We start from the raw sequence: 57,671 nt of genomic DNA, 5'->3' as shown, positions 1-57,671 counted from the left end.
ACCCTCGTTCTGGCCGGTTGCGCCAGCAGCGGCGGCCTGCATCCGGACGGCAAGCTGCTCGAACCGTCCACGCTGAAGGCCCAGCGCAGCCTGGGCGAAGCCACGCTCACGCCGGCCGCCTGGCCGGACCGGGCATGGTGGAGTGGCCTTGGCGATGCGCAGCTGGATGCCCTGATCGACGAAGCGCTGGCCGGCAACCCGGGCCTGGCCGCGGCCGACGCGCGTGCCCGCGCCGCCCAGGCGGCGGCCGGCCTCGCCGACGCGGCGCGCCAACCGCAACTTGGTCTGGGCGCCAGCGTGGCCGGTGCCAAGCCGCCGTCGGGCCTGCTCGGCGAGAACGCGCATTTCTCGGTCGCCAAGTTCGGCTACCTCAGCTTCGATTGGGGCCTGGACCTGTGGGGCGGCCAGCGCGCCGCATGGGAAGCGGCGCTGGGCCAGGCCCGCGCCGCCGAGGTCGAGGCGCGCGCGGCGCGCATCGAGCTGTCGGGCAACGTCGCGCGCGCCTATGCGCAGCTGGGCTATGCGTTTGCCCGGCACGACCTGGCGCAGGACGAACTCGAGCGCGCCGGCAAGGCGCGCGAGTTGACCGCCCAGCGCGTCCGCGCCGGCCTGGACAGCCAGTTGCAGCTCAAGCAGGGCGACGCCGAGGTGGCCACCGCCGAACAGCAGTTGGCAGTCGCCCAGCGCGCCATCGACGCGGCCCGCTCGGCATTGTCGGTGTTGCTCGGCAAGGGCCCGGACCGTGGGCTGGACATCGCCCGTCCGCAGCCGCTGACGCCCGATGCCGTGGCGGTGCCGACCAACCTGCCGGTCGAGCTGGTCGGTCACCGCGCCGACCTGGTCGCCGCGCGCTGGCGCGTCGAGGCGGCCGGCCATGACGTCGCCGCGGCCAAGACCGAGTTCCTGCCCAACGTGAAGCTGGGCGCCATGGCGGGCCTGCTCGCCATGGGCGGCAACCCGCTGCTTCGCGCCTCTTCGCTGTTCTATCAGGCGGGCCCGTCGCTCAGCCTGCCGATCTTCGACGGCGGCCGGCTGCGCGCGAATCTTTCGGCCAGGGATGCTCACTACGACCTGGTCGTGGCGCAGTACAACCAGACCCTGGTCGGCGCGCTCAACGAGGTCGCAGACGATTACGCCGCGCAGCAGTCGCTGGTCACCCAGGTCGCGGCACAACAGCGCGCGCTGGATGCCGCCAACGACGCCTGGCGCCTGGCCGAGCAGCGCTATCGCGCCGGCGTGGGCAGCTACCTGGAGGCGCTCAGCGTGCGCCAGCAATTGCTTCTGGCCGAGCAGCGCATGGCCGCGCTCAAGGCACAGCAGGTCGACCTTTCGGTGCAGCTGATCCAGGCCCTCGGCGGCGGCTACCGCCCAGAGTCGACGGCCGGCCAGCCCACCGCATCCACCCCTTCCGCCCCCGCTCATTCCTAAGGCTTCTCCATGTCCACCCAGCCTGCTTCCCAACCCAACGGCGCCGCCCCTGCGCCGGCCGCGAAGAACAAGCGCGGTTTCCTGCTGCGCGCGCTCGGCGTGGTGGTGCTGCTCGCCCTGATCGGCTGGGGCCTGTGGTACTACTTCGATGGCCGCTGGTACGAGGGCACCGACGATGCCTACGTCAACGGCAACATCGTGCAGATCACCCCGCAACTGCCGGGCACCGTGGTGTCGATCGGCGCCGACGACGGTGACCGCGTCAAGGCCGGCCAGACGCTGATCGAGCTGGACCCGAGCAACGCGCAGGTTGCGCTGGCCGAAGCGAAGGCCAACCTCGCCAGCACCGTGCGCAAGGTACGCGGCCTGTACAGCACCGTGACCGGTGCGCAGGCGGACGTCGCCGCGCGCAAGGTGGCGGTGCAGAAGGCCCGCGCGGACTACAACCGCCGTCGCGACCTGGCCAGGTCCGGTGCGATCTCGGCCGAGGAGCTGGCCCACGCCCGCGACGAGATGACCGCCGCCGAAAGCGCGCTGAACGCGGCGACGCAGCAATACCAGACCAGCAAGGTGCTGGTCGACGACACCGTGGTCGCCTCGCATCCGGACGTCCAGACGGCCGCGGCCAAGCTGCGCGCCGCTTACCTCGACGCCATGCGCACCACCATCGTGGCGCCGGTCGACGGTTATGTCGCCAAGCGCTCGGTGCAGCTGGGCCAGCGCGTGGCCCCGGGCACGCCGCTGATGGCGGTGGTGCCGCTCAACGCGGTATGGATCGACGCCAACTTCAAGGAGACCCAGCTGACCGAGATGCGCATCGGCCAGCCGGTGGAGATCCACGCCGACGTGTACGGCGGCGACGTGACCTACAAGGGCATGGTGCAGAACCTGGGCGTGGGCACCGGCAGCGCCTTCTCCTTGCTGCCGGCGCAGAACGCCACCGGCAACTGGATCAAGATCGTGCAGCGCGTGCCGGTGCGCGTGGTGTTCGCCGACCCGGGTCAGCTGGACAGGCACCCGCTGCGGATCGGCCTGTCCACCGACGTGACGGTCAACCTGCACAACCAGCAGGGCTTGATGCTGGCGGTCGAGCCGCCGTCCAAGCCGGCCTTCAGCACCGACGTGTACGAGAAGCAGCTGCACAAGGCCGACGACCTGATCGCGCAGATCATCCACGCGAACATGGCCGGCAGCGGCAAGTAATCCACCTGCAGGAGCGCCCGTGGGAGGCGACCGGACATTTCGGTCGCGCCCAGGGCCGCTCCTGCAAGAGAGCGAATCCCTGCGATGACTACCCAATACCGTCCGCCCAGCATGGCGCTCACCACGGTCGGCATTTCGCTGGCCACCTTCATGCAGGTGCTGGACACCACCATCGCCAACGTGTCCTTGCCGACCATCGCCGGCAACCTCGGCGTGAGCGTCAACCAGAGCACCTGGGTGATCACCTCCTTCGCCGTGAGCATGGCGATCTCGCTGCCGCTGACCGGCTTCCTCACCCGTCGTTTCGGCGAGGTGAAGCTGTTCATCTGGTCGACTCTGCTGTTCGCGCTGACCTCGTTCCTGTGCGGCGTGTCGCAGAGCATGGGGATGCTGATCCTGTTCCGCGCGATCCAGGGCGCGGTGGCCGGACCGATGTACCCGATCACGCAAAGCCTGCTGATCTCGATCTATCCGCCCGCCAAGCGCGGCATGGCGCTGGCGCTGCTGGCGATGGTCACCGTGGTCGCGCCGATCGCCGGCCCGATCCTGGGCGGCTGGATCACCGACAACTATTCCTGGCCGTGGATCTTCTTCATCAACGTGCCGATCGGCATCTTCGCCAGCATGGTGGTGGGCAACCAGATGCGCGGGCGGGTGGACAAGACCGAGCGCCCGAAGATCGACTATGTGGGACTGATCACCCTGATCATCGGCGTGGGCGCGTTGCAGGTGGTGCTGGACAAGGGCAACGACGAGGACTGGTTCAACTCCACCTTCATCATCGTCACCAGCATCGTCTCGGCGATCAGCATCGCGATCTTCCTGATCTGGGAACTGACCGACAAGGACCCGATCGTCGACCTCAAGCTGTTCCGCCACCGCAACTTCACCTACGGCACGATCGCGCTGATCCTGGCTTACGCGGCGTTCTTCGCGATGAGCCTGCTGATGCCGCTGTGGCTGCAACGGAACCTGGGCTACACCTCGACCTGGGCCGGCTTCGCCACCGCGCCGATCGGCGTGCTGCCGGTGCTGCTGACCTTCTTCGTGGGCAAGTTCGCGCCGAAGTTCGACCTGCGCGCGGTGGCGTCGGTGGCCTTCATCGTGCTGGGCGTGACCTGCTTCATGCGCTCGGATTTCTACATCGGCGTGGACTTCTACCACGTGGCGCTGGTGCAGCTGATCCAGGGCCTGGGGGTCGCGCTGTTCTTCATGCCGATCCTGACCATCCTGCTCTCGGACCTGCAGCAGAACGAGATCGCCTCGGGCTCGGGCCTGGCGACCTTCCTGCGTACGCTGGGCGGCAGTTTCTCCGCTTCGATCACCACGCTGTTCTGGGAACGCCGCGCGGTAGCCCACCACGAGCAACTGGTCGAGCACATCACCGCGTACGATCCCGGCACGCGCGCGGCGATGGATTCGATGGGCGACCCCCAGAGCGCCGCCGCCATGATCAACCAGATGGCGACCCAGCAGGGCTATCAGATCTCCTTCAACGAGGTCTTCCACGTGCTGGGCTGGGTCTTCATCAGCCTGGTGCTGGTGATCTGGTTGACCCGGCCACCATTCCTCGCCAAGGCCGGGCCTGCGGCCAGCGGCGGACACTGAAAAAAAGAAGGCGCCCGCGGGCGCCTTTCTTTTTGCAGGGTGGCTTCAGCCCACCGTTCCTACAAGCAGCGCGTCCGTCCCGATGATGGGCTGAAGCCCACCCGACGTGCGTGTGTTCAAAGATCGAAACCGATACCTACCAGCGCCATCGTCTCGCCGCGGTTGGGTCCGTTGAGCCCGCCGTTGGACACGTGGCGCAGTTGGAAACTCAGGTGTTCGCCCTGCCAGCCCAGCGTGCTGACGAATTGGTAATGGCTCGACAGCGCCTGAGTGGTGTGATTGGTGCCGGCCAGCTGGAAGCTGAAGAACAGCGGGCGATACCAGGCATCGGGCGCGCCATAGTGGAAGCGAGCGCCGGCCGCCAGCAATGCCACCGAATGGCGGGTGTCGAACTCGGCGTTGCGGTAGCGGCGCACGTCGCGGTTGGCGATCCAGCCGGCGGAAACGTCCGGCGACCAGTCCAGCCGGCCGCTGCTGCCGATCGCGTGCGGCGCGAACGTCGTTTCGACGAACGCCGTGTTGGCGCCATGGTCGTCCATGTAGCTGCGCCCGCCCTGCACCTCCACATGGGCGGCGGCCGCAGGCAGGGCGACGAGGGTCAGGAGCAGTGTCAGCGTGCCGCGCAGACGCGAAGGTGCGTGGAGCATGTGGGGTCCCTTTCCTGGGGCAGGGAAGTTCGTGTACTGAATAGTTTATTTTATCCCGTCATCGCCGGGTGAAGCGCGTCGTGCATGCGGGCGAACGCTGTGTTGCGTGCACGGCACCGGTCGGTCGTAACGGTCATGCCGATCGATGCCGAGCTCCACTGGGCACCACCTGCGGGCGATGCCACTGACCGGCAGCAAAGCGTCGCCCACAAGCGGGCTCCTGCACAGGGCGCCGCTCAGGCGGTCTGCTGCTTGCCCAGCGCCTTGAGCCGCTTCTTTTCCTCCCGCCGCTGCTTGCGCGCGGCCTTGCGGATCTTGCGGTCATGGCCCCACAGGTAGATCGCCGGCGTGCTGAGCAGGGTCAGCAGCTGCGAGACCAGCAGCCCGCCCACGATGGCGATGCCCAGCGGCTGGCGCATCTCCGAGCCGATACCGAAGCCGATCGCCAGCGGCAGCGCCGCGCCCATCGCCACCAGCGTGGTCATGGTGATCGGACGGAAGCGCACCAGCGCCGCTTCGCGGATCGCATCGGGCGGCGCCAGGTTGCGCTCGCGCTGGGCGACCAGTGCGAAGTCCACCATCAGGATCGCGTTCTTCTTGACGATGCCGATCAGCATCAGGATCGCGATGATCGCCATCAGCGAGAGCTGGGTCTGCGTCACCAGCATGGCCAGGAACGCGCCCATGCCCGCGGCCGGCAGCGTGGACAGGATGGTCAGCGGATGGCCGAGGCTTTCGTAGAGGATGCCCAGCACGATGTACATCGCCACGATCGAGGCCAGCAGCAGGATGAGGCCGTTGGACTTGGCCTGTTGCAGGCGCTGGTTGGCGCCGGTGAAGTCGACCCGGAAGCCGTCGGGCAGGTGGACCGCGAAGGCGGCCTGCTCGACCAGTTTGACGCCACGCTGCTGGTCCACGCCCTTGGCCAGGTTGTAGGTGACCGTGGCCGCCTCCAGCTGGTTGTGGTGGCGGATGCGCATCGGCGCGATGTTGGGCTCGATCCGCGCCAGCGCGGAGAGCGGGATCATCTCGCCGCGGCTGTTGCGCACGTGGATGTTGAGCAATGACTGCGGGCTGATCGACTCGGCGCCGGCCGAGGTCAACACCACCCGGTACTGGTTGATGTCCGAATAGATCACCGACACCGGGTTCTGTCCGAACGAGTTGTACAGCGCCGAGTCGATGTCGCCCATGCTCACGTGCAGGCGGCCGGCGGCTTCGCGGTCGACCTTGAGCATCTGCTGCTTGCCGGCCTGGTCGAAGTCGCTGCCGACGTCGCGGAATTCCTTGTTCTCGCGCAGGCGGCGGACCATCTTCAGCGTCCACGGCTGCAGGTCGCCGCCATTGTCGCTGACCAGTTGGAACTCGTACTGGCCGCCCTTGTCGCCGCTGCCGCCACCACCGAGGAACTGCGCGATGCTGAGCTCGACCTCGACGCCGGCAAGCTTGTCCAGCCGCTTGGAAAGGCGTTCGACCACCTCCTTGGCGCCGATGCGACGGTCGCCCGGCGCGTCGCCGCGGGGCTTGAGGTCCATGAACATCTGCGCCGAGTTGCCGACCGCGCCGCCACCGCCGCCGTCGCCACCGAGCATGGTTAGCATGTCCTCGACCGCCGGGTCTTCCTTGATGATCTTCGCCACCTGCAGCACGCGCTCGGTCAGCAGTTCCGGCGAAATGTTGGCATCGGCGGTGACCTGTGCCTGCAACTGGCCGGTGTCCTCATCGGGCATGAAGGTGCCGCCGGCGGTCTTGCCCACGGCAATGCCCAGGAGCACGGTCAACACCAGCAGCAGCAGCGGCTGCCAGCGCATCAGCCGGCGATGGTGCATCGCCCAGTCCAGCGCGCGCTCGTAGCGCTTCAGCAGCGCGCGGTCGAAATTTTCCACCGCGCGCTCGATGCGCCCGGGCGGCGGCGGGTTGACCGGTTCGGCTGTCAGCAGCCGCCCGCACAATGCAGGCGTGAGGGTCAGCGAGACGATCGCCGAAATCACCACCGCCGCGGTCAGCGTTACCGAGAACTCGCGCAGCAGCATTACCAGCATGTTGTTGCCGAACAGCAGCGGCGCGAACACCGCCACCAGCGACAACGTGATCGACACCACCGTGAAGCCGATCTCGCGCACGCCGGTCAGCGCCGCCTGCAGCGGCGGCATGCCGTGTTCCATGTGGCGCACGATGTTCTCGATCACCACGATCGCATCGTCGACCACGAAGCCGATGCACAGCACCAGCGCGACCAGCGACAGGGTGTTGAGCGTGTAGCCCAGCGCCCACATCGCCACGAACGCGCCGGCCAGCGACAGCGGCACGCTCAGCGTGGCGATCAGCGTGGGTCGCAGCCGGCGCAGGAACACCAGCATCACCAGCACCACCATCACGATCGAGATCAGCAGCGCGACCTCCACCTCGTGCAGCGCCGACTTGGTGGTCTGGGTAAGGTCGAACACCGCGTTCATCTGCAGGCTGGCCGGCAGCGAGGCGCGCAGCTGCGGCAGCTTGGCGCGGATCGCTTCCACCGTCGCCACCGCGTTGGCTTCCGGACGCTTGCTGATCTGCAGGCCGACCGTGCGCGCGCTGCCGCTGGCGTCGGCGAACCAGGCACCCTGGTACTTGTCCTGCTGGCCGCCGTAGACGCGGGCGACGTCGGACAGGCGCACCGGCACGCCATGCTTCATGGCGATCAGCAGGTGGGCGAATTCGTCCGGCGTCTGCAGGCCATCGCTGGCGGTGACGGTCATCTGCGTGCGACCGTCGCTCAGCGTGCCCTGCGGCGAGGTGACGTTGGCCGCGCGCAACGCGTTGGCTACATCGTTGGAAGTCAGTCCCTTGGCGGCCAGCGCGTCGGTATCGAGCTCGATGCGCACCGCGTGCGGCGTGCCGCCGAACACCTGCACCTGCGCCACGCCCTGGATCTGCGAGACCGCCGGCTTGATCAGCGTATCGGCCAGGTCGAACAGCTGGTCCTGCGGCATCCCCGAGGAGGTCAGCGTGATGAACAGGATCGGGATCTGCGCCGTGTCGAACTTGAAATACTGCGGCGGACCGGGCATGCCCGAGGGCAGGTCGGGCGCAGCGGCGTTGATCGCCGCCTGCACGTCGCGCGCGGCGCTGTCGGCCGTGCGATCGAAGGTGAAGCGGACCATCACCGAGGCCTGGCCTTCGGTGGCATTGCCGTACATCTCATCGACCCCCGGGATGCGGCCCAGGTGGCGCTCCAGGGGGGCCAGGATCGTACTTGCCATCGTCTGCGCACTGGCGCCCGGCTGGTTGGCCACCACGTAGACGCCGGGGAAATCGAGCGATGGCAACGCCGCCACACCCAGCAGCAGGTAGGCCCAGAGGCCTGCCAGCGTCAGGCCAAGCGCCAGCAGCGAGGTGCCGATCGGGCGGCGGATCAGGGGGGCGAAGATGTTCACGGGGCGTCCGTACCGCGGGGAGGGTGCGCGACAGGCGCCGCGCCGGGATGGCTAGCGTAGCGCGCTGCCGCCACGTGGTTCGTGGGCCAGAGGATGGGCAAGGTCATGCGGCACGTTATGCCGGGCGGTCGCGGCGGAGGATGTGCCTGAAGTCCGGCCCCTGCCGAAAGGCAGGGCCGGATGGTGCCAGACAAACGGATGGGGGCAGGCTTGAGGGAAGTTCACCCCCCCGGCGTGTACCGCAGCGTCAGATACCAGCTGCGACCGGGCTGGTTGAAGTAGTAGACCGTTTCGTAATGCCGGTCGAACGCGTTCGCCAGCCGTGCCTCGACCTGCCAGCCGTCCGCGAACGCGTAGCTCGCGCGCAGGTCGGTGGTCGTATAGCCACCCAGCCGGTGCAGATTGGCCAGGTCGTCGTAGCGCGCGCCGGCGGCAAGCACGGTGGCGCCCACGCCGAACGCGCCGAAGCGGCGGTCCAGTTCCAGTCGCGCGGTGCGTTCCGGACGGCGCGGCAGCAAGTGGCCGTCATTGGCACCGCCATCGCGGTTCTCCGGACGCTGCAGCGTCAGGTAACTCTCCACCCGCCAGCCGGCGAGCGCCGTGCCGGCCTGGGCCTCCAGCCCGCGGATGCGCGCGCGGCTGATGTTGCGGGGGAAGTAGTTGGTATCCAGCGAGATCAGCTGGTCGATGGTGGTCTGGTAGGCGTTGAGCGCCCAGTGCCAGCCGCGATGCTGCTGTGCCAGGCCGAGTTCGGCGCTGCGCGAGGTTTCCGGCTGCAGGTCCGGGTTGCCGCTGCCGTAGGGGTAGTACAGGTCGTTGAAGGTCGGGGCGTGGAAGGCGGTGCCCCAGCTGGCCGACAGCTTCAGGCCGTGGTCGAACGCGTAACCCCACGCCGCCGCGCCGGTGGTATGACCACCGAATTGCTGGTTGTCGTCGCGGCGGAGCGACAGCTGCACTTCGTGGCGACCGAAGTTGCCCTGGTACTGCGCGTAGCCGCCGGTGTCGCTGCGGCTGTCGTCCAGGTAGCCGGTATCGCTGGACAGGTGCTCGCGCTGCCAGTCGACGCCCAGCGTCAGCAACTGGTTGTCCGCCAGGCTCAGGTCGTTCTGCCAGGAGGCCTGGTTGCGGCGCGAGTTGCCGTAGCGCACGAACACGCCGTCGTTGTCGGTGTGCTGCTCGTCGAGGCTCTGACCGGCCGCCAGGGTGACCTTCCAGGAGGAAAGCGGATCGAAGCCCAGCTGAGCGCCGGCGACCTGCTGGCGGTTGTGGTGCTGGTTGCCGTAGGGCGCGCCGTCGAACTCCACGCGGCTGTCGCTGCGCAGCCAGGTCGCGCTCAGTTCCGCGCCGTTGTCCCAGCGGTAGCCGGCGTTGGCCAGGGCATTGCGGTTGCGGTAGGCGTCGGCGTCCGGCTCGTCGGTGAAGCAGCCGGCGAAGACAGTTCCCGCACCCACGCGGCAGGCGTTGATGCCGCGGGTGTATTGGCCGCCGAGGCTCAGGTTGTACCAGGCGTGTGTGTCGCCGCCGGCCAGCCCGAACTGCCCATCGGCGTAGCCGCGGCTGCCGGCACCCAGGCGCAGCGATGGCGCAAGGTTGCCCTCGCGCGGTCCGTGCCGGGTGAAGATCTGGATCACGCCGCCGATCGCGTCGGCGCCATACAGGCTCGAGCGTGGCCCGCGCACCACTTCGATGCGCTCGATCTGGTCCAGCGGCAACTGGTCGAAGGCGGGAATGCCGGCGCTGACCGTGCCCACGCGCACGCCGTCGATCAGCAGCAGCGTGTGGGAGGAATTGGTGCCGCGCAGGAACAGCGAGCTTTGCTGGCCCAGCCCGCCGGCCTGGGCGAAGGTCACGCCGGGCAGGCCCTGGAGCAGGTCGATCAGCGAGACTGGCTGCAGCCGGTCGATGTCATCGCGGGTGATTACGGTGACCGATGACAGCGCGTCGTCGACGGTGATCGCGGTGCGCGTGGCGGTGACGATCACCGGCGACAGCGCGACCGGGTCCGTGGTGTCGGTCGCCAGCGTGGCGAACGAGCTGCCGCACAGGGCGACGGCAAGCAGTGTCTTCTTCATGGATATGTGCGTTCCTTGGCCGGGCGCCCACGCACGGCCTCAAGCGTGGATGAGCTGGCGGCCGGAGGCAGGGGGGAACGACGGGCAGGCGCAAGGCCACGCACGAGGTCCGGCCCGCCCACCGCAGGTCCACCAGGCAAACGCTTCGGGCCGGTCTCCGGGCTCGCGGGCGCAGGCGGTGTGCCTGCCGGGCGGCGCCTTCCCATGCTCATGAGCACAGTGGCGTGGTGCCGTCCGTTCGACTCGCTTACCGTTGCGGGGGCAGCGCCGGCCTTGTTGTGCATCGCACAACGCACCGGCTTCCCGTTTCATCCCTGGGCAGAAAGCCCCGGGACACCCGAAACGAAGCAAATGTTACCTAAAACAGAAGCCTGGTCGCGAATCGGGCTTTGCTGGCCGGCAGTTGAACCGCACGTTTTATCTTTGTGGTAATTGCTAAGAAAAAGTTGACATTGCGTTAGCCACGGCGTTAGGTTGCCCTAGCGAATCTCGTGGTTACGTGGTTTGCAGGCAACGAAGGAACGCTGGGGCGAGGCCCGTAACGGTAGACACCGTGAACCGGGCACTGGAAAGCGTCTTGTAGTTGGTATCCCGGTGTGCTGGTCCTAGGCCTGCCGCCTGGTTTTTTTAAATGACTCTTATGGGTCGATCTGGGGAGATCTCTCAATGAATACGCGTTACATGTCGCGTCGGGCCCTGCCCCGACGCACTGCATTGACGGTGGCGATGGCCATGGGCCTGGGCTTCACCGGCCTCGCGCTCGGCCAGGCCACCACCGGCAGCATCTTTGGCACTGCGCCGGTCGCCGCAGGCGAAACGGTCATGGTCCAGAGCGCCAGTGGCGCCACCCGTGAAGTCGCCGTGGACGAGAGCGGCCGCTACTCGGTCACCGTGCCGGTCGGCCGCTACACGGTCACCCTGCGCAAGGATGGCCAGACGCTCGCCACCCAGGAAAACGTTGCCGTCTCGCCGGGCAGCGGTACCCAGGTGCCCTTCGCCGCCGCGACTGCGGAAAACGCGCAGAACCTCGGCACCGTGCAGGTGGTGGCCAGCGCGCTGCCCGCCATCGACGTGACCAGCGTCAACTCCAGCACCATCATTACCGCGGCCGACCTGGCCAAGCTGCCGGTGACCCGCAACGCGGAATCGATCGCGCTGCTCGCTCCCGGCACCGTCAAGGGCAGTAGCTACTTCGCCAACGCGGTGGCGTTCGGCGGCTCGAGCGTGTCCGAGAACGCCTACTACGTGAACGGCTACAACACCGGCGAGCCGTACCGCAACATCGGCGGCTTCCAGCTGCCCTACGGCGCGATCGACCAGCAGGAAACCCTGACCGGCGGCTACAGCGCCAAGTACGGTCGTTCCGACGGTGGCGTGATCAACCAGATCGGCAAGCGCGGTACCAACGAGTGGCATTTCGGTGGCCAGGTCGTCTGGCAGCCGCGCTTCCTCGAGGCGAGCCCGCGCAACAACTACTACGGCAATCCGGCGATCCCGGCCCCGATCTCCAACCCGACCAGCCCGGACGGCCAGACGCACTATGAGCTGGAAGATCCGAGCAAGGTGGGTACGCTGCGCCAATACCGCAACGACAACAAGGAATGGGAGACGGTCTACTCGGCGTACGCCGGCGGCCCGCTGATCAAGGACAAGCTGTTCATGTTCTTGGCCGGCGAGATGACCAAGAACCACAACACCGACGTCCAGTCGGTCGACCTGGGTCGCGTCCAGTACAACGAGGACAAGGACACCAAGTTCTACGGCAAGTTGGACTGGAACATCACCGACAACAACGTCCTTGAGCTGACCATGCTCAAGAACAACCAGACCACCGGTCGCGGCAACACCTACAACTTCGATTACGACACGCTGCAGGCCACCGATCTCAACTCGGCCAACGACGTGACCAAGGACAATGCAACGTTCTACATCGGTCACTTCACCAGCTACATCACGGACGACGCCACGCTGAGCGTTGTCTACGGCAAGGCGCATTTCAAGAACCCGACCACGTACGGCAACGATTGCCCGTATCCGTTCATCTCGCGTCCGTACAACCAGGACCCGACGTTGAACGGTGGTACGCCGATCACCAACTGCCAGACGAACACCACCTGGGCTTCGGCCAACGCCGAGAACTCCACGCGCGGCCTGCGCGTCGACTTCGATTACCGGCTGGGTGACCATGATCTGGGCGTCGGCATCGACAACATGTACTACGGCGCCAAGAACCAGGGCCCGTCGCAGACCAACCCGTTCAACCCGTCGGTCGACTACTACTGGCGCTACTACCCGGGCTACGTCATGCAGCGCCAGATCGGCTGGCAGACCAGCATGACGATGTCGCAGAAGGCCTGGTACATCCAGGATGCGTGGCAGGTCAGCTCGAACCTGTTGCTGAACATCGGTATCCGCAACGACCACTTCACCAACAACAACGACGTTGGCGAGTCGTTCGCGGACCTGAAGAACCAGTGGGAACCGCGTATCGGCGTGAGCTGGGACGTGAACGGCGACTCCACGCTCAAGGTCTACGGCAACGTCGGCCGCTACTACCTGGCGCTGCCGGACAACGCCGCGGAACGTGCCGCGAACCGTTCGACCTACATCCTGAACTACTACACCTACACCGGCATCGATGCGAACGGCATCCCGACCGGTCTGGTGCAGTTCGCGGGCCCGCTTTCGCCCGATGGCGAGTTCGGCCTGCCGAAGGACCCGCAGCAGGTCACCGCGCGCAACCTGAAGCCCGAGTACCTGGACGAGTACATCGCCGGCTTCGACATGCAGGCCAACGACAGCTGGACGTTCGGCGCCAAGGCGATGTGGCGTGACCTCAAGAGCGCCATCGACGACGAGTGCTCGGCGTTCCTGATCGCCGCCAAGATGGACAAGATGGGCCTGAATTCGGCCGATTACTCCGATTCGATCTATGGCCCGGCCTACTGCCGCCTGATCAACCCGGGACAGACCAACAACATGCTGGTCACGTCCAACGACGGCGCCAGCAGCGTCATCGTGCCGATGACGATGGACGACTGGGGCTACCAGCAGGGTGTCAAGCGCAAGGTCGGTTCGCTGAACCTGTACCTGGAGCATCCGTTCGACGGCAAGTGGCAGGCGCGCGTCGATTACACCTTCACCCGCGGCTTCGGCAACACCGAGGGTCAGGTGCGTTCGGACTTCGGCCAGGGCGACGTGTCCAAGACCGAAGACTGGGATGCCTGGCAGCTGATGGACGGCCAGAACGGCGAGCTGATCAACGTGCACAAGCACCAGATCCGTCTCCGCGGCGCCTACCAGATCACGCCTGAGTGGTTGGTCTCCGGCACCCTGCTGGCCCAATCCGGTACCCCGGAATCGTGCCTGGGCTACTACGGCCCGACCGGTGTCGAGGATCCGGCCGGCTACAACGGCGGCGGCAGCGGCAACTACCACTGGTGCGCCGGCGTCCGTACCCCGCCGGGCAAGAGCCACACCCCGTGGACGAAGCCGCTCAACCTGGGCATCCACTACAACCCGGCGTTCGCGGACCACAAGCTCGGCATCAACCTGGACATCTTCAACGTCTTCAACGAGCAGAAGGCTGTTCAGACGGATCCGACGTTTGCCAACGCGTACAACAACTTCGGCGTCGACCCGAAGGTCGATCCGGATACGATCTACATCAACAATGGCTATCACGGCCCGATCTTCTTCGAACAGCCGCGGACGGTTCGCCTGTCCCTGACCTACGATTACTGATCGATCCGGCTAAGTTCAGCCACGAAGCCACCGGCCGCGAGGCCGGTGGCTTTTTTCTTGGGTCGGCCGCAGCGCGTGGATGATCGGCGCAGCCGATGGCTGCCGTGTGACCGGTCGGTTAGGCGGCCCGCGGGATCCGGGTCGGGTGCAGGCCGATGCCTGCCGGCCTCAGGAATCGCCGGCGGCAAGCGCCATCCGCAATGGCTCGAGCTGGCGCTCGTAAAGCTGCCACTGGCCGAGCCCGCGGGTATGGATCGATTCCCGTACCTGCGCACTGCTCGGTGTGGCCACGGGAGCGGCGTTGCGCTCAGGACGCAGGCAGGCGTCTTCCACGGCGAGCCCGCAATGGGTGAGAACGCGGCCGATGGTCGCCGCGGGATACTGAACCAGGTCGGCATACGACACATCGAGCATCGCGCCGGGCATCCCGTCGTGCCAATGGCGCGCCAGACGCTCGTACTGGCGGTGATGATGGGCCAGCGCTTCCAGATCGTAGCTGTAGGGCGAGACATTGCCGAACATCGCCTTGAAGTTGGAAAAGCACGTGTCCATCGGCTCACGCACCATGTGCAGAATGGGCGCGTGGGGCAGGGCTCGGCGGATGAACGACACCAGCTGAATGTTCGCCGGCAACTTGTCGATGTAGAAATCGCGACCCTGCGCTCGCCACTGCGTCTGTGCGAGATAGCGCGCGCCCAGCGCACGGTAGTCGATGTCGGAGCTGCGGCCGATGATGTGCAGCAAGCCCTTCGCCTTGGCCGGCACGACATCGGCGACCCAGTGCAGTTGGCGCCAGAAATCGATGATCTCGCCCGCCGACGTGACCCTCGAATGACTCGAGAGGATGCGATCCAGCAATGTCGTGCCGGACCTTGGCATGCCGACGATGAAGATGGGCGTGGGCCCGTCGGACGTTGCGGTGCCGATCCGGCGCACGGGCATGCGTATCAGCGCGTCGGTGACAGCAACCTCCGCGGCCGCGTCGTATGGATTCAGGCGGTGCATCAACGCGTTGCAGCGTTCCAGCGCGGGCCAGGCTTCGTCGTGCCGACCGAGGTCGTCCAGCGTCTTGAACAGCGCGTACTCGAACTCGGCGCGCACAAAGGCTTCTGCCGGCCCGGCCGTCGCGGCGGGCAGCCGGTCCAGCTGCTCCCGCCACTGCTCCAGCCGGTTGGATTCGGGCCTCTGCCGCTGCAGGTTGGCCAGCACCATTGCCGCGTCACCGAAGGCAGGCCATCGACGCAGGCACTCCTCCAGCACGCGGCAGGCTCCGTCGATGTCGCCGCTGAACTGCAGCAGCATCGCGTAGAGATGCCTCTCCTCCGGCGCACTCGCGCCCGCCGCCATCGCCTTGTCCATCAAGGCCTTCGCGACAGCGACCTCGCCGAGGGCAAAACGCAGGTTGGCCTGAGCCACCAGCAGACCGGCCGGCGGATCGGGCGCGAGCGCAAGCAGGTCGAGGGCGGCGCGCGCCGCGACGACCTCGCCACGAGCGATCAGGTGCTGCACCAACGCGATGATCAGCGGGGCATTGCGGGGAAGGCGCCGAGCGGCCTGCAGCAAAGGGGCGGTCGATGCCTGCAATCGCCCTTGCCGGAACAACACATCGGCCAGGTCGATGCTCGCCGCCAGGTCATGCGGCGCCTGCTGGATGATGGCCTCCAGCAAGGCCTGGGCCTGGGCTAGCTGATGTGCCTGCACGTGGCTGCGCGCGCGGGCGCGCAACTGTTCCAGTGCGCGCGGATCGGTCGTTGCGTTCATCCGCTCATACTAGCCTGCGGCACGGTGCCCGGCGGAGCGATCACGGACGCAATCGCGTCAATCGGTATGCAGTTCGGCCACGAAATCGTAGATGTCGCCGCGATACCACGAGCTGGTGAATTCCACCACGCGGCCATCGTCCAGGAAGCTGCGCCGCTCGATGCTCAGGCCCGCGCTGCCGGCGGCCACGTGCAGCAGGCGGGCGTGCTGGGCGCTGAGCGAGACCGCGCGCAGGCGCTGCAGGGCGCGGCGCGGGCGGGCGTTACGTTGTTCCAGCGCTTCGTAGAGCGAATCGCGCACCGCCATGGGATCGGGCAGCACGCTGGCGGGCACCACGCTGCGCTCGATCGCCAGCGGCTCGTCGCCGGCATAACGAACGCGGTGCAATCGCACCACCGCGGCGCCGGGCGACAGGTTCATCGCCATCGCTTCCTCCGGCGTGACCTCGCCGATACCGCGCTCGAAGAACTCCGAGCGCGGATTCAGGCCGCGCGCGCGCAGGTCCTCGGTGAAGCTGGTCAGGCGCGACATCGGCTTGACGATGCGCTCGGCGACGAAAGTGCCGGCGCCGTGGCGCTGGGTCAGCAGGCCTTCTTCGACCAAGCCGGCGATGGCCTTGCGCACGGTCACGCGCGACAGGCCCAGCGCATGCGATAGATCGCGCTCGCTGGGTAGCGCCTGGCCCGGTTCGATGTCGCGGTGCTCGACCACGGTGCGGATCGCCCGGCGCAACCTCAGATAAGCCAGCGGCTGGCGCGTGTCGGGGCTGTCGCAGAGACGGCGGTATTCGGCGGCAAGCGCGGTTTCCATGCCGGAACCATACCAATCTCACACCATTTGCGGCAAGCCGCGATGAAAACGTATGCATGGCGTCCACGCACGGCTGCGTAATCTGGTATTTCACTGGTACCATCGTCGGCGCCAAGGCGGGATGACCCATTCCGTCTGCCCAACACGCAATCGAGGTGAAACCGTGACGGCTTCCCCCCCGCCCGTCGATCCGTTCGACCTGGTGATTTTTGGTGGCACCGGCGACCTGGCCCTGCGCAAGTTGCTGCCGGCGCTGTTCCACCGGTTCGTGGATGGCCAGCTGCCCGCCGCCAGCCGGATCATCGGCGTGGCGCGCGAAGGCCTGGACGATGCCGGCTACCGTGGCCTGGTGCGCGACGTGCTCGCCGACGGCGGCGCCGCGGATGACCGCATCGATGGGTTCCTGCCGCTGCTGCACTACCTGCCGCTGGACGCGCGCAAGGACGAAGGCTGGGATGCGTTCGCCGCGCTGGTCGACGAACAGCCCGACCACATCCGCGTGTTCTATCTCTCGACCTCGCCGGAACTGTTCGTCGACATCTGCGACCGGCTCGGCGCCAACGGCCTCAATGGACCGAACTCGCGCGTGGTGCTGGAGAAGCCGATCGGCCGCGACCTGGCCAGCGCGATGTGCATCATCGAGGCGGTCGGGCGCGTGTTCTCCGAAGCGCAGACCTTCCGCATCGATCATTACCTCGGCAAGGAGACGGTGCAGAACCTGCTGGCGCTGCGCTTCGGCAATGCCCTGTTCGAACCGCTGTGGAACGCCGGCCACATCGACCACGTGCAGATCACCGTGGCCGAAACGCTGGGGCTGGGCCGTCGCGCCGGCTACTACGACCGCGCCGGCGCATTGCGCGACATGGTGCAGAATCACATGCTGCAGCTGCTGTGCATGGTGGCGATGGAGCCGCCAGCCTCGCTCTCGCCCGATGCCGTGCGCGACGAGAAGCTCAAGGTGCTGCACGCGTTGAAACCCATCGACATGCGCAACAGCGCGCAGCTCACCGTGCGCGGCCAGTACAAGGCCGGCGCGATCGATGGCGAGCGCGTACCCGGCTACCTGGAGGAGCTGGACGACGGCCAGTCCAACACCGAAACCTTCGTTGCGCTGAAGACGGAGATCGCCAACTGGCGCTGGGCCGGCGTGCCGTTCTACCTGCGCACCGGCAAGCGGTTGTCCGCGCGGTTGTCGGAAATCGTGGTGGCGTTCAAGTCGGTGCCGCATTCGATCTTCGACGCCTCCGCCGGGCCGCTGGCGCACAACCGGCTGGTGCTGCGGCTGCAGCCGGACGAAGGCGTCAAGTTGTGGCTGACCATCAAGCACCCCGGCCCGGGCGGCCTGCGCCTGCGCCACGTGCCGCTGGACATGAGCTTCGTCGAAGCCTTCGGCGTGCAGCAGCCAGACGCCTACGAGCGACTGCTGCTGGATGTGGTGCGCGGCAATCCCACGCTGTTCATGCGCCGCGACGAAGTCGAGGCCGCCTGGCGCTGGATCGATCCGATCCTGGGCGCCTGGGGCGCGGCCGGCGAGCCGCCGCGCCCGTATGCGGCCGGCAGCTGGGGACCGAGTGCGGCGGTCGCGCTCATCGAGCGCGACGGGCGCACGTGGAATGAAGACAGCGAATAGCGGGAGGCTTCACCGGATGCTGGCAACGCGCTCCCGACACTGTCGAACCCTTCCATCGCCAGTGCGCCCATGACGATCTCGATCAACGCCGACAGCCATCACTTCGCGGACAGCCATGCGCTCGCCATCGCCCTGGCCGAGCGCGTCGCCGACCGCCTGCGCGCGGGGTTGCTCGAGCGCGACTTCGCGCTGCTCGCCGTGTCCGGCGGACGCACGCCGCTGCATTTCTTCGACCTGCTCTCGCGGGCGCCGATGGACTGGTCCCGCGTGCAGGTGACCCTGGTCGACGAGCGCTGGGTGGACGAGAGCGATCCGCGCTCCAACGCGCGGCTGGTGCGGGAGCACCTGCTGCAGCACGACGCAGCCGCGGCCCGCTTCGTGCCGCTGTACACCGGCGCCGCTACGCCGGAGGAAGGCCAGGTCGAAGCCAGCCGGCGCATCCATGCGCTGCCGCTGCCGTTCGACGCGGTCGTGCTGGGCATGGGCCTGGACGGCCACACGGCCTCGTTTTTCCCCGGCGGCGACCAGCTGGCGGCGGCGCTGGATCCGAACCAGCCCAGCGGCGTGCTGCCGATGCGCGCGCCCGGCGCCGGTGAGCCGCGCATCACGCTGACGCTGTCCACCCTGCTCGAAACCCGGCACCTGTTCCTGCACATCGAAGGCGAAGACAAGCGCGACGTGCTGGCCCAGGCCCGGCTGGGGCTGGGCGCGGCGGCGCATTATCCGGTGCGTGCCGTGCTGGCGCGCTCGCCGGTGCCGGTCGCCGTCTACTGGTGTCCCTGACTGTCGTTTGATCGCCGGTACGCGTTGGCCGGCAACGTTTTGGAGTTCCTGCAATGAGTTCGCTGCATCCCGTCGTCGCCGAAGTCACCGCGCGCCTCATCGAGCGCAGCCGCGAGAGCCGCACGGCCTATCTCGCACGCATCGAGGCGGCCGCGGGAGGCGATGGCCCGCACCGCGCGCAGCTGTCCTGCGGCAACCTCGCGCACGGCTTCGCCGGCTGCAGCGGCACGGACAAGGCCGCGCTGCGCGAAGGTCGCGCGCCGAACATCGGCATCGTCACCGCCTACAACGACATGCTCTCGGCGCACCGGCCCTACGAGCGCTACCCGGCGCTGATCCGCGAACTCGCGCGCGAGTTCGGCGCCACGGCACAGGTGGCCGGCGGCGTGCCGGCGATGTGCGATGGCGTCACGCAGGGTCGCGCCGGCATGGAGCTGTCGCTGTTCTCGCGCGACGTGATCGCCATGGCCACCGCCGTGGCGCTCTCGCACGACATGTTCGACGGTGCGCTCTACCTGGGCATCTGCGACAAGATCGTGCCGGGCCTGCTGATCGGCGCGCTCAGCTTCGGTCATTTGCCCGGCGCGTTCGTGCCGTCGGGTCCGATGCCCACCGGCATTCCCAACGAGCAGAAATCGAAGGTCCGCCAGGCCTACGCCGAGGGCAAGGCGACGCGCGAGGAACTGCTTGAAGTCGAAGCGGCCTCCTACCACAGCCCCGGCACCTGCACGTTCTACGGCACCGCCAACTCCAACCAGATGCTGATGGAGATCATGGGCCTGCAACTGCCCGGCTCCAGCTTCGTGGCGCCGGACACGCCCTTGCGGGACGCACTCACCCGCGCCGCGGTGCAGGCAGTGGCCATCCACGCGGCGCCGGCCACGCGCCTGCCGCTGGGCCACATCGTCGACGAGCGCGCGGTCGTCAATGGCGTGGTCGGACTGCACGCCACCGGCGGTTCGACCAACCACCTGCTGCATCTGGTCGCGATGGCGCGCGCCGCCGGCATCGCGCTCAGCTGGGACGACTTCGACGCGCTCTCCTCGGTGGTGCCGCTGCTGGCGCGCGTATACCCGAACGGCTACGCCGACGTGAACCAGTTCCACGAGGCCGGCGGCATGGCCTTCCTGATCGATCAGCTGCTCGATGCCGGCCTGCTGCATCCGGATGTGCAGACGCTCGCCGGCAAGGGCCTGGCTGCCTATACCTGCGTGCCGGAGCTCGACGGGGCAGGGCAGCTGGCATGGCGACCGGTCAGCAAGGAAAGCGGCAACCGCGGCGTGCTGCGCCGTGCGGATGAGCCGTTCCGGCCCGATGGTGGCCTGCGCCTGCTCGACGGCAACCTGGGCCGCGCGGTCATCAAGGTATCCGCCGTACCGGAGGATCGCCTGCTGATCGAGGCGCCGGCCGTGGTGTTCGACGACCAGGACGCGGTGCGCGTCGCCTTCGAACGCGGTGAACTCAATCGTGACTTCGTGGCGGTGGTGCGCTTCCAGGGCCCGCAGGCGATCGGCATGCCGGAACTGCACAAGCTCACGCCCACGCTGGCCGTGCTGCAGGATCGCGGCCACCGCATCGCGCTGGTCACCGACGGGCGCATGTCCGGCGCCTCCGGGCGCGTGCCGGCGGCGATCCACGTCACGCCGGAGGCCGCCGCCGGTGGACCGCTGGCGCGCGTGCGCGAGGGCGACATGGTTCGCCTGGATTGTGTCAATGGACGTCTGGACGTCCTGGGCGACGCCGCCGAACTTGCCACGCGCTCGCCCGAGTCGGGCAGCCAGTCCACCCACCAGGCCGGCACCGGCCGCGAGCTGTTCGAGATGTTCCGCCGCAACGCCATGAACGCCGACCTCGGCGCGGGCGTGCTGTAACCCCCAGTAGCTTGCAGACGTCCCCAAGCGGGACTCCTGCAGGAAGCCCTCTACCGCCAGGAAAACCCATGGCCTCGGATGCCTACCAGAACGAACTTGCCAGCCTCATGCGCCTCGCGCCGGTGATCCCGGTGGTCGTGATCGAGGACGCCCGCGCTGCCGTGCCGATGGCGCGTGCGCTGGTCGCCGGCGGCGTGCCCGCGATCGAGGTGACCCTGCGAACTCCCGCTGCGCTGGACGCCGTGCGAGCGATTGCCGCCGAAGTCGAGGGCGCGGTGGTCGGCGTGGGTACGGTGCTGGGCGAGACCGACCTGCGCGCGGCGTACGAGGCCGGGGCCCGTTTCGCCGTGTCGCCGGGTGCCACGGCGCGCTTGCTGGATGCGGCCGAGGACGTCCCGCTGGCCCTGCTCCCCGGCGCGGCCACCGCCAGCGAGGCGATGGGCTTGCTGGAGCGCGGCTATCGCCACCTGAAATTCTTCCCGGCCGTGCCGGCCGGCGGCGCCAGACTGTTGGCCGCATGGGCCGGCCCGCTGCCGCAGCTGCGCTTCTGCCCGACCGGCGGCATCAGCGCGGCGAGCGCCGTCGAATTCCTCGCCCTGCCCAACGTGTTGTGCGTGGGCGGCTCCTGGCTCACCCCGGCGGACAAGCTCGCCGCCGGCGACTGGGCCGGGATCGAGACCCTGGCGCGCGCCGCCGCGAACCTGCGGCCCTAGGCTTTTTGCGGAAGTCCCACCTGGGTGGTGCTGGGAAACCCTCGCCCACAAGTGGGATCCTTCATGAGGCTTAGCGCCGTTCGGGGGTGAGACCGTCCAGTCGCGCCACCAGCGCCGCGTGCGCCGCCGCATCCACCGGCTTGTGCGTGACCTTGTCCGTGGCCGGATAACGACCGAGGAAATGGCCGTTCTTCCAGTCCCGCGCCGGCCGCACCGGTCGCGGCACGAAGCCCCCGCCGCAGTTGGGACACACGCCGCGCAGCACCTGTTCGACGCAGTCCTGGCAGAAGGTGCATTCGAACGAGCAGATGTGCGCCTCGGTCGACGACGGCGGTAGCGGCTTGTCGCAGTGTTCGCAGGTCGGGCGAAGTTCGAGCATGGGAGGCTCCGGTGGAAAGGCGCACATCATGCGCCACGCATACTGCGTCCGCTGTCCACGCAAGGGAAAGCGCGCGTCCCGGTTATTCTTTTCGTCTTTGCCCTGGACTTCGCCATGCCCTTCCTCCTGGCCGCCGCGCTGTGCAGCGTGCTGGTGTCGGTACTGCTCAAGCTTGCCCGCCGGCTGGACGTCGACGTGGGCCAGGCGATCGCCTGGAATTACGTGGTGGCCGCCGCGGCGACCGCGCTGGTGTTCGCGCCGGCGCCATCGACGCTGCACGCCGCCACCGGCGCGTGGCCGGCGCTCGCGGGGCTGGGCCTGCTGCTGCCGACCATCTTCCTGGCGTTGGACGGCTCGGTCCGCAGCGCGGGCATCGTGCGCTCGGAAGTGGCGCAGCGGTTGTCGCTGCTGATCTCGCTGCTGGCGGCGTTCGTCCTGTTCGGCGAATCGCCGAGCGCCGCCAAGGACTGGGGCATCGCAGCGGGACTGGGAGCGCTGGTGAGCCTCATGTGGCGGCCGGCCGGTGAAGGCCAGGCGTCCGCTGGCGCCGGTCGCTGGGCCTATCCGTTGCTGGTGTTCCTCGGCTTCGGCGTGATCGACGTGCTGTTCAAGCGCCTAGCTGGCGCGGGCGTACCGCTGGGAGCGGGGCTGCTGGCGATGTTCTCGCTGGCGCTGCTGGTCTCGCTCGTGCTGCAGGGATGGCGGCTGGCGCGTGGCCAGACGCACCTCGGTGCCCGCAGCCTCGCCGCGGGCCTGCTGCTTGGCCTGCTCAACTTCGGCAACATCCTGTTCTACCTGCGCGCGCACCAGGCGTTGCCGGGGCGACCGGCGCTGGTGTTCGCGGGCATGAACCTGGGCGTGGTGGGGTTGGGCGCACTGGCGGGGCTGCTGGTGTTCCGCGAGCGGCTCTCTCGCGTCAACCTCGCGGGCCTGGGCCTGGCCGTCGTGGCGATTGCCCTGCTGGCGCGGGGCTGAGAGTGACTTCTGGGGTATGAAGTGGCCGCCGGGCGCGCCTATGCTGGCCGCTTCCGTGTGCCTAGGTGAGGTCGTTCGATGCGCAAGCTACCCCTCGTCGCGGCGCTGACCGCGCTGCTGATCGCTCCCGCTGCCTTCGCCGCCGACAAGGACAAGGCCCCCGCCGAGACCCAGCCCGATGCGGCGCTGGCCAAGCCGCACAGCGCCGAGAGCACCGGTTCGGTGAGCGTCGAGGGCAAGCGCGTCGACTACAAGGCGGTCGCCGGCACGCTGGTGCTGCACGAACACGGCGATGACAGCGACGACCCCACCGTGAGCATGTTCTACACCGCCTACTTCAAGCAGGGCGCGGACCCGGCGCGGCGGCCGATCACCTTCATCTACAACGGCGGCCCGGGCTCGGCCACGGTGTGGCTGCACATGGGCGCGTTCGGCCCGAAGCGCGTGGTGACCAGTGACGACAGCCACACGCCGGCGGCGCCCTACGGCCTGGTCAACAACGACTACAGCCTGCTCGACGCCTCCGACCTGGTGTTCATCGATGCGCCCGGCGCCGGCTTCTCGCGCCTGATCGCCGACGACAAGGACAAGTCCAAGCGCGACGCGCAGATGGACAAGCGCAAGAAGGACGTCTACGGCGTCGACGGGGACGGCAAGGCCTTCGCGCAGTTCGTCACCCGTTTCCTGTCCCGATACGGGCGCTGGAACTCGCCCAAGTACCTGTTCGGCGAAAGTTACGGCACCACGCGCTCGGCGGTGCTGGCCAATGATCTGGAGAACGAGGACAGTGTCGACTTGAACGGCATGATCCTGCTTTCGCAGATCCTTTCGTTCGACACCAGCATCGACGGACCCGAGTTCAACCCCGGCGTGGACCTGCCCTACGCGCTGGCGCTGCCGACCTTCGCCGCCACCGCCTACTACCACCACAAGCTGCCGCAGCCGCCGGCGCAACTGGAGCCGTTCCTGCGCGAGGTGGAGCAGTACGCGCTGGGGGACTACGCCAGCGCGCTGATGCAGGGCGCGCACCTGGACGAGGCGCGCAAGCGCGCCGTGGCCGAGAAGCTGCACCAGTACACCGGCCTGCCGGTCGACTACCTGGTCAAGGCCGACCTGCGCGTCACCGGCGGCATGTTCGAGCACGAGCTGCAGTTCGATGGCGGATTTACCACCGGCCGCCTGGACAGCCGCTTCTCCGGTCCCGCGCTGGATCCGCTGGCCAAGGATTCCGAGTACGACCCGCAGTCCTCGGCGATCAGCTCGGCCTACGTGTCGGCCTTCAACGACTACGTGCGCCGGCAACTGAAGTTCGGCGACGGCATGCAATATCGCCTGTTCGCCGACATCGATCACTGGGACTTCGCGCACAAGGCGCCGGGCGTGCACGGCGAGGCGCTGCAGCAATCGACCAACGTGATGCCGGACCTGGCGATCGCGATGAAGACCAACCCGGACCTCAAGGTGTTCTTGAACGGCGGCTACTACGACCTGGCCACGCCCTACTTCGCCGCCGAATACGAAATGAGCCACCTGCCAATCCCGGCCTCGCTGCAGAAGAACATTTCCTACGCCTGGTACCCGTCCGGGCACATGGTCTATGCGCACGAGCAGTCGTTGAAGGAGCTGCACGACAACGTGGCGAAGTTCATCGAGCAGACCGACAACGTGAAGTAACGCTGTTCGCTCTCCTTGGGAGAGCGCGCAGACGAGGACGCAGAGGTACGGGTCGAGCGGACCAATTGCTCCGGCCGCCCCCCCTCGCGAACTTCCCTCCCCCGGGCTTTGGATCGTGCGCTTGCTATGCTCCGGGCGCCCCCCAAGCCCGGTGAAATCCCATGCGCGCCCTGATCGATCGCTATATCGACGCCTACAACCGCCTGGACGTGGACGGCATGCTGGCCACGCTGCATCCGCAGGTGACCTTCGAGAACATCACCGCAGGCGTCACCACGGTACGCACCCAGGGCATCGAGGATTTCCGCCGCCTGGCGCAGAGCACCTTGCCGCTGTTCGCGCGGCGGCGGCAGACTGTCACCGGTTACGTCGAAAACAACGGCGTGGCGCAGGTGGGTATCGCGTTCGAAGGCGTGTTCGCACTGGATCTGCCCAACGGCCCCATGGCCGGGCAGACGATCGCGCTGAACGGCCGCAGCGAGTTTCGCGTGCACGACGGGTTGCTGATCCACGTCGCGGACATCAGCGACTGAGGCCGGTGGTCGGCTGAAGCCCACCAGGGCCTCATACCGCCAGGCCGATGCCTTGAGCCGCGCTGCCAGGTCGACGCAACAGTGCGTTGCGCCAGCGCTGCTGGGTGGCGCCATCGGCCTCCAGCAGGAACTGCGGCTTGTTGGCCACCAGCGCGGCTACCGGCACGCCGTCTTCGTACAGCACGCGGGTGCCGGCCAGCGCGGGCAGCTTGTCGCCGGCCAGCACGGTGCCGACCAGGTTGAGCGGATCGCTGCCGCTGACGCACACCAGCTGCTGCGTGGCCTCCCGCTGGCGCACCGCGCGCAGGGCGCCGATCGCTTCGGGCAGCGCGAACTGCTCGCCGACCAGTCCTTCGACGAAGCGCCCGCCGCGGATCTCGCCGCGCGCCTCCAGCCGGTGGTACACGCGCAGCAGCTCGCGCCAGGAGGGCAGCCACGGGGCTTCGCGCTCGAGCAGTTTCCAGAACACCACGCCGTAGCGACGCAGCAGGACACGCGCAACGTGTTCTGCTTCATCCGAATCAAAGCGGCGCGAAGCGCCACGTTCGCCTCCTCTGCTCTCCGGGGGGAGGATTGAGGTGAGGGGCGGCGCTTGCGTCGAACCCACACCGAGGCTACCCGCAGGCCCCGACCCCTCCTGTGCTCCCTTCGGCGCCACCTTTTCCCCCGGAGGTAGAAGGGATGGGCGGGCCAGCGACCAGCGTCCCGCATCCTCGATCTCGCTCAACGCATGCCGCCGCGCGCGCCGATGCGGGCGCGAGTCGCGCTTGGCGGCCGGCAGCAGCAGCGCGCGCAGGCCGGCGAAACTGTCGGCGGTGACCCGGCCTGCGGCGACCAGTTCGCCCAGCGCGTTCTCCAGCTCGGTGCGCAACAGGTGCGTGGCATCGAGCAGCTCGTCGAAGAACAGCGCGCCATGGCTGGCCAGCGCGTCGGCCACCGCCTGGGCACGCGAGGAGAGCAACTGGTCCTGCGCCAGCTCGCCCGCGGCCATGGACGTCCAGATGGCCATCTGACGGCGTGGCAGCAGCACGATGGGCGTGGCTCTCACGGGGCCCGCGCTGCCGCCGCCGGCGCGCAGGCGGTTCCAGCCGAAGCGCCCGGCACGGCACAACTCGTCCAGCCAGCGACTGGCGTAGTCGCCCACGCGCGCGGGCAGCAGCTCGGTTTCCCAGGCGCCGGCGGCGGCTTCGTAGCCTTCGAGCTGGTGCAGGGTGGCGATCAGGCCGTCCGGGCCTTCCAGCCGCGTGTCGGGCGTCAGGTGCTGCCAGTCGGCGAAGAAGCGGATCAGGTCGCGGCGGCTGACCGGCTCGATCTCACGGCGCAGGCGACCGATGGTGTAGCGATGGATGCGCGCCAGCAGGTGGCGCTCGCACCATTCGATGGCCGGCGCGTCCGGAGTAAAGCGGCCCTGCATGACGTAGCCTTCCGACTGCAGGCGCAGCAGGGCGGGCTCGATGTCGGCCGGGTCGACGGCGAGCGAGGCGGCCAGCGCCGCAGGCGTGGTGGGGCCCAAGCCCCCCAGGCGGCGGCGGACCAGCTCGAGCAAGGCGCCGTCGCGAGTCCACGTCTGGGCGGCGTAGTCGGGCGGCGCGCTGATCGGCGGGTGCAGCGCGGCACCCGCATGGATGGCTTGCCAAAGCGGCAACACTTCGGCGGCGACCCACACATCCGCGAGAGAGGGAGCCCGGGCCGGGGTGACAAGGAGGCGTGTGGCACGGTGGTGTTTCGCGAGGGTGTCCAGGCGTTCCTGCCACCCGGCATTGCCAGCCACTTCGTCGGCCGTGACGAATCCCAGCAGCGTCAGCGCCTCATGCATTTCATCGCCGCTGCGCACCTGCGGCCAGGCCTCCTCGCGCACGGCGGCGATCGCGTCCGGATCGAGCCGGCCAAGGTCGTCGGCGTCCTCGGCGTTCCAGCGGCGGTTCTGCACCGCCTGCGTGCGCCGCTCTTCCAGCGGCGCGTCGTCGAGGTAGGCGTAGGGCGCGGCCGTGAGTACTTCGGAGGCGAGCGGGCTGGGGCCGGTGAGGTCGCGCGCGACTACCGTGATCGCACCCGTTTCGAAGCCGCGCAGGATACGCAGCAGCCCATCGACGTCCATCGCCTCGCGCAGGCAGTCGTGCAGGGTCTGGTTGACCAGCGGGTGGTCGGGAATCTGCCGCTCGCCGACGATGTTCTCCAGACAGGCCACCTGGTCGGGAAAAACGGTGGCGAGCAGGTCCTCGCTCTTCATGCGCTGGATCTGCGGCGGGGTCTTCTTGCCCCCGGTATAGCGCGGCAGCGCCAACGCGGTGACCGCATTCCAGCGCCAGCGGGCGGGGAACAGGGGCGCATCCAGCAGCGCCTGCACCAGCACGTGCTCGGCCGAGTTCGAATGCAGGTAACGCGAGACTTCCTCCAGCGGAAAACTGTGGCTGGTCGAGAGCGACAGCACGATCGCGTCCTCGGTCGCCGCCGCCTGCAGCTCGAAGTTGAACTGGCGGCAGAAGCGCTTGCGCAGCGCCAGGCCCCAGGCGCGGTTGATGCGGCTGCCGAAGGGCGTGTGGATCACCAGCTGGGTGCCGCCCGATTCGTCGAAGAAGCGCTCGAACACGATCGTGTGCTGGGTCGGCAGCACGCCGAGCGCGACCTTGGCGCGATGCAGGTAGTCGGCCAGTTGCTGCGCGGCCGCCTCGCCCATGCCGAGCGTCGAACGCAGCCATGCCAACGCCGCGGCGACGCCGCCGGTGTCCAGGTGATGGGCGATCTCCTCGCGCAGCCGCGCCACGCCAAAGGAGAGTTCGTCGCTGCGCCCCGGTGCCTCGCCCAGCCAGAACGGAATGCTCGGTGGCGCGCCGTGCGCGTCTTCCACCCGCAGGCGGTCGCGCTCCACGCGCAGGATGCGATAGCTGGTATTGCCGAGCTGGAACACGTCGCCGGCCAGGCTCTCGACCGCGAAGTCCTCATTGACCGAACCGATGATGGTGTTCTGCGGCTCCATCACCACCAGGTAATCGGCCGTGTCCGGGATCGTTCCGCCGGAGGTCACCGCGGTCAGCCGCGCGTTGCGGCGCGCACGCAATTGGCGATGTACGGCATCGCGGTGGATGTAAGCGGCGCGTGCGCCACGCCGGGTGCTGAAACCCTCGGCGAGCATCCGCACGATCGCGTCGAACTGTTCGCGCGGCAGCTCGCGATAGGGATGCGCGCCGCGCACCAGCGCGTACAGTGCGTCCTCGTCCCATTCCTGGCTGGCCACCTCGGCCACGATCTGTTGCGAGAGTACGTCCAGCGGTTGCACCGGCTGCACCAGCGCATCGAGTTCGCTGCGGCGCACGCAGTCGAGCAGCGCGGCGCATTCGAGCAGGTCGTCGCGGCTGGTCGGGAACAGGCGCGCCTTGGGCGTGCCGTTGACCGCGTGGCCGGAGCGGCCGGCACGCTGCAGGAATGCAGCGATCGAGCGCGGCGAGGCAAGCTGGCAGACCAGGTCGACGTCGCCGATGTCGATGCCCAGTTCCAGCGAGGCAGTGGCGACCAGCAGTTTCAGTTCGCCGCGCTTGAGGCGCTGCTCGGCGTCGAGCCGCAACTCCTTGGCCAGGCTGCCGTGGTGCGCGGCCACCGCCTCCTTGCCCAGCCGCTCGGCCAGGTGCCTGGCGGCGCGCTCGGCCATGCGACGGGTGTTGACGAAGACCAGGGTGGTGCGATGTTCGCGGGCGAGCTGGGCGAGGCGGTCGTAGACGGTGCCCCAGCTGTCGTTGGACATCACCGCTTCGAGCGGCACGGGCGGCACTTCGATGGCGAGGTCGCGGGGGCGGGTGTGGCCCACGTCGACGATCGCGCAACTCGTTGCTTCCTTCTCCCCCGGACTTGATGAGAGCGGGGGGAGAAGGTGACCCGAAGGGTCGGGTGAGGGGTCGAGGCTCGCGGGCAATCCCAGCAAGGGATCCCCGCGAGATTGGCCCCTCGCCTCAATCCTCTCCCCGGCGGGGAGAGGAGGCGAAGGCGGCGCTTTGCGCTGCGAAGGCTTTGATAAAGGCGCGCGCGCTCCGACCAGGAACCGCGCCACCTCTTCGATCGGCTTCTGCGTCGCCGACAATCCGATCCGCTGCAGCGGCCGCTGGCACAACGACTCCAGCCGCTCCAGCGACAAGGCCAGGTGCGTGCCGCGCTTCGAATTGGCCAGCGCGTGGATCTCGTCGACGATCACCGCGCGCGTGCTCTTGAGCATCTGGCGTCCGGACGCCGAACCCAGCAATACGTACAACGACTCGGGCGTGGTGACCAGGATGTGCGGGCTGACCTTGCGCATCAGTGCACGCGCGGCCTGCGGCGTGTCGCCGGTGCGCACCGCGGTGCGGATCGCCACGTCCGGCAATCCTTCGGCCTCCAGTTCGGCGCGGATGCCTTCCAATGGCGCTTCGAGGTTGATGTGGATGTCGTTGGACAGTGCCTTGAGCGGCGAGACGTAAACCACCCGCGTCTCGTCCGGCAACGCGCCGCCGTGGGCCACGCCCTCACGCACCAACGCGTCGATGGCGGCAAGGAAAGCGGTGAGCGTCTTGCCCGAGCCGGTTGGCGCGGCCACCAGCGTGTGGCGGCCGGCGTGGATGTTCGGCCACGCGCCCACCTGCGCCGCGGTGGGCGCCGGGAAGCTGCGCTGGAACCAGCGCGCGACAGCAGGATGGAAGTGTTCGAGCGGCATGGCGGCCGGGGCGGGTTTGGCGTTCCCGATGATATAGGGGCTCCCGTCTCATACTTCGAGCCTGTTCAGGGCGCTGCCGTCGGGCTAGCTTAAGGGACGGGCAAACGAGGCAGGCGCGTGGATGCACAGTGGCAGGAAGGCAGGGAAACGCTCGGCTGGCTGAGCCTGGCCGGCGGCCGGCGGCTGTGCACGCACGAGTGGCCGCTGGCCGGTGCCCGCGCCGGCGTGCTGATAGTGCACGGGCTGGGCGAGCACGCCGGCCGCTACGGTCCGTTGGCCGCCTGGTTCAACACGCGCGGCTATGCAGTGCGCAGCTACGATCAGCGCGGGCATGGCCGTTCGCCCGGTCGGCGGGGCGCGCTGTCGAGGCCGCTGGAATTGATCGACGACCTGGCCGGGATGTACGACGACTTCGCCGCCAGCCTGCCCGCACCACCACTGTTGTTGGGTCACAGCATGGGCGGGCTGGTCGCGCTGCGCGCCGTGCTCGACCGTCGCGTGGCGCCACCTGCGCTGGTGCTTTCCTCACCGGCGCTGCGGGCCTGGACGCCGGCGTGGGAACAGGCGCTGGCCACGCGGCTGGCCCGTGTGCTGCCGAACCTGCCCTTGCGCAGCGGGCTGCCGTTCGAAGCGCTGTCGCACGAGGCGACGGTAGTCGAGGCCTACCGGGACGATCCGTTGCGCTCGGGCTGGATCACTCCGCGCCTGGCGCGCTTCATTTTCGAAAGCGGCCGGCATTGCATCGACGTCGCCGCGTCGCTGTCGGTACCCACGCTGCTGCTGGTGGCTGGCGCCGACCGGCTGGTCGATGCGCGCGGCAGCCTTGCGTTCGCCGACGCCGCGCGGGCGAGTGGCCACCTGACGATGCACGTGTACGAGGAACTGTTCCACGAGCTGTTCAACGAGGCCGAACCCGGTCGCGCCCGGGTCCTCGCGCAACTCGAGGCGTGGCTCGCGCGAATCCCGCAAGGTGAGCTTCAGCCCACCTGCCGTGTGGTGGACTGAAGTCACCCTACCGATCAGCCAGTTGTTGCCCGGGCGCGTTGCCCGACTCGCAGGGCGCGTGCCCGCAACCGCACGGTCCCCCGGCCGGTTCGTCGACCGTCTGGCGGCAGTGTTCGGAGCAGTAGGTGTCGCCCACCGGCACACTGCAGCGACAGGCCGGGTGGGCGCAGCGCTGGTGGGCGGTGGCGTTCATCGTCTCAACGCGTGCTGCTGCCCGAAGCCGGCATACGCATCGAGCCGTTGTCGTCCATTGGCGTGGTGTCGGTGTGGTCCATCGCGTCGTTGCGATGCATGCCCCCGCCGGGGAGCTGCTCGGCCATCTGCAGGTGCATCTTCAGCGCCGGCAGCGTGGTGCTGGCGAACTGCTTGAGGTCGGGGTCGCTGCCGTTCGCGCTTTCCATGCCGAACAACTCGATGGCGTCGCGGTGGTCCTTGACCATCGCCTGCGCGTAGGCCTGGTCGAAGGCGGTGCCGCTGAGCGATTTGAGGTGATCGGCCTCCTGCTTCTGCGTCGGCATCGGCTCGGTGGGCAGGGACACCTGTTTGCGCTGGGCAATGCTCACCAGCTGGTCGCCGGCCTTGGTGTGGTCATCGATGATGCGCTGGGCCAGCTGTTTGACCTCGGCATTGCCGGACTTGTCCAGCGCGATGCGCCCGGCCTGGATCTCGGCCGTGTTGGCGGCGGCGGCCTTGCGCATGAACATCGCGTCGCGGCTGCCGTCGCTCTGCATGCTGGGGGTCATGCGGTCGCCGCTGTCGTGGGCCGCGCCGTTCTGCGCGACCGCGCCAAAGGACAGGCCGGCGAGCAGCGCGGTGCCGAGCACCAGGCAGATGCGTCGTGCAGTCATGGTGTTCTCCTTTTGGATGGGTTGCGGCCCCCGGGTCTGGCGGGGGCGCGATCAATCGCCTTCCTCGTCCTTCTGTTCCGTCCGGCCGGACTTGGTATCGCCGCGACGGCCGTGGCTGGCTTCGCCGCCCTTGCGCCCGATCGCCGCCATGTGCTCTCGGTTGGCGCTCACCGCCTCGCCGCCTTTCTGGCCGGCGCGGCGCGCTTCATCGGACGTGAACTGATGGGCATGGCCGCTGGCATGCGCCGCGCGACCACCCTCGCTGGCGATCTCGCGCTGGCGCTCCTCGTCCATGCTGGCGAAGCCGCGCTTGCTGGTGCTGCTGCCTGGGTTCTTGCTGGACATGTCGGTGCTCTCTTCATGCGTTCGGGGGACGTCGAGCAACGGGGGCCCGACGGCGCGCCGCATTGCGCGGCGACTGCCGTGTGGTGGCAACATCCATGCCAGTCTGGAAGTGCGCCGAACGCCGCCGTTTCGCGGCCAACGTCGTCGACAGGACGGATGCTGTCGCGCCTGCTCGCAAGCGGTCGCGGCAAAACTACAAAGCCGCTTGGAAAAGTTGCCGGGACGGGCAGCTACGGGCAGTGACGGCCGTGTGGACGGGGGCTAGACGTTTGCGCCGGGCGGGATGAAAGCATCGCCCGCGGCCCGGCTCCGGCGGACAGCGCGCGGCTTTTTTTGCAGCAGCCCTTCGTGGGCGAGGCTTTGCCGCGGGTTAGTTCAGATCGGAACGGCGCAACGGGCGCGGCGGCTCGGCGAGCAGGCCCCGGGCCAGCTCCGCGCAGCGCAGGCAGCCGCTGCCGATCTGGTTGAGCACGGTGAGCACGCCGGCGTGTTCCTTGCGCTCGAGCATCAGCGCGGCAAGATCCGTGCGCATCAGGATGACGTTGAGCGCGTTGTTGATGGCATCGACCACCGGCACCGGATCGGTGTTCTGTTCCTGCTCTGTCGCCTCGCGCCGTTCGCGCTGCAGCAGCACCGCCAGCCAGGCACCGACGTGCGCCAGCGCAGCGCGTTCTTCCGCGTCGAGCATGCGCGGGCGGTAGAGCGCCAGGCCCAGCGCGGCTGCCGGCCGGCGCGCGCGGCGGCACGGCAGGGCGATCGCGCGAAGGCGGGCGCTGCCGTCGCGTTCGCGGGCATCGCTGCGTTCCACGGTGAGTGCCGAGCGCAGCGACTGCGTGGCCACCTGCCCGGCCAGCGCCCGCGCGTCGCGGCGCGAGGGCGGTGGCGGGGGCAGCTGCCAGCAGTAGCGGCCCTGCCCGCTGGGCCGGTGCGGCGCCACCAGCAGGCACACTTCGGCGTGCCATTGCAGGCTGACATGTTGCAGCAGGCGGGTGATCGCCTCCTCGGCGGAGGAGGCATCTAGCGCTTGCAACGTTGTCGGCAGCGGCAGGGGGATGGGGGTGATGGCTGAGCTTGCCGGTCGTGCGTTCATTTCATTCGCGGTCTTCGTGCTGGTAACGCGACAGCTTGTTGTAGATCGTCTTGAGGCTGACCCCCAACGCCTCGGCCGTTCGCGTCTTGTCGTTGTCGAAATGCGCAAGCGTGCGCAGGAGCATCTGTTTTTCCATTTCCTCGATCGTCATGCCGATGCGAAAGGGCATGCTGCCGTGGTCGTGCGCCTGGTGCAGCGGATGCTGCGGTGGTTGGGCGATATGCATGTCCAGCTCCTCGCCGGACATCACCCATGCGCGCTGCACGGCGTGCTTGAGCTCGCGCGCGTTGCCCGGCCAGTCGTAGGTGAACAGCCGGCGCACCGCATCGGGGGCGAAGCGGCGCGAGGTGCCGTAGCGTTCGTTGAGCCGGTCCAGGAAGCGTTGGGCCAGCAGCGGGATGTCGCTGGCGTGTTCGCGCAGCGGCGGCATCGCCAGCGGGAAATCCATCAGGCGGTAGTAGAGGTCGGCGCGCAGCACGCCGTCGCGCACCGCCTGCATCGGATCGCGGTTGGTCGCGGCGATCACGCGCACGTCCACCGGCTTGCTGGCGCTGGCGCCGAGGCGGGTGACGTCGCGCTCCTCCAGCACGCGCAGCAAGTGCGTCTGCAACTGCAGCGGCATCTCCGTGCATTCGTCCAGGAACAGCGTGCCGCCCTGCGCCTGCTCGAAGAAGCCGGCGTGGTCCTTGACCGCGCCGGTAAAGCTGCCGCGCTCGTGGCCGAACAGCTGGCTGGTGAGAAGATCCGGTGCGATCGCGCCGCAATTGACCGCGACGAAGCGACCGCTGCGCTCGCTGTACCGGTGCAGCGCGCGCGCGGCCAGTTCCTTGCCGGTGCCGCTTTCGCCGTGGATCAGCACCGTCACGTCCAGTGGCGCGACGCGGCGGATCTTCTCGAACAGCTGCTGCATCACCGCGCTCGTGCCGATCAGCTCGCCGCAGCGCTCGCTTTCTTCCTGCGAGGCGGCGCGCAGCTTGGCCGCGGCGATCGCCTGGTCGAGCAGGCAGGTGATCTGCGCGCCCTCGATCGGCTTGATCAGGTAATCGAGTACGGGCAATTGCAGCGCACGCACGGCGGTCTCCACCGAAGGATGTCCAGTGACCACGACCACCTGCCCGGTCTGTTGCGGGTCCAGGCGGTCGATCAGTTCCAGGCCGTTGCCATCGGGCAACGACAGGTCGAGCAACAAGAGATCGAATCGCCGTTCGGCCGTGAGCTTGAGCGCGTGCGCCAGGCTGGCGGCACCGGTGACGGTGCATTCTTTCGGTTCGGCAAAGGCGGTTACCACGTCTAGGAATTGAAGGTCGTCGTCAACGAGCAGGATGGAAGCAGTCGTCGGCACAGGTTCACCGGGGAGGGGTCGGTGACCCCAAGCTGTCTCGTGGAGGAATCGGGGCGCGCCTGCGCGCCCGTGGATCCACGGCGACAGCTAGAACTGCGCAGCGCTTGGCAGGTCGGCGTGGACGAAACCGACGATGCCCCAAGCGAAGTGCAAGTAGCGTCGAAGAGATGTTCCCAGTTGTAAGGGTTGCCCGACACGCGTGTGGCGTATGCCGTACGCGCGCCTGCGCTTATCGCGTTGCGCGCGTCTGCGTTGTCGTGCAGGCAGGTTTGTGCAGCGCGCGTCAATGTCGGCTGCGTCCGCCGATGTCGCCGTTGCCCTTGTCGGCGTCGCCGCCCGAGGGAGCCGTACCGGCGGTCGCGCCACCGGACGATCCAGTGGCCGACGTACCGCCGGGCCCGCTGGCTGGCGAAGCTGTCGTGGCTTGCGCGCTGGTGTCCGCATCGCCGCGAGTTACGCGCAGATGGTTCTGGATGTCCTTCACGCCGCCCAGGTCGTCGATGATGTCCTCCGCGGCGTGCTTCATCCAGCGCGCGCGGACGGTCCCCTCGAGCGTGACCGTCCCCTGGTTCACCTTCACCTCGATATCGCTGGCGTCCAGGTCCGCGTCGGTCAGCCGCTCGCAGGCGAGCTCGCGCAGGCGTTCGTCGCTGCGCTCGTAACCGCGGGGCTGCGTGCCGCGGAACTGGCCACGCTGGTCGCCTTCGTCGAACCAGTAGCGCTTGCCCTCCTGGCGGAAGCCGGCCCCACCGTAGGTATCGGTGCGCGCGTATTGACTGCCGAGCTCGCCACGTCCGGATGACGCGCGGCCGCCTTCCGCACCGTAGCGCGGGCCCTCGTAATCGTGTTCCTGCGTCCAGCTGGCGCGCATGCGATCGCTGCGCGCGTCGTCCTGCCGGTTGCCCTGGCCGTAGGCGCGATCGGCGTCGTAGCCGCTGTTGCTCTGGCCGTGGCGCGGCTCGTTCCGCCAGGTGCCCGCGGAGCGGCCGTAGCCGTGGGCGCGGTGGCGGTCGTCCGCATTGCGATAGCCCTCCGCGAAGTGGCGCTCGGCGTCGGTGTCCAGGCCGTAGCGCGCATCGCCGCGCGCGTCGCGCGGACGTGCCCACAGCTCGTCATCTTCGCGATAGCTGCCACCGTAGCGCGCCGGCTGTTCGCTCCGGTCGGGCGCGCGACCGCCCTCGAAGTCGCGGCGCGGGTGTGCGGCCTGCCAGGGGCGTTCTTCGTCGCCGCCGTACGCGCGGACCTGCCGACCCGCTTCGTACGGATCGCGCAGGTTGCGTTCGCGGATCCGCTCTTCGCGGGTGCGATAGCGTGACCTTTCGTCGTCGTGTCGATCGTCGTCTCGGCTCATGGAACCTCCGGTGGGATGGGTGGGCGAAAAAATTGCAGCCTTCGTGTCAACTTTTGCTGTCAGTTCAACCAGCGGCAGAGCGGCGTGCCGGGTTCGCCGATGCGCGGCATGGGAATGCCGGGCTCGTGCGGGTCGATGGCCGGCATGTCCGGCTCGCGCGGCTTCGGCGCGCGTACCGGATCGCCCGGGTCGTAAGGCTGCGGCGGTGTGGGGTCGGGCGGCAGTGATTCGGGGTCACCGACCGGCTTGGACGGCACCATGCTGCCGGGCGGCGGCATGCGCGGCACGCGGATCGGATTGACCAGCGGCGGGCAGGGCAGGAACGCGTGCATGGGGATGCCTCGTGGAAGAGGGACATCACCCACCATTCAAGCCATGTGCCAATCCGGCGAGCGGGTGCCGGCGAGCCCGGCCGTGCACGCGGCACTGGCAGCTTTTACCGACCCCGGCAGTTTTTACAGGCGGGCGCCTGCCTGTTACGGAGAGCTTGCCTGCTTCAGCGGGCCGGGCAGCAGGTTGCGCATGCGCTGCACCAGCGCGTCGAACTCGAACGGCTTGGTCAACAGGTCGGTGTTGGCGTCGAGCGTCCAGTTATCGGGCATGGTCTCGGCGTACCCGGTCATGAAAAGCACTTTCATGTCCGGGCGGTGGCGGCGGCCGACGTCGACCATCTGCATGCCGGTCAGGCCGGGCAGTCCGATGTCGGAAACGACCAGGTCGATGCGTTCGGTCGATTCGATGATGGCCAGGCCTGCGTGGCCGTCGCGCGCTTCGAGCACGCGGTAGCGCAGGTCGCGCAGCTTGCCGGCGATCAGGTCGCGCACCACGTCTTCGTCCTCCACCAGCAGGATGGTCTCGCCGGCGGCAGGCTCCCAGTGCTTGCCGGCGTTTCGATCGTCCAGCGCACGCACGCTGCGGCGCTCGCCGCTGGGCAGGTAGATCGACACGGTGGTGCCGTGGCCGGGTTCGCTGTCCAGCTCGATGGCGCCGCGCGACTGGCTGACGAAGCCATGGATCATCGACAGGCCCAGGCCGGTGCCGCGCCCCTTGGGCTTGGTGGTGAAGAAGGGGTCGAAGGCTCGCGCGCGCACGTCGGGCGTCATGCCGATGCCGGTGTCGCTCACCTGCAGCAGCAACGTGGGCGCATCGCGCAGGCTGTGCGGTCGGCGCAGCGGGCCTTCGCCGGGCGGCACCGAGCCGGTGCGGATGGTCAGCTGGCCACCGTCGGGCATGGCGTCGCGCGCGTTGATGGCCAGGTTGAGGATCGCGCTTTCCAGCAGGTTCGGATCGCACAGCACCGGCACCAGCGCGGGCGCCAGTTCGAGCTTCAGCTCGATCCGCTCGCCCAGCGTGGCCGGCAGCAGCTCGGCGATCTGCGCGATCAGGTCGTTGAGGTTGACGCTCTTGGGCGCCAGCGGCTGGCGCCGCGCGAAGGCGAGCAGGCGATGGGTCAGCGTGGCCGCTCGCTTGGCCGAATCGAGCGCGTTGCCGAGGAACCGCTCCACGTCCTGGCGACCGGCGGCCAGGCGCATCTCGACCACTTCCAGCGATCCGATGATGCCCTGAAGCAGGTTGTTGAAGTCGTGCGCCATGCCGCCAGTGAGCTGGCCCAGCGCCTCGATCTTCTGCGACTGGAACAGCTGCGCGCGGGTTTCTTCCAGATGCCGTTCCGCTTCCATGCGTTCGGTGATGTCGCGGGTGATCTTGGCAAAGCCCAGCAACTGGCCGTCGTTGTCGCGGATCGCGTCGATGGCGATCTCGGCCATGAAGCGCGAACCGTCCTTGCGGACCTGCCAGTCGACCACATCGTAGCGGCCGCACTCGCTGGCCACGGTCATCGCCGTCTGGGCCACCAACGGGTTGACGAAGAACTGCGTCAGCGGCCGGCCGATGATTTCCGTCGCGGTATAGCCCTTGATGCGTTCGGCGCCGGTGTTCCAGTCGGTGACGGTGCCGTGCGCGTCGAGCATGCAGATCGCGCAGTCGGTGACGCCGTCGACGAACAGGCGGAAGCGCCGCTCCACTTCGCGCAAGCGCTTTTCGGTGAGGCGCCGCTCGGTGATGTCGCGGGTGACCATGGCGAAGCCGATCAGGTGACCCTGCTCGTCGCGCACCGCGTCGCACACCACGTGCGCCCAGAAGCGGCTGCCGTCGCGGCGCAGCCGCTCGGCTTCTTCCTGGAAGCGGCCGTGCGCGGCGGCCATGTGCAGGATCAGCTCCGGCCGCCCGCCCGCGCGCTCTTCCTCGGTATGCAGCTGGGCGAACGGGCGTCCGACGATGTCGGTGGCGCGATGGCCGTGGATCTGTTCGGCGCCGGCGTTCCAGCTACGGATGCGCCCTTGCGGATCGACCATGTAAATGGCGTAGTCCAGGATGGACTGCACCAGCAGCTGGTACGAATTGGACCCGCTTGTTTCCACGCCACCGTCCTTGCACAGCAAGCACCGCGCCACGGCCGTCCATGACGGTGTCATCGGCATTCGTTCCCCGGGCAAAAGGTTGCAGTCGCAGCACGACCGCCTTCCGGTTTGGCCGGCCTCGACCGAACCTACCTCAACTGGCTAGTGAGATAAACCGGGATAGGGCGGCCGGCCATCGTCGGCGACGGCGCAGGCGCGGGCATTCTTGGCGCGCGCATCGGCGATCGCCGCCAGCAGCGCCTTGCGGTCGTACGGCTTGGGAAGGAAGGTGGCGGTCGGACCCAGCCGTTCGCTGGACGCTTCCGGGTCGCCGGAAATCACCACCACGGCAGCGGTCGACCCGCGCCGGCGCAGCTCCTCGGCCATGCTGATGCCGTCCTGGCCGGCGCCGATGTTGACGTCAGTGACGATCACGTCGATCCCGGGCTGCTCGTCCATCAGGCGGATGCCGGAGCTGGCATCGCGCGCGGAGAGCACCTGATAACCGGCCGCGTCAAGGAGCAACGCCATGACTTCCCGCGTGTCCGAGTCGTCTTCCACCAGCAACACAAGGTTGTCCTTCGCCATGACACCTCCCACACACGCAAGCGCGGCTCGAACCGTGAATCCTGACCATACAGAAGTGATGGAAGCGTGCAGGCTAAAGCATTGCTGCGTCAAGCATTAAGCAGGCGATCTTAGGCCTGTGGTTCAAAAAATTTCACGGCCATTGCGGTAGCGCTCCTGTCGAGGTCGCTTGAACCTGCCGCGCCCTCGGGTAGGTGTGGTCAGCGGACTCCTCTCCGATGGCAGATGGCGCAAACCGTTGAACCAAAACGCAAAATATTGCGACGGCTACCACCCGATCTTCACCCCGATGACGCCGGCCCTTCACCGTCGCCTGCCTAGGCTCTCTTTTTCCCGTGAAGGCAAGGAGCGGCAGACGTGAACCACGATCCGGCACGCCGGGATTTCCTCAGGCTCGTCGGCGTGACGGTACCGGCCGGCATGGCGTTGTGCGCCTGCGGCGGCAGCGGCGCCGATGCGCAGGGCGGCCCGTCCAACGCCTTCTTCGCGGCCGGGGAGATGGATTTCATCCAGGCCGCCACCGCGCGGCTGATTCCCGCCGACACGCTGGGCCCCGGTGCCGACAAGGCGGGCGTTCCCACCTTCCTCGACCTGCAGCTGGCCGGTCCCTACGGCCGCGCCGAGCGCTGGTACATGCAGGGCCCCTGGCCCAACGGCATCGATGGCCAGGGCTACCAGCTGCGCTTCACGCCCGCGCAGCTCTATCGCCAGGCGATCGCCGGCATCGACAAGCATTGCCAAGCGCAGTACCGCCAGCCGTTCGCCAAGCTCACGACCGACCAGCAGGACCAGGTGCTGCATGCGCTCGAAGACGGCAAGGTCGACCTGGGCGACGTGCCGTCGAAGACCTTTTTCAACCTGCTCTGGCAGAACACCCAAGAAGGCTTCCTCGCCGACCCAGCCTACGGCGGCAACCGCGACTTCGCCGGCTGGAAACTGATCGGCTTCCCGGGCCCGCGCTACAACTACGTGCGCGAGATCGGCGAATACGGCAAGCCCTACCCGCAGCCCTGCGTCAGCCTGATCGGCCGCGTGCCCGGCGCCGCGCTCGCCCATGCCGGGGAAGCTTCCTGATGGCGCGGCGGATGCCGCCGGTAGACGTGGTGCTGGTCGGCTTCGGCTGGACGGCTTCGATCATCGCGCAGGAACTGACCGACGCCGGCGTGCAGGTGCTCGCGCTGGAGCGCGGCGCCTGGCGCGACACCGTCCCCGACTTCGCCACCGACCACATCCAGGACGAGCTGCGCTATGCGGTGCGCAAGCAGATCTTCGAATCGCCCGAGCGCGAGTCGCTGACCTTCCGCAACAACGCCAGTCAGACCGCGCTGCCGATGCGCCACCTGGGCTCGTTCCTGCCGGCCGCGGGCGTGGGCGGCGCGGGCGTGCACTGGAACGGCCAGTGCTGGCGCTTCCTGCCACAGGACTTCCTGATACGCACACACACCGAGCAGCGCTACGGCAAAGGCTTCATTCCCGCGGACATGAACCTGCAGGACTGGGGCGTGACCTACGAGGAACTGGAACCGCACTACGACCGCTTCGAATACCTCTGCGGCGTCTCCGGCCAGGCCGGTAACGTCGGCGGCCGGCTGGTCGCCGGCGGCAACCCGTTCGAAGGCGCGCGGCAACGCGGCTATCCGCTGCCGCCGCTGGAGCGCAGTGCCTCCACGGTGTTGTTCGACAAGGCCGCGCGCGAGGTGGGCTTCAAGCCGTTCCCGTGCCCGGCCGCCAACGCCTCGCGTCCGTACCGCAATCCGCTGGGCGTGCAGATGGGCCAGTGCACCTACTGCGGCTACTGCGAGTGGTTCGGCTGCGGCAACTACTCCAAGGCGAGCCCGCAGACGACCATCCTCCCGGTGCTCCTGAAGAAGGACAACTTCCACTTCCGCACCCACTGCAACGTCACCCGCGTCAACACCGACTCGACCGGCAAGCGCGCCACCGGGGTGACCTACGTCGACGTCGAGGGCAACGAGATCGAGCAGCCGGCACAGATGGTGGTGCTCTGCGCGTTCGCCCAGCACAACGTGCATTTGCTGCTGCTCTCGAAGATCGGCCAGCCGTACGACCCGATCTCCAACACCGGCGTGGTCGGGCGCAACTACGCCTACCAGATCACCTCCTCGGTTGACGTGTTCCAGAAGGAGCGGTTGAACCCGTTCATGGGCGCCGGCGCGCTCGGCCAGGCGATCGACGAGTTCAACGGCGACAACTTCGACCACGGCCCGCACGGTTTCGTCGGCGGCGGCTACGTCGCGCTGTGGAACACCGGCGGGCGGCCGATCCTGCAGCACTACCTGCCGGAGGACGCGCCCAAGTGGGGCGCGGGCTGGAAGAAGGCGATGCACGAGAACTACCTCACCGCCTGTTCCATCGCCACCCACGGCAGCGTGATGAGCTATCGCAACAGCTACCTCGACCTGGACCCGACCTGGCGCGACGCCTACGGCAACCCGCTGCTGCGCCTGACCTTCGACTTCCAGCCCAACGAGCTGAAGATGTCCGGCTTCCTTACCGACAAGGCCGCGCAGATCGGTCGCGCGATCCCCGGGGCCACCATCCACGAGAAGAAGCGCCAGGGCCCGTATTCGATCGTGCCCTACCAGACCACCCACAACACCGGCGGCGCGGTGATGGGCGACGACCCGAAGACCTCGGTGGTCAACCGCTACCTGCAGAGCTGGGACGTGCCGAACCTGTGGGTCATGGGCGCGAGCGTGTTCCCGCAGAACGCCGGCTACAACCCGACCGGCACGGTCGGCGCGCTGACCTACTGGTCGGCCGAAGCGATGAAGCGGTACCTGAAGAACCCCGGCCCGCTGGTGACGGCATGAGCGCGGCACGTACCCGTTCCCGGCAAGCGGGGACCCTGCGCAGGAACCTGGCGCTCGCGGCCCTGCTCCTGCTCGCCATGCTGTGCGCCGCCTGCAGCCATGACCGCGACGCGGGCGCACCCTCGGCGATCAAGCTCGGCGAGCGCATGAGCGCCGGCCCGTGGAGCGAGATCTCGCGCGGCCGCTACCTGGTCCGCGCCGGCGACTGCGAGGCCTGCCACACCGCACCCAACGGCACGCCGTTCGCCGGCGACCGCGCCATCCCCACGCCTTTCGGCACCATCTACTCCAGCAACATCACGCCGGACCCGGAAACCGGCATCGGCCGCTGGACCGACGAAGACTTCTACCGTGCCATGCACGAGGGCATCGACCGCGAAGGCAACCATCTCTATCCGGCCTTCCCCTACCCCTGGTACACCAGACTGAGCCGCGACGACGTGCTGTCGATCAAGGCCTATCTCGACACGCTGACGCCCGTGCGCCAGATCCACCGCCGCAACGCGTTGCCGTGGCCGCTCGACCAGCGCGCGCTGATGGCGATGTGGAACGGCATGTACTTCGACGACGGCACCTACCAGCTCGATCCCCAACGCTCGGCGCAATGGAACCGCGGCGCGTACCTGGTCAAGGGCCTGGGCCACTGCAGCGCCTGCCACGGTGACAAGAACCTCGCCGGCGCCACCGACATGGACGAGCCGCCCACGGGCGGCTACGCCGAGAACGCCTATGCGCCGAGCCTGGCCGGTGGCGCCCGCGATGGGCTGGGCAGCTGGACCACGCAGGACATCGTGCAGTACCTGGGCACCGGCCGGAACAGCCGCACCTCGGCCGCCGGTCCCATGGCCGAAGTCGTCGAGCAGTCGACCCAATACTTGAGCAAGCCCGACCTGGAAGCGATCGCGGTATACCTGAAGAGCCTGCCGGCGCCCAAGGACACGTCGGTGGCCACGGTCGACAAGAACACCCTCGATCGCGGCGCCGCGCTTTACGTGGACAACTGCGCCGGTTGCCACCTGAAGCAGGGCCAGGGCGAGATCGGCGCGTTCCCGCCGTTGCGGCAAAGCTCCGCCGTGCAGGCCGCGAGCGCCGACACGCTGATCGGCGTGATCCTCGACGGTGCACGCATTCCCCGGACTACCGCCGAACCCACCGGCCTGGCGATGCAGGGCTTCGCCGACCACCTGAGCGACGCACAGATCGCCGACCTCACCACCTACATCCGCAACGCCTGGGGCAATCACGCCGGAGCCGTGGATGCGGACGACGTCGAAGACCTGCGAGCGACCTTGCGCGAATCGCCGTGACGCCGTGCTCCCGTCTTCCTGAGAGGAGAGGGTGGGGGTGAGCCGTTGGGCTCGCGGGAGTTTCAGGCGCCCTGCTCCCTCTCCCGCTCGGGGAGAGGAGGCGAAGGTTGGCGCTTCGCGCCTGCGCACCTAAAAAAACCCGCGCGCGCTTCACGCCACCCCTGCGATGGTTGGCATCGAACGCTCGCCGGAAAGGACCACCACGAGAGGGCGATGACCCAGATCTTCCATCCGCGCTTCGGCTTGTTCGTCAAGCTCACCCTGTTGGCCGTGCTGATCCTGGCCAGCGCCGCCGTGCTGGCCTGGCGCGGGCTGACCAGCGAACCGCATCGCATCGGCGAGGCCGTGGAACAACCCGTTCCCTTCAGCCACAAGCACCATGTCGGCGACGACGGCATCGACTGCCGCTATTGCCACGACACGGTGGAGACCTCTGCTTTCGCCGGCATGCCGCCGATCTCCACCTGCATGACCTGCCACTCGCAGCTGTACACCGACCAGTCCGTGCTCCAGCCGGTGGTCGAAAGCTGGCGGCGCGGCATGGCATTGCACTGGAACCGCGTCCATCAGCTGCCCGACTTCGTCTACTTCAATCATTCCATCCATGTCGCCAAGGGCGTCGGCTGCGAGAGCTGCCATGGTCGTGTCGACCGCATGCCGCTGACGATGCGCACGAAATCGCTGTCGATGGAGTGGTGCCTGGACTGCCACCGCGCGCCGCAGAAATACCTGCGCCCGCGCGAGCAGGAATTTGCCATGGGGTGGCAGGCACGGGACCAGGAAAAACTCGGCCTGGCGTTGGTCAAGCGCTACCACATCGACACCCGCCGGCTGACGGACTGCTCGGTATGCCATCGATGAGCGCTCTTCCGGGAGACCCCGCATGACCGGCGCGCTCGACGCCCTGCGCACGCGCCTGGCCGACAGTCGCGGCCCGCACTACTGGCGCGCACTGGAGGAACTCGTCGAGCAACCGGCGTGGCGCAATCGCCTGCGCGAAGCCTTCCCGCAGCTCTCCCAGCTCGAACCCATGCTCGACCGCCGCGGCTTCCTCAAGCTGCTCGGCGCCTCGCTGGCACTGGCGGGCCTGGGCGCCTGCAGCCGTCCGCCGCAGGAAGAGATCGTGCCGTGGGTGCGCCGGCCCGACGGGATGCCGCCGGCGTTGCCGCGCTTCTACGCCAGCACGCTGGCCTGCGCCGGCGACGTGGCCGGCGTGCTGGTGGAAACCCACCAGGGGCGACCGACCAAGATCGAAGGCAATCCCGCGCATCCGGCGAGCCTTGGCGCCACCACGCCGGCGATGCAGGCGGCCGTGCTGGAGCTGTGGGACCCGGACCGCTCGCAAAGCCCCGTCCACGACGGCGTGGCCGCCAGCTGGGACGCGTTCGGCGAGGAGGCCATCACGCTCGCGGCGCGCTTCGCCCGCGACGGTCGCGGCCTGCACGTGCTGAGCGGCCGGATCGATTCCCCCACACTGGCGGCGCAGCGCGAGGCCTGGCTCCAACGCTTCCCCGGCGCGCGCTGGCATCAGTACGAAGCGGTCGACGAAGACAACGCGCTGGCTGGCGCGCGTCTGGCCTTCGGCGATCCATTGCGCCCGCGCTACCACTTCGACCGCGCGCAGGTGATTCTCGCGCTGGAGGCCGATTTCCTGGCCACCATGCCCGGCTCCCTGCGCCACGCACGCGACTTCACCAGCGCCCGCGACCCGCAGTCGGAGGACTTCAGCCGCCTATACGTGATGGAAGCCTCGCCCTCGCTCACCGGCGCCAAGGCCGACCACCGCTGGGCGCTGGGTTCGGCGCACATCGGCATGGCCGCGCTGGAACTGGGCGAGCTGCTCGGCATGCCGGACGTGCACGCCACGCAGTCCAGCGGCCTGTCCGCCCGCCGCCTGCGCGCGCTGGCGCAGGACCTGGACGCGCAGCACGGCAGCTCGCTGGTGCTCGCCGGACGCACGCAGCCGCCGTGGGTGCACGCGCTCGCGCACCTGCTCAACGAGGCGCTCGGCAACGTCGGCCACACGGTCGAGTACTACGCGCCGCCCGAGCCGTGGGAGTCGTCGGCGCAGGGCCTGCGCGACCTCACCGCGGCGATGGCCGCCGGCCGCGTCGACACGCTGCTGATCCTCGAGGGCAACCCGGCCTACGCCACGCCGGCCGATGCCGGGTTCACCCGGCACCTGGCCAAGGTGCCGCACCGCATCCACTTGGGCCTCTACCGCGACGAAACCGCCCGTGCCTGCCACTGGCACCTGCCGCGCACGCATGCGCTGGAAAGCTGGTCGGACCTGCGCGCCGCCGACGGCACCGCCAGCGTGGTGCAGCCGGTGATCGCGCCGTTGTACGACAGCCGCAGCGCGCACGAACTGCTGGCGATGTTCATGGGCGACTTGCAAAGCCCGCGCACGCGCGTGCAGTCCACCTGGCAGGCCGACGCCGCGGCGTGGACGGCCATCCTGCAAGGGGGCGTCATCCCGCATAGCGCGCCGCCCGCGCAACAGCCGCGCGTGGACCGCGGCTTCCTCGCGCAGGTGGCGCCGCCGGCCGACGAGCCCGGCCTGGAACTGCTGTTCGCTCCCGATCCGACCGTGTGGGACGGCCGCTACGCCAACAATGGCTGGCTGCAGGAGCTGCCCAAGCCCCTCACCACGCTGACCTGGAGCAACGTCGCGCTGGTCAGCACCGAGCTCGCGCTCGCGCATGACCTCAAGAACGGCGACGCGCTGGAACTGCGCATCGACGGCCGCCACACCCAGGCGCCGGTGTGGGTGATGCCGGGACAGGCCGCACGCAGCGTCACCGTCTGCCTCGGCTACGGCCGCCGCCACGCCGGGCGCGTAGGCGGGCAGCTGGGCTTCGACGCCTATGCGTTGCGCAGCGCGGATGCGCCATGGCGCTGCGACGGCCTGCGCATCAACCGCACCGGCGCGAACCACGCGCTCGCCACCACCCAGCGCCACCACGCCATGGAAGGCCGCGCGCCCGTGCGCGTCGCCACGCTCGACGCCTACCGCGACGACCCTGCTTTTGCGCAGGAACGCACGCCGCCGCCCAGCCTCTACCCCGACCGACCGCCCGGCGAATACGCCTGGGGCATGAGCGTCGACCTCAACGCCTGCATCGGCTGCGGCGCCTGCACCGTCGCCTGCCAGGCGGAGAACAACATTCCCGTGGTCGGCGCGGAGGAAGTCGGGCGCGGCCGCGAGATGCACTGGATCCGCATCGACCGCTACTACGAAGGCGACGCGCGCGCGCCACGCATTCACCACCAGCCGGTGCCGTGCATGCACTGCGAGCACGCGACGTGCGAGGTGGTCTGCCCGGTCGGCGCGACCGTGCACGATGCGGAAGGCCTCAACGTGCAGGTCTACAACCGCTGCGTGGGCACGCGCTTCTGCTCCAACAACTGCCCCTACAAGGTGCGTCGCTTCAACTTCCTGCAGTACAGCGACCTCACCACCGAAACGCTGAAGGCGCAGCGCAACCCGGACGTCACCGTGCGCAACCGCGGCGTGATGGAGAAATGCACCTACTGCATCCAACGCATCGAGACCGCGCACATCGCCGCCGACAAGGACGGCCGGCGCATCGCCGACGGTGAGGTGCTGACCGCCTGCCAGGCGGTATGTCCCACCCAGGCGATCGTCTTCGGCGACCAGCAGGACAGCGCCAGCGCGGTCAGCCGGCAGAAGGCCTCGCCCCGTCACTACACGCTGCTGGAGGAGCTCAACACCCGCCCGCGCACAACCTACCTCGCCGCGATCCGCAACCCGCACCCGGCGCTGGAGGATGACGCATGAGCTTGCTTGGCGTACCTCACGCTCGCCTCGGCTCCACTCCCTTTCCCCGGGTGGGAGAGGGAGCGGTATCGGTGGCGCGGGGGGCGTCGGCATGACCACGCCGCTGCTCGCCCCGTGCGAAACCCACGCGTCGATCACCGACAAGGTCAGCGCCATCGTGCTCGAGCGCCCCACCGGCCGCCTGTGGATGCTCGCCTTTGCGCTCTCCTTCGTGCTCACCGCCTGGCTGGGCGTCGGCATCGTGTGGCTGCTGGTGAAGGGCGTCGGCATCTGGGGCCTGGATATCCCGGTAGCGTGGTCCTTCGCCATCGCCGACTACGTGTGGTGGATCGCCATCGGCATGGCCGGCACCTTCATCTCCGGCGGCCTGTACCTGGCGCGCCAGGGCTGGCGCAACGCGCTCAACCGCTACGCCGAGGCGATGACCGTGTTCGCCGTGTCGGTGTCGGGCATCTTCCCGATCCTGCACCTGGGCCGGCCGTGGTTCTTCTACTGGCTCGCGCCTTACCCCGATCGCATGGGCGTGTGGCCGCAGTGGAAGAGCTCCCTGTTCTGGGATTTCTCGGCGATCGTCGCCTACCTGATCGTCTCGGTGCTCTACTTCTACGTCGGCCTGATCCCCGACCTGGCCACCTTGCGCGACCGCGCCACCACGCGCGGCAAGCAGGTGTTCTACGGGCTTCTCGCAGCCGGCTGGCGCGGCGAGGCGCGGCACTGGCAGCGGTTCGAGACGCTCAACCTGCTGCTCGCCGCGATGGCGGTGCCGCTGGTGTTCTCGGTGCACTCGATGGTCGCGCTGGATTTCTCCGAGGGACTGCTGCCGGGCTGGCACTCGACGATCTTCCCGCCGTTCTTCGTCGCCGGTGCCCTGTTCTCCGGTTTCGGCATGGTGCTGGTGTTGGGCATTCCGCTGCGGCGCTTCTTCGGCCTGGGGGATTTCATCACCGAGCGGCACATCGCCAACCTGGCCAAGCTGATGCTGGCGGCGGGCCTCTTCGTCGACTACAGCTACGCCTCGGAGCTGTTCAACGCGTTCTACAGCGGCGACCGCTACGAGATCGCGCACGCCATGGCCGAGCTCACCGGCGCCTACGCCTGGGTGTACTGGACGATCATCGGCTGCAACGTCGTGGCGATCCAGGCGCTCTGGTTCGAGCGCGTGCGGCGCAGCCACGCGGCGCTGTTCGTGATCGCGCTGCTGGTGCTCATCGGCATGTGGTTCGAGCGCTTTCTGCTCATCGTCAGCAGCCTGTACCACGACTTCCTGCCCTCGAGCTGGGGCATGTTCTATCCGACCGTGTGGGACATCGCCTTCCTGGCGGGGTCGATCGGATTGTTCTTCCTGTTGTTCCTGCTGTTCGTGCGGTTGCTCCCGCTGTTGCCGATGTTCGAACTGCGCAAGCTGCGCGCGCGACTCGAACGGAAGGGCGCATGAACCGGCCGCTCCAGAACCAGCTGCACGAGCAGGGATGGCTGGCCCGCTTCGACCATGCCGAGGCACTGCTGATGGCGGTGCGCGAACTGCGCGGCCGCGGCTACACGCAGCTGGAGGCCTACACGCCCTACCCGGTCGAAGGCCTCGCCCAGGCGCTGGGGCCGATGCGCAACCGCATCCCGCTGCTGGTGTTGCTCGGTGGCCTGGTCGGCGGTCTCGGCACGCTGCTGCTGGAGTGGTACGCCTCGGTGATCGACTACCCGATCAACGTCGGCGGCCGGCCGGACGCCAGCTGGCCGGCCTTCATTCCGGCCGCATTGGAAATGACCATCCTGTTCGCCGCGCTGTTCGGCGTCGTCGGCCTGTTCTTCGCCAACGGCCTGCCGCGGCTCAACCATCCGCTGTTCGACGTGCCGTGCTTCGAGGCGGCCAGCCGCGACGGCTTCTTCGTGTGGCTGCCTGCGGACGACCCGCGCTTCGACGCGACCCTGGCACACGACGATCTCGCGCGGCTGGCGCCGCTGGCGATCGAGAGGGTGGGGCGATGAAGCGCTACCGGCTTTTCCCCCGCAGGAGCGCTCCTGGACGCGACCGCGATGTCGCGGTGGCGCCCAGGGCTGCTTCTGCAGCGAAAGCCGCGCTTCTGCTTGTCCTATCGCTCCTGGGGGGCTGCGAGCAGTCCATGCACGACATGTACGCGCAGCCCAAGTACAAACCGCTCGAACCCAGTCCCCTCTTCGCCGACGGCAACAGCGCCCGCACGCCGCCGCCGGGCAGCGTGCCGATGGCGCAGGGGGCGGGGGCCGATACCGCGAGCGGCCGCCACGGGCAGATGACGCTGGCGCCCGATCCCGGCCCGGCGCTGCCATTGGATGCGCAGGGCCGCAGCCTCGCGCAAGGTGACGTCGACGAGCGCCGCTACGCCAACCCGCTGCCGGTAACCATGACGCTGCTCGAACGCGGGCAGCAGCGCTTCGACATCTACTGCGCGCCCTGCCACGGTCGCTCGGGCAACGGCGACGGCATGATCGCCCGGCGCGGCTTCCCCGCGCCGCCTAGTTACCACACCGACCGCCTGCGCAACGCGCCGGACAGCCATTTCTACCAGGTCATCAGCGACGGCTACGGCGTGATGTACCCGTATGCCGATCGCATCAGTCCGCACGACCGCTGGGCGATCGTGGCCTACATCCGTGCGCTGCAACTCTCCCAGCACGCCCCGCGCGATCGGCTCACGCCACAGGACCTGGCGCGCCTGCCGGCGGAGGCGCGCCGATGAGCCGCCGATGGCTCAGGGTGTCGCGCGGGGAAGGCATCGCGGCGGTGGCCGGCGTCCTCGCGCTGGTCGGTTGCCTGCTGCTGGGGCTGCACGCGCCTCGCGCGGTGTTGCTGTCCTATCTCTTTGCCTGGCTGTTCTGGCTGGCGCCGGCGCTGGGTAGCGTGGGCCTGCTGCTGATCCACGCGCTGACCGGCGGCGACTGGGGCTTCGCGCTGCGTCCTGCCTTGCTGGCGGCCAGCCGCCGCCTGCCGCTGATGGCGGTGCTGCTGCTGCCGGTGTTGATCGGCGTGGCGGTGCTCTTTCCCTGGGCCGACGTGCAGGCGGCCGATCCAAACCTCGACCACCAGCGTTGGTGGCTCGACGTGCCGTTCTTCCTCGTGCGCGCGGTGGTCGTGTTCGCCTTGTGGCTGTGGCTGGCGCACGGTATCCGACGGCGGCTGGCCACGCCCGCGGCTGGCCGCTTCGCCGCCGGGGGCCTGGTCCTCTACGCGCTGACCGTGTCGGTGGCGGCGATCGACTGGGTGGCGTCGCTGGTGCCGCGCTGGCACTCGACCACGCTCGGCATCCTGATCGGCACGGCGCAACTGTTGGCCGCGGCCGGGCTGGCCGTGTGGATCAGCGTGACGCGCCGCGACGCCGCCGCACCATCGTGGACGGCCAGACGGCTGAACGACCTCGGCAGCATCCTGATGGTGCTGGTGCTCGCCTGGGGCTACCTGGTCTTCATGGACTACCTCACCGCATGGATCGCCGACCTGCCGTCCGAAACGGTGTGGTACCTGCCCCGGGTGAAGACCGCCTGGCGCTGGCTCGGTGCGTTCCTGGTGCTGTTCCACCTGGCGCTGCCGTTCGCCGTGCTGCTCTCGCGCAACGCCAAGCAGCGCGTGGCCTGGCTGGCCGGCGTGGCGCTGTGGCTGTTCCTCGCCCAGGTCGGCTATGTCGCCTGGCTGGTGCTGCCCGGCCTGCGCGACCACGCGCTGGCCTGGAGCGACCCGCTGGCGTGGATCGGCATCGGCGGGCTCTGGTGGCTGGGTTACGGCGCGCAACGGCGCGCGGCGCTGGAGGTCAGGCCATGAGCCGTGAACCCGATTCGCACGAGTCCTACCTGGTGGCGGCCGGCGTGCTGCACTGGGCGGCGGCGATCCTGGCGCTCAGCCTGCTCGCGATCGTGCTGCTGGTCTACGCGTGGGCGCGGCCGGTGCTGACCGCGGGCGAGCCGCCGGCCCAGCCGATTCCCCCACAGCCACGGTTGCAACCCGACCCGGCCGCCGACATCGCCGCCGAGCGCGCGCTGCAGCGGTCGCGTCTGGACGGCTATATGTGGGCGGACAAGGCGCACACGGTGGCGCGGATTCCCATCAGGCGAGCCATGGCGATGGTCGCGGCCGGGCAGGGTGGGCCGGTGCCGGCTTCCTCCACGGAGCGTCCGCGATGACGTCGATGCCTTGCAGAAGTGCCGCTTGTGCGCGACCGCGCGCCCCGATCGTGCCTGGCGGCCGCGCACGAGGTGCACTCTTGCGGTTGGCCATGCTCTTCCTTCTGTGGATGCCCGTGGCGTGGGCCACGCAGGCGCCGCCACCACCCCCTGACCTCGCCCAGCGCGCCGGCTTCGACCAGCGCCTGGGCGCCCATGTCCCCCTCGACGCGCGCTTCCAGGACGCCGACGACAGGTCCGTCGACCTGGGCACGCTCGCCCGGGGCAAGCCGCTGCTGCTCGCGCTGGGCTACTACCGCTGCCCCAACCTCTGCGACGTGGTGCTGAACGGCATGGCGCACACACTGTCCAGGCTCGACCTGCAGCCCGGCCGCGATTTCGAGGTGGCCTTCGTCAGCATCGATCCGGCCGAAACGCCGGCGGACGCACGCCAGGCGCAGGCGATGCTCGCGCGGATGCACGCGGACGCCCACGTGCGGCACTGGCACTTCCTTACTGGCGACCCGGGCAGCATCGCCGCGCTCTCGCATTCCATCGGCTTCCGCTACTTCTACGACGACCACCTGCACCAGTACGCCCACGCCGCCGGCCTGGTGGCGATCACGCCGGATGGCACGGTCGCGCAGTACTTCTTCGGCGTGTCCTGGCCGCCGGCTTCGTTGCGGCTGGCGCTGGTCAGCGCCTCGCGCGGGCAGCTGGGCACGCTGATCGATCACCTGGTGCTGTTGTGCTGCGGTTACGACCCGACCACCGGCCGCTACAGCCTGGCGATCGGCCGCACCATGCAGGTGCTGGGCGTGGCCTTCGCGCTGGCACTGGCCGGCTGGCTGGCCTGGCTGAAGGCGAGGGGGCGCGCATGATGCTGCCGCAGGCGTCCTCCTTCGCGCCGAACGTCGACCATCTGTTCGACGCGTTGCTGCTGTTGTGCGGCCTGGTGGTCGTCGGCGTATTCACGCTGATGATCGTGTTCTGCGTGAAGTACCGCCACGGCACCGACGCGGTGCGCACGCCGGCGCATCAGCACCTTGGCGTGGAACTGACCTGGACGCTGGTGCCCTTCTTCCTGTTCATGGGCATCTTCGGCTGGAGCGTGCATTTGTGGATCCGCATGCGCACGCCACCGAAGGACGCCCAGCCGGTCTACGTGGTCGCCAAGCAGTGGATGTGGAAGGTGCAGCATCCGGATGGTGCGCGCGAGATCGACCAGCTGCACGTGCCGGTAGGCCAGCCGATCCGCCTGGTGATGACCTCGCAGGACGTGATCCACAGCTTCTACGTGCCGGCCTTCCGCGTGAAGCAGGACGTGCTGCCGGGCCGCTACACGCAGCTGTGGTTCACCGCCACCGAAGCGGGCACCTACCACCTCTTCTGCGCCGAGTTCTGCGGCACCGACCACTCGCGCATGCGCGGGCGCGTCGTCGTGATGGCGCCCTCCGACTACGCGCGCTGGCTGCAGGCGCACCAGGGCACCGGCCTGGCCGCGCAAGGCGCGGACCTGTTCCGGCAGCTCGGCTGCAGCGGCTGCCACGATCCGCAGTCGGGCGTGCACGCGCCCGATCTCTACGACCTCTACGGCCGCACCGTGCCGCTGGCCGACGGCTCGCAGGTGCTGGCCGACGAGCGCTACCTGCACGACGCGATCCTGCTGCCGAAGAAGCAGGTCGCCGCCGGCTACGCGCCGATCATGCCCAGCTTCGAGGGCCGCATCGGCGAGGAGGACGTGCTGGCCCTGGTGGCCTACCTGAAGACCCGCACCCACGCGGCGGAGGACACCGATGAGCACCGTTGAGCTGCCGACGCCGCGCAGTTACCTGGAGGAAGGCTTCGGTTTGCGATCGTGGCTGACGACCCACGACCACAAGCGCATCGCTGTCCTGTACGGCATCGGCATCACCTTCTTCTTCTTCCTCGGCGGCCTCGCCGCCGCGCTGATCCGCTGGGAGCTGGTCACGCCCGCCGGCGACCTAGTGAGCGCGGAAACCTACAACAAGGCGTTCACCTTCCACGGCGTGGTGATGGTCTGGTTCTTCCTGATCCCCTCGATCCCCGCCACGCTGGGCAACTTCCTACTGCCGCTGATGATCGGCGCGCGCGACGTGGCCTTCCCGCGGCTGAACCTCTTCAGCTGGTACCTGTACATGGGCGGCGGCGTGTTCACCCTGGCCTGCCTGCTGCTGGGCGGCGTGGACACCGGCTGGACCTTCTACACGCCCTTCTCGACGATGTTCTCCAACTCGCACGTGATGATGGCGGTGGTCGGCGTGTTCATCGTGGGCTTCTCCTCGATCTTCACCGGCCTCAACTTCATCGTCACCGTGCACACGCTGCGCGCGCCGGGCATGACCTGGATGCGGCTGCCGCTGTTCGTGTGGTCGATGTACGCGGTGGCGCTGGTCATGATCCTGGCCACGCCCGTGCTGGCGATGACGCTGGCGCTGATCGGACTGGAGCGGTTGTTCGGCGTCGGCATCTTCGATCCGGCGCTGGGCGGCGATCCGGTGCTGTTCCAGCACTTCTTCTGGTTCTACTCGCACCCGGCCGTGTACATCATGATCCTGCCCGGCATGGGGCTGGTCAGCGAACTGATCACCCACGGCGCGCGCCGGCGCATCTTCGGCTACAAGTTCATGGTCTACGCGATCATCGGCATCGCGGTGGTCGGCTTCCTGGTGTGGGGGCACCATATGTTCGTGGCGGGGCAGTCGATGTACGCGAGCATCGTGTTCTCGATCCTCTCCTTCATCATCGCGGTGCCCTCGGCGATCAAGGTCTTCAACTGGACCGCCACGCTGTACAAGGGCGACATCAGCTTCGACGCGCCGATGCTCTACGCACTGGGCTTCGTCGGGCTGTTCATGCTGGGCGGGCTGACCGGCCTGTTCCTGGCGGCCACCGCGCTGGACGTGAACCTCACCGACACCTACTTCGTGGTGGCGCACTTCCACTACATCATGGTCGGCGGCGCGGTGATGGCCTACCTGGGCGGCATCCACTACTGGTGGCCCAAGATCACCGGGCGGCTGTATTCGGAGGCCTGGGCGCGCTTCGCCGCGATCCTGATGTTCTTCGGCTTCAACCTCACTTTCTTCCCGCAGTACATCCTCGGCTGGGAAGGCATGCCGCGGCGCTACCACGAGTACCTGCCGCAGTTCCAGGTGTGGAACGTCCTCTCCTCGGCCGGCGCGACGATCCTCGGCGTGGCCTACCTGCTGCCGCTGCTCTATCTCGCCTGGTCGCTGCGCCACGGCGAACGGGCCGGTCCGAACCCTTGGGACGCGACCGGGCTGGAATGGCAGACCAGCTCGCCGCCGCCGCCGCACAACTTCGACGAAACCCCGCTCGTCACCGAAGGCCCCTACGCCTACCGCCGATGAACGCCCGACTCCATCCCGTGCCCGAACAGTTCGACGACCCCGTGCAGCAGCGCGAGGCCGCGACGCTGGGCATGTGGGCATTCCTGGCCACCGAGATCCTGTTCTTCGGCGTGCTGTTCGCCGGCTACACGCTGTGCCGCGTGCGCTTCCCCGAAGCCTTCGCCGAAGCCAGCCGGCACACCGACATGCTGCTGGGCACGATCGAGACCGCCGTGCTGCTGACCAGCAGCTGCGCGGTGGCGCTGTCGGTGCGCGAGGTACAGCTGGGCGGCCGCCGGCTGGCCACGGCGTTGCTGGGCCTCACCGCGCTGCTGGGCATCGGCTTCCTGGTGATGCACGGCTTCGAGTACGCCGCCGAGTACCAGGAGGGATTGATCCCGGGCATCCGCTACACGCAGCAGGGCGTGTACGCGCACGGCATGGCGATCTTCTATTGCCTGTACTACTTCATCACCGGCTTCCACAGCATCCACGTGGCCATCGGCGTGGTGCTGATGGGCGTGATGGCGTGGCGCACCTGGCATGGCGCCTACGATGCCGACTACCACACGCCGCTGGAACTGACCGCGCTGTACTGGCACCTGGTCGACATCGTGTGGATCTTCGTCTACCCGGTGATCTACCTGGTCGGGAGGGCCGGATGAACGCGCGTCCGCAACGCACCCACCGCAGCGGCCCGCGGCCCCCCACACTGGGCAGCAACCTGTGGACGCTGCTCGCACTGCTGGTGCTGCTGGCCTTAAGCGCCGGCAGCGCGCTGCTCGAGCTCGGCCCCTTCAACACCGTGGCCAACCTGGGCATCGCGGTGGCCAAGGCCTTGCTGGTGCTGACCATCTTCATGCGACTGAAAACCGACAACGCGCTGCTGCGGATCGTCGCCGGCGTCGGGTTTGCGTGGCTGGCGGTGATGATCGCGCTGTCGCTGGCCGACGTGCTGACCCGCACCCCGCTGCTGGCGCCCTGGTAGGAGGCGTGGCATGGATTCTGCTTTTCCACGCGCAGGGGCGATTCATCGGCATGCTGGCACCATCGTGGCAGGCATCGTGACCCCCGCTTCCGCGACTGGTCCTGTCATCGTTCCGCCCATGAGCACGCCGCCCGAAACCCTGTCATTCCCGCCGCTGCCAGCGTTCGGCGGTTTTCGCGAGGCGGCGCAGGCCTGCCTGTCGATGCTGCGCGAGCGAACCGGCGTCGGCGCCTGGTATTTCACCCGCGTCCAGGGCGAGGACTGGCTGGTGCTGGCGGCGTCCGACGACTGCTTCGGCGTGCGCAGCGGCGACGCCCTCAAGTGGGCGGACTCCATCTGCGCGCGAATGGTGCGCGGCGGCCCCTGCGTGGTGCCCGACATCAGCGCCCACGCGCCGTACGCCGCCGCGCCGATCGCCAGCTGCGGCATCGCCGCGTACCTGGGCGTGCCCGTGCATCTGGACCATGGCGCGATCGGCACCCTGTGCGGCATCGATCCGCAGCCGGTATCGGTGGACGTGGAGCGCTGGCTGCCGATCGTGCAGCTGTGCGCGCAGATGCTCGCCACGCTCTGGTGCCACGACGTCGATCTCAAGGAAGCCCGCCGCCGCGCCGAGCGCGCCGAGCTGGAAGCGATGACCGACCCGATGACCGGCATCTTCAACCGCCGCGGCTGGCGCGAACTGCTCGCGCTGGAGGAGCAGCGCTGCCGCGACGAACACACCACCGCCGGCGTGGTGGTGGTCGACCTGGATCGCCTCAAGCAGACCAACGACAGCCAGGGCCACGCCGCGGGTGACGAGCTCATCCAGCGCGCCGCGACAGAAATCACCCGCGCCGTGCGCGCGGTGGACGTGGTGGCGCGTCTGGGCGGCGACGAGTTCGTGGTGCTGATCCTGGACGTGGGCCCCACCGAACTGGCACGCCAGGCTGCCCGCATCGAACAGGCGCTGCGCTCCGCCGGCGTCGCCGCCACGCTCGGCTACAGCTGGCGCGGCCCCGACCGGGACCTGGGCGAGGCCTACCGCGAGGCGGACCTGCTGATGCTCGACGCCAAGCGCGGCCGGCACCGCCTTTCGTAGGGCGAGCGTCGGCCATGTGGCCACGTCCGCCGCGGCGGGATGAAACCCACCTTACGGGTGCCGCGGAAGCGTCAGTCCCCGGTCGTCATCGGCGCCTTGCCGCGACGGCTCGGCAGCATCGACGCCAGCACGCCGTCGCGGCGGATCAGCCCGTGGTATAGCCCCGCGCTCATGTGCGCCACGAAGGTGAGGAACAGCAGCCAGGCGAGGTAGCGGTGCGCTTCGCGCAGCCAGGCGAACAACGCGGCGTTCTCCGGCAGGATCGCAGGCAGCCGCCGCGCGTCGCCCAGCATCACCGGGTAGCCGCCGGCCGACAGCATCCCCCAGCCAAGCAGCGGCAGCGCCAGCATCAGCGCGTACAGCAGCCAGTGCGAGGCCAGCGCCGCGAGCCGTTGCCACAGCGGGAGATCCGCCGGCAGCGGCGGGGGACGATGGCGCAAGCGCAACGCCAGGCGCGCGATCGCCAGCAGCAGGATCGCGATGCCCAGCGGCTTGTGGATCGCCAGCAACCAGCCGTGCTTTTGCGACACGGTGGCGACCATGCCAGCGCCGATGAACAGCATCGCCACGATCATCGTGGCCATCGTCCAGTGCAGCAGCCGCGCGAGCGGATGGAAGGTGGTCGGCGTGTTCATCGGGTGGCCTCCGCGGCAGGACGCGCGCTGCCGGGCAGGTGCGCCTCCTCGGCGGTACGGCGCAGGTAGGAGTCGGCATACGCGGCCGAGCGCGCGGCCAGCAGGGGATCGGCCGAAGGCTCGATGCCGGCCGGCAGCACCGTCGGGTCGTAATTGACGTCGCGGCATGCGCCGCTGTCCTGCGCCTGCATGCGCTCGATCACCAGCGTGCCGGCGTCCACCGCGGGGCGGTCGGCCGGCCAGACGCGCGCGGCGTCGTCGACGGGGTCATTGGGCGCGGCGAAGGTCAGCCGCAAGGTCCATCGCTGTGGTCCCCGGGCCAGGCGCTGGTCCAGGTCGCGGGCGAGGTAGTCGGCATCGCCGGCCGGTCCCGGGCGCCCATCGGCGGCCTGGGGCACCATCGCCCAGCGCACCGCGCGACGATGTCCTTGCGCATCGACCAGGTAGAACGCGTTGATGCTGTCGTAGCGCTCGGTCACGTAGCTGGCCGACGGCTTCGCGTGTTTTGCCCAGGCGCGGAACGCGGCGGTTTCGGGATGTGCGGCGAAGAACGCGGCGAGCTTCGCCGGATCGGGCTTGCCGGTGGCCGGATCGGGCCGTCCCGCCAGTGCCTGTTCGTAGAACGCCTG

General features: G+C 68.6%; 46 protein-coding genes and 1 riboswitch (2 of these 47 running past the window's edge). Of the genes, 28 read left to right on the top strand and 18 right to left on the bottom strand.

The genetic code is table 11. The annotated features are described in order from the left end of the window. The 3 genes from ACFWZ4_RS07790 to ACFWZ4_RS07780 form a co-directional block, all read left to right on the top strand. Nucleotides 1-1,428: the 3' portion of an efflux transporter outer membrane subunit gene (locus ACFWZ4_RS07790; protein WP_439704151.1), read on the top strand. Its footprint begins 36 nt before the window's first position; the window shows 1,428 of its 1,464 coding nt (coding positions 37-1,464); the start codon falls outside the window, past its left edge; the stop codon is at nucleotides 1,426-1,428. Between the two features lie 9 nt (nucleotides 1,429-1,437). Beyond that, nucleotides 1,438-2,631 carry an HlyD family secretion protein gene (locus ACFWZ4_RS07785; RefSeq protein WP_439704150.1) on the top strand — a complete coding sequence of 398 codons (1,194 nt, stop codon included), beginning with the start codon at nucleotides 1,438-1,440 and terminating at the stop codon, nucleotides 2,629-2,631. Between the two features lie 84 nt (nucleotides 2,632-2,715). Further along, nucleotides 2,716-4,239: a DHA2 family efflux MFS transporter permease subunit gene (locus tag ACFWZ4_RS07780; RefSeq protein WP_439704149.1), complete on the top strand. Its 1,524-nt coding sequence runs from the start codon at nucleotides 2,716-2,718 to the stop codon at nucleotides 4,237-4,239. A 116-nt stretch (nucleotides 4,240-4,355) separates the two neighbouring features. Here ACFWZ4_RS07780 and ACFWZ4_RS07775 read toward each other — a convergent pair whose 3' ends face one another. From ACFWZ4_RS07775 to btuB, 3 genes are all read right to left on the bottom strand, one after another. Next, nucleotides 4,356-4,886 carry an acyloxyacyl hydrolase gene (locus tag ACFWZ4_RS07775; protein WP_439704148.1) on the bottom strand — a complete coding sequence of 177 codons (531 nt, stop codon included), beginning with the start codon at nucleotides 4,884-4,886 and terminating at the stop codon, nucleotides 4,356-4,358. A gap of 236 nt (nucleotides 4,887-5,122) precedes the next feature. After that, nucleotides 5,123-8,302, bottom strand: coding sequence for an efflux RND transporter permease subunit (locus ACFWZ4_RS07770; protein ID WP_439704147.1), 3,180 nt, complete (start codon nucleotides 8,300-8,302; stop codon nucleotides 5,123-5,125). Between the two features lie 221 nt (nucleotides 8,303-8,523). Continuing rightward, nucleotides 8,524-10,374 (bottom strand): TonB-dependent vitamin B12 receptor, encoded by a 1,851-nt coding sequence (gene btuB / locus ACFWZ4_RS07765; protein WP_439704146.1) that lies wholly within the window; start codon nucleotides 10,372-10,374, stop codon nucleotides 8,524-8,526. A gap of 131 nt (nucleotides 10,375-10,505) precedes the next feature. Beyond that, a riboswitch (cobalamin riboswitch) is annotated at nucleotides 10,506-10,730 on the bottom strand. Nucleotides 10,731-11,040: 310 nt separating this feature from the next. On the opposite strand from btuB, the gene ACFWZ4_RS07760 reads away from it, so the two are divergent. Next, nucleotides 11,041-14,118, top strand: coding sequence for a TonB-dependent receptor (locus ACFWZ4_RS07760; RefSeq protein ID WP_439704145.1), 3,078 nt, complete (start codon nucleotides 11,041-11,043; stop codon nucleotides 14,116-14,118). A 168-nt stretch (nucleotides 14,119-14,286) separates the two neighbouring features. Here ACFWZ4_RS07760 and ACFWZ4_RS07755 read toward each other — a convergent pair whose 3' ends face one another. Together ACFWZ4_RS07755 and ACFWZ4_RS07750 are read right to left on the bottom strand one after the other, a co-directional pair. Further along, nucleotides 14,287-15,879 carry a tetratricopeptide repeat-containing sulfotransferase family protein gene (locus tag ACFWZ4_RS07755; RefSeq protein ID WP_439704144.1) on the bottom strand — a complete coding sequence of 531 codons (1,593 nt, stop codon included), beginning with the start codon at nucleotides 15,877-15,879 and terminating at the stop codon, nucleotides 14,287-14,289. Between the two features lie 57 nt (nucleotides 15,880-15,936). Beyond that, complete coding sequence (locus ACFWZ4_RS07750) at nucleotides 15,937-16,689, bottom strand: GntR family transcriptional regulator (RefSeq protein WP_439704143.1); 753 nt, start codon at nucleotides 16,687-16,689, stop codon at nucleotides 15,937-15,939. 163 nt (nucleotides 16,690-16,852) lie between these two features. On the opposite strand from ACFWZ4_RS07750, the gene zwf reads away from it, so the two are divergent. The 4 genes from zwf to eda all read left to right on the top strand — a co-directional run bounded on the left by zwf (nucleotide 16,853) and on the right by eda (nucleotide 21,686). Beyond that, nucleotides 16,853-18,319, top strand: coding sequence for a glucose-6-phosphate dehydrogenase (gene zwf, locus ACFWZ4_RS07745; protein WP_439704142.1), 1,467 nt, complete (start codon nucleotides 16,853-16,855; stop codon nucleotides 18,317-18,319). Nucleotides 18,320-18,388: 69 nt separating this feature from the next. Then, entirely contained in the window at nucleotides 18,389-19,102 is a 714-nt protein-coding gene (pgl, locus tag ACFWZ4_RS07740) for a 6-phosphogluconolactonase (RefSeq protein ID WP_439704141.1), read from the top strand. Between the two features lie 53 nt (nucleotides 19,103-19,155). Continuing rightward, entirely contained in the window at nucleotides 19,156-20,973 is a 1,818-nt protein-coding gene (edd, locus tag ACFWZ4_RS07735; RefSeq protein WP_439704140.1) for a phosphogluconate dehydratase, read from the top strand. 68 nt (nucleotides 20,974-21,041) lie between these two features. Next, a complete protein-coding gene (gene eda / locus ACFWZ4_RS07730) occupies nucleotides 21,042-21,686 on the top strand; it encodes a bifunctional 4-hydroxy-2-oxoglutarate aldolase/2-dehydro-3-deoxy-phosphogluconate aldolase (RefSeq protein WP_439704139.1) in 645 nt (214 codons plus the stop codon). Between the two features lie 70 nt (nucleotides 21,687-21,756). On the opposite strand, the gene ACFWZ4_RS07725 is transcribed toward eda, so the two are convergent. Beyond that, nucleotides 21,757-22,065 (bottom strand): DUF1272 domain-containing protein, encoded by a 309-nt coding sequence (locus ACFWZ4_RS07725; protein WP_439704138.1) that lies wholly within the window; start codon nucleotides 22,063-22,065, stop codon nucleotides 21,757-21,759. Between the two features lie 114 nt (nucleotides 22,066-22,179). Between ACFWZ4_RS07725 and ACFWZ4_RS07720 the strand changes: the two genes are divergently transcribed. From ACFWZ4_RS07720 to ACFWZ4_RS07710, 3 genes are all read left to right on the top strand, one after another. After that, entirely contained in the window at nucleotides 22,180-23,040 is an 861-nt protein-coding gene (locus ACFWZ4_RS07720; RefSeq protein WP_439704137.1) for an EamA/RhaT family transporter, read from the top strand. Between the two features lie 78 nt (nucleotides 23,041-23,118). Further along, nucleotides 23,119-24,714 (top strand): S10 family peptidase, encoded by a 1,596-nt coding sequence (locus ACFWZ4_RS07715; protein WP_439704136.1) that lies wholly within the window; start codon nucleotides 23,119-23,121, stop codon nucleotides 24,712-24,714. Between the two features lie 161 nt (nucleotides 24,715-24,875). Further along, the gene (locus ACFWZ4_RS07710; RefSeq protein WP_439704135.1) at nucleotides 24,876-25,247 is read left to right on the top strand and encodes a nuclear transport factor 2 family protein; all 372 of its coding nucleotides are present in this window, start codon (nucleotides 24,876-24,878) and stop codon (nucleotides 25,245-25,247) included. A 31-nt stretch (nucleotides 25,248-25,278) separates the two neighbouring features. On the opposite strand, the gene ACFWZ4_RS07705 is transcribed toward ACFWZ4_RS07710, so the two are convergent. After that, entirely contained in the window at nucleotides 25,279-29,925 is a 4,647-nt protein-coding gene (locus ACFWZ4_RS07705) for a DEAD/DEAH box helicase (RefSeq protein WP_439704134.1), read from the bottom strand. Between the two features lie 117 nt (nucleotides 29,926-30,042). Here ACFWZ4_RS07705 and ACFWZ4_RS07700 point away from each other — a divergent pair, with 117 nt between their 5' ends. Beyond that, nucleotides 30,043-30,930 carry an alpha/beta hydrolase gene (locus tag ACFWZ4_RS07700; protein ID WP_439704133.1) on the top strand — a complete coding sequence of 296 codons (888 nt, stop codon included), beginning with the start codon at nucleotides 30,043-30,045 and terminating at the stop codon, nucleotides 30,928-30,930. 7 nt (nucleotides 30,931-30,937) lie between these two features. On the opposite strand, the gene ACFWZ4_RS07695 is transcribed toward ACFWZ4_RS07700, so the two are convergent. The 9 genes from ACFWZ4_RS07695 to ACFWZ4_RS07655 all read right to left on the bottom strand — a co-directional run bounded on the left by ACFWZ4_RS07695 (nucleotide 30,938) and on the right by ACFWZ4_RS07655 (nucleotide 38,893). Next, complete coding sequence (locus tag ACFWZ4_RS07695; RefSeq protein ID WP_439704132.1) at nucleotides 30,938-31,123, bottom strand: hypothetical protein; 186 nt, start codon at nucleotides 31,121-31,123, stop codon at nucleotides 30,938-30,940. 4 nt (nucleotides 31,124-31,127) lie between these two features. Further along, the gene (locus ACFWZ4_RS07690) at nucleotides 31,128-31,778 is read right to left on the bottom strand and encodes a DUF4142 domain-containing protein (protein ID WP_439704131.1); all 651 of its coding nucleotides are present in this window, start codon (nucleotides 31,776-31,778) and stop codon (nucleotides 31,128-31,130) included. A 51-nt stretch (nucleotides 31,779-31,829) separates the two neighbouring features. After that, complete coding sequence (locus ACFWZ4_RS07685; RefSeq protein WP_231322745.1) at nucleotides 31,830-32,123, bottom strand: KGG domain-containing protein; 294 nt, start codon at nucleotides 32,121-32,123, stop codon at nucleotides 31,830-31,832. Nucleotides 32,124-32,493: 370 nt separating this feature from the next. Beyond that, complete coding sequence (locus ACFWZ4_RS07680) at nucleotides 32,494-33,213, bottom strand: hypothetical protein (RefSeq protein ID WP_439704130.1); 720 nt, start codon at nucleotides 33,211-33,213, stop codon at nucleotides 32,494-32,496. Between the two features lies 1 nt (nucleotide 33,214). Next, nucleotides 33,215-34,555, bottom strand: a complete 1,341-nt coding sequence (locus ACFWZ4_RS07675) for a sigma-54-dependent transcriptional regulator (protein ID WP_439704129.1) — start codon at nucleotides 34,553-34,555, stop codon at nucleotides 33,215-33,217. Nucleotides 34,556-34,838: 283 nt separating this feature from the next. Further along, nucleotides 34,839-35,906, bottom strand: coding sequence for a BON domain-containing protein (locus ACFWZ4_RS07670; RefSeq protein WP_439704128.1), 1,068 nt, complete (start codon nucleotides 35,904-35,906; stop codon nucleotides 34,839-34,841). Nucleotides 35,907-35,965: 59 nt separating this feature from the next. Then, nucleotides 35,966-36,238, bottom strand: a complete 273-nt coding sequence (locus ACFWZ4_RS07665) for a hypothetical protein (protein WP_439704127.1) — start codon at nucleotides 36,236-36,238, stop codon at nucleotides 35,966-35,968. Nucleotides 36,239-36,382: 144 nt separating this feature from the next. Next, nucleotides 36,383-38,380 (bottom strand): PAS domain S-box protein, encoded by a 1,998-nt coding sequence (locus ACFWZ4_RS07660; protein WP_439704126.1) that lies wholly within the window; start codon nucleotides 38,378-38,380, stop codon nucleotides 36,383-36,385. 87 nt (nucleotides 38,381-38,467) lie between these two features. Then, complete coding sequence (locus tag ACFWZ4_RS07655; protein ID WP_231322757.1) at nucleotides 38,468-38,893, bottom strand: response regulator; 426 nt, start codon at nucleotides 38,891-38,893, stop codon at nucleotides 38,468-38,470. Nucleotides 38,894-39,250: 357 nt separating this feature from the next. Here ACFWZ4_RS07655 and ACFWZ4_RS07650 point away from each other — a divergent pair, with 357 nt between their 5' ends. The 16 genes from ACFWZ4_RS07650 (at nucleotide 39,251) to ACFWZ4_RS07575 (ending at nucleotide 56,407) form a co-directional block, all read left to right on the top strand. Further along, the gene (locus tag ACFWZ4_RS07650; protein WP_439704125.1) at nucleotides 39,251-39,967 is read left to right on the top strand and encodes a gluconate 2-dehydrogenase subunit 3 family protein; all 717 of its coding nucleotides are present in this window, start codon (nucleotides 39,251-39,253) and stop codon (nucleotides 39,965-39,967) included. Between the two features lie 11 nt (nucleotides 39,968-39,978). Then, on the top strand, nucleotides 39,979-41,727 hold the full coding sequence (locus ACFWZ4_RS07645) for a GMC family oxidoreductase (protein WP_439704124.1): 1,749 nt from the start codon (nucleotides 39,979-39,981) through the stop codon (nucleotides 41,725-41,727). Continuing rightward, a complete protein-coding gene (locus ACFWZ4_RS07640; RefSeq protein ID WP_439704123.1) occupies nucleotides 41,724-43,034 on the top strand; it encodes a c-type cytochrome in 1,311 nt (436 codons plus the stop codon). The genes ACFWZ4_RS07645 and ACFWZ4_RS07640 overlap by 4 nt, the downstream gene beginning before the upstream one ends. 213 nt (nucleotides 43,035-43,247) lie before the next feature. Continuing rightward, nucleotides 43,248-43,895, top strand: coding sequence for a cytochrome c3 family protein (locus ACFWZ4_RS07635; protein WP_439704122.1), 648 nt, complete (start codon nucleotides 43,248-43,250; stop codon nucleotides 43,893-43,895). 22 nt (nucleotides 43,896-43,917) lie between these two features. After that, complete coding sequence (locus tag ACFWZ4_RS07630) at nucleotides 43,918-46,836, top strand: TAT-variant-translocated molybdopterin oxidoreductase (RefSeq protein ID WP_439704121.1); 2,919 nt, start codon at nucleotides 43,918-43,920, stop codon at nucleotides 46,834-46,836. A 91-nt stretch (nucleotides 46,837-46,927) separates the two neighbouring features. Beyond that, nucleotides 46,928-48,271, top strand: coding sequence for an NrfD/PsrC family molybdoenzyme membrane anchor subunit (gene nrfD, locus ACFWZ4_RS07625; protein ID WP_439704120.1), 1,344 nt, complete (start codon nucleotides 46,928-46,930; stop codon nucleotides 48,269-48,271). After that, nucleotides 48,268-48,819 (top strand): DUF3341 domain-containing protein, encoded by a 552-nt coding sequence (locus ACFWZ4_RS07620; protein ID WP_439704119.1) that lies wholly within the window; start codon nucleotides 48,268-48,270, stop codon nucleotides 48,817-48,819. Before nrfD ends, ACFWZ4_RS07620 begins: the two co-directional genes overlap by 4 nt. 134 nt (nucleotides 48,820-48,953) lie before the next feature. Then, a complete protein-coding gene (locus ACFWZ4_RS07615; RefSeq protein ID WP_439704118.1) occupies nucleotides 48,954-49,550 on the top strand; it encodes a c-type cytochrome in 597 nt (198 codons plus the stop codon). Then, a complete protein-coding gene (locus ACFWZ4_RS07610) occupies nucleotides 49,547-50,626 on the top strand; it encodes a hypothetical protein (RefSeq protein WP_439704117.1) in 1,080 nt (359 codons plus the stop codon). Before ACFWZ4_RS07615 ends, ACFWZ4_RS07610 begins: the two co-directional genes overlap by 4 nt. After that, complete coding sequence (locus ACFWZ4_RS07605) at nucleotides 50,623-50,985, top strand: hypothetical protein (protein ID WP_439704116.1); 363 nt, start codon at nucleotides 50,623-50,625, stop codon at nucleotides 50,983-50,985. Before ACFWZ4_RS07610 ends, ACFWZ4_RS07605 begins: the two co-directional genes overlap by 4 nt. A 92-nt stretch (nucleotides 50,986-51,077) precedes the next feature. Next, on the top strand, nucleotides 51,078-51,845 hold the full coding sequence (locus ACFWZ4_RS07600; protein WP_439704115.1) for an SCO family protein: 768 nt from the start codon (nucleotides 51,078-51,080) through the stop codon (nucleotides 51,843-51,845). Further along, nucleotides 51,842-52,774: a cytochrome c oxidase subunit II gene (coxB, locus tag ACFWZ4_RS07595; RefSeq protein WP_439704114.1), complete on the top strand. Its 933-nt coding sequence runs from the start codon at nucleotides 51,842-51,844 to the stop codon at nucleotides 52,772-52,774. Before ACFWZ4_RS07600 ends, coxB begins: the two co-directional genes overlap by 4 nt. Beyond that, nucleotides 52,761-54,359: a cytochrome c oxidase subunit I gene (gene ctaD, locus ACFWZ4_RS07590; RefSeq protein ID WP_439704113.1), complete on the top strand. Its 1,599-nt coding sequence runs from the start codon at nucleotides 52,761-52,763 to the stop codon at nucleotides 54,357-54,359. The genes coxB and ctaD overlap by 14 nt, the downstream gene beginning before the upstream one ends. Continuing rightward, nucleotides 54,356-55,003 carry a cytochrome c oxidase subunit 3 family protein gene (locus ACFWZ4_RS07585; protein WP_231322785.1) on the top strand — a complete coding sequence of 216 codons (648 nt, stop codon included), beginning with the start codon at nucleotides 54,356-54,358 and terminating at the stop codon, nucleotides 55,001-55,003. The genes ctaD and ACFWZ4_RS07585 overlap by 4 nt, the downstream gene beginning before the upstream one ends. Then, on the top strand, nucleotides 55,000-55,326 hold the full coding sequence (locus ACFWZ4_RS07580; RefSeq protein WP_439704112.1) for a cytochrome C oxidase subunit IV family protein: 327 nt from the start codon (nucleotides 55,000-55,002) through the stop codon (nucleotides 55,324-55,326). Before ACFWZ4_RS07585 ends, ACFWZ4_RS07580 begins: the two co-directional genes overlap by 4 nt. A gap of 118 nt (nucleotides 55,327-55,444) precedes the next feature. Beyond that, a complete protein-coding gene (locus ACFWZ4_RS07575; protein WP_439704111.1) occupies nucleotides 55,445-56,407 on the top strand; it encodes a sensor domain-containing diguanylate cyclase in 963 nt (320 codons plus the stop codon). A gap of 71 nt (nucleotides 56,408-56,478) precedes the next feature. Here the strand turns inward: ACFWZ4_RS07575 and ACFWZ4_RS07570 are convergent, their stop codons facing one another. Further along, nucleotides 56,479-57,042, bottom strand: coding sequence for a cytochrome b (locus tag ACFWZ4_RS07570; RefSeq protein WP_439704110.1), 564 nt, complete (start codon nucleotides 57,040-57,042; stop codon nucleotides 56,479-56,481). Next, on the bottom strand, nucleotides 57,039-57,671 hold the 3' portion of the coding sequence (locus tag ACFWZ4_RS07565) for a catalase family peroxidase (RefSeq protein ID WP_439704109.1). 426 nt of this gene lie beyond the right edge of the window; 633 of the gene's 1,059 nt are visible here — the last part of the coding sequence; its start codon lies off the right edge, out of view; it ends in the stop codon at nucleotides 57,039-57,041. The genes ACFWZ4_RS07570 and ACFWZ4_RS07565 overlap by 4 nt, the downstream gene beginning before the upstream one ends.

The sequence above is a fragment of the Frateuria sp. GZRe12 genome (assembly GCF_051900535.1).
Classification (GTDB): Bacteria; Pseudomonadota; Gammaproteobacteria; order Xanthomonadales; family Rhodanobacteraceae; genus Frateuria_A.
The sequence above is the reverse complement of the archived record's forward strand: the minus strand, read 5'-3'. Positions and strand labels throughout refer to the sequence as shown.

Coding starts and splice junctions, on each gene's coding strand:
- ACFWZ4_RS07785 (WP_439704150.1), top strand. CDS start 1,438: ATGTCCACCCAGCCTGCTTCCCAACCCAACGGCGCCGCCCCTGCGCCG.
- ACFWZ4_RS07780 (WP_439704149.1), top strand. CDS start 2,716: ATGACTACCCAATACCGTCCGCCCAGCATGGCGCTCACCACGGTCGGC.
- ACFWZ4_RS07775 (WP_439704148.1), bottom strand. CDS start 4,886: ATGCTCCACGCACCTTCGCGTCTGCGCGGCACGCTGACACTGCTCCTG.
- btuB (WP_439704146.1), bottom strand. CDS start 10,374: ATGAAGAAGACACTGCTTGCCGTCGCCCTGTGCGGCAGCTCGTTCGCC.
- ACFWZ4_RS07760 (WP_439704145.1), top strand. CDS start 11,041: ATGAATACGCGTTACATGTCGCGTCGGGCCCTGCCCCGACGCACTGCA.
- ACFWZ4_RS07755 (WP_439704144.1), bottom strand. CDS start 15,879: ATGAACGCAACGACCGATCCGCGCGCACTGGAACAGTTGCGCGCCCGC.
- ACFWZ4_RS07750 (WP_439704143.1), bottom strand. CDS start 16,689: ATGGAAACCGCGCTTGCCGCCGAATACCGCCGTCTCTGCGACAGCCCC.
- pgl (WP_439704141.1), top strand. CDS start 18,389: ATGACGATCTCGATCAACGCCGACAGCCATCACTTCGCGGACAGCCAT.
- edd (WP_439704140.1), top strand. CDS start 19,156: ATGAGTTCGCTGCATCCCGTCGTCGCCGAAGTCACCGCGCGCCTCATC.
- eda (WP_439704139.1), top strand. CDS start 21,042: ATGGCCTCGGATGCCTACCAGAACGAACTTGCCAGCCTCATGCGCCTC.
- ACFWZ4_RS07725 (WP_439704138.1), bottom strand. CDS start 22,065: ATGCTCGAACTTCGCCCGACCTGCGAACACTGCGACAAGCCGCTACCG.
- ACFWZ4_RS07720 (WP_439704137.1), top strand. CDS start 22,180: ATGCCCTTCCTCCTGGCCGCCGCGCTGTGCAGCGTGCTGGTGTCGGTA.
- ACFWZ4_RS07715 (WP_439704136.1), top strand. CDS start 23,119: ATGCGCAAGCTACCCCTCGTCGCGGCGCTGACCGCGCTGCTGATCGCT.
- ACFWZ4_RS07710 (WP_439704135.1), top strand. CDS start 24,876: ATGCGCGCCCTGATCGATCGCTATATCGACGCCTACAACCGCCTGGAC.
- ACFWZ4_RS07705 (WP_439704134.1), bottom strand. CDS start 29,925: ATGCCGCTCGAACACTTCCATCCTGCTGTCGCGCGCTGGTTCCAGCGC.
- ACFWZ4_RS07695 (WP_439704132.1), bottom strand. CDS start 31,123: ATGAACGCCACCGCCCACCAGCGCTGCGCCCACCCGGCCTGTCGCTGC.
- ACFWZ4_RS07690 (WP_439704131.1), bottom strand. CDS start 31,778: ATGACTGCACGACGCATCTGCCTGGTGCTCGGCACCGCGCTGCTCGCC.
- ACFWZ4_RS07685 (WP_231322745.1), bottom strand. CDS start 32,123: ATGTCCAGCAAGAACCCAGGCAGCAGCACCAGCAAGCGCGGCTTCGCC.
- ACFWZ4_RS07680 (WP_439704130.1), bottom strand. CDS start 33,213: ATGAACGCACGACCGGCAAGCTCAGCCATCACCCCCATCCCCCTGCCG.
- ACFWZ4_RS07670 (WP_439704128.1), bottom strand. CDS start 35,906: ATGAGCCGAGACGACGATCGACACGACGACGAAAGGTCACGCTATCGC.
- ACFWZ4_RS07665 (WP_439704127.1), bottom strand. CDS start 36,238: ATGCACGCGTTCCTGCCCTGCCCGCCGCTGGTCAATCCGATCCGCGTG.
- ACFWZ4_RS07660 (WP_439704126.1), bottom strand. CDS start 38,380: ATGACACCGTCATGGACGGCCGTGGCGCGGTGCTTGCTGTGCAAGGAC.
- ACFWZ4_RS07655 (WP_231322757.1), bottom strand. CDS start 38,893: ATGGCGAAGGACAACCTTGTGTTGCTGGTGGAAGACGACTCGGACACG.
- ACFWZ4_RS07645 (WP_439704124.1), top strand. CDS start 39,979: ATGCCGCCGGTAGACGTGGTGCTGGTCGGCTTCGGCTGGACGGCTTCG.
- ACFWZ4_RS07640 (WP_439704123.1), top strand. CDS start 41,724: ATGAGCGCGGCACGTACCCGTTCCCGGCAAGCGGGGACCCTGCGCAGG.
- ACFWZ4_RS07635 (WP_439704122.1), top strand. CDS start 43,248: ATGACCCAGATCTTCCATCCGCGCTTCGGCTTGTTCGTCAAGCTCACC.
- ACFWZ4_RS07630 (WP_439704121.1), top strand. CDS start 43,918: ATGACCGGCGCGCTCGACGCCCTGCGCACGCGCCTGGCCGACAGTCGC.
- nrfD (WP_439704120.1), top strand. CDS start 46,928: ATGACCACGCCGCTGCTCGCCCCGTGCGAAACCCACGCGTCGATCACC.
- ACFWZ4_RS07620 (WP_439704119.1), top strand. CDS start 48,268: ATGAACCGGCCGCTCCAGAACCAGCTGCACGAGCAGGGATGGCTGGCC.
- ACFWZ4_RS07615 (WP_439704118.1), top strand. CDS start 48,954: ATGCACGACATGTACGCGCAGCCCAAGTACAAACCGCTCGAACCCAGT.
- ACFWZ4_RS07610 (WP_439704117.1), top strand. CDS start 49,547: ATGAGCCGCCGATGGCTCAGGGTGTCGCGCGGGGAAGGCATCGCGGCG.
- ACFWZ4_RS07605 (WP_439704116.1), top strand. CDS start 50,623: ATGAGCCGTGAACCCGATTCGCACGAGTCCTACCTGGTGGCGGCCGGC.
- ACFWZ4_RS07600 (WP_439704115.1), top strand. CDS start 51,078: ATGCTCTTCCTTCTGTGGATGCCCGTGGCGTGGGCCACGCAGGCGCCG.
- coxB (WP_439704114.1), top strand. CDS start 51,842: ATGATGCTGCCGCAGGCGTCCTCCTTCGCGCCGAACGTCGACCATCTG.
- ctaD (WP_439704113.1), top strand. CDS start 52,761: ATGAGCACCGTTGAGCTGCCGACGCCGCGCAGTTACCTGGAGGAAGGC.
- ACFWZ4_RS07585 (WP_231322785.1), top strand. CDS start 54,356: ATGAACGCCCGACTCCATCCCGTGCCCGAACAGTTCGACGACCCCGTG.
- ACFWZ4_RS07580 (WP_439704112.1), top strand. CDS start 55,000: ATGAACGCGCGTCCGCAACGCACCCACCGCAGCGGCCCGCGGCCCCCC.
- ACFWZ4_RS07575 (WP_439704111.1), top strand. CDS start 55,445: ATGAGCACGCCGCCCGAAACCCTGTCATTCCCGCCGCTGCCAGCGTTC.
- ACFWZ4_RS07570 (WP_439704110.1), bottom strand. CDS start 57,042: ATGAACACGCCGACCACCTTCCATCCGCTCGCGCGGCTGCTGCACTGG.